Origin of the sequence: Chitinophaga cymbidii (genome assembly GCF_007992715.1) — a bacterium.
Taxonomy (GTDB): Bacteria; Bacteroidota; Bacteroidia; order Chitinophagales; family Chitinophagaceae; genus Chitinophaga; species Chitinophaga cymbidii.
Map to the genome: position 1 here is coordinate 1,726,456 of NZ_BKAU01000001.1, position 57,671 is coordinate 1,784,126.

The 57,671-nt window shown below is 51.6% G+C and carries 53 protein-coding genes and 1 tRNA gene (2 of these 54 only partly in view); 21 read left to right on the forward strand and 33 right to left on the reverse strand.

The genetic code is table 11. The annotated features are described in order from the left end of the window. Positions 1–463: the 3' portion of a CAP domain-containing protein gene (locus tag CCY01nite_RS07000; protein ID WP_146859100.1), read on the forward strand. 77 nt of this gene lie to the left of the window's left edge; the window shows 463 of its 540 coding nt (coding positions 78–540); its start codon lies off the left edge, out of view; its stop codon occupies positions 461–463. Here the strand turns inward: CCY01nite_RS07000 and CCY01nite_RS07005 are convergent, their stop codons facing one another. Further along, positions 464–718: a hypothetical protein gene (locus CCY01nite_RS07005; protein ID WP_146859101.1), complete on the reverse strand. Its 255-nt coding sequence runs from the start codon at positions 716–718 to the stop codon at positions 464–466. A 39-nt stretch (positions 719–757) separates the two neighbouring features. Continuing rightward, the gene (locus CCY01nite_RS07010; RefSeq protein ID WP_146859104.1) at positions 758–1,525 is read right to left on the reverse strand and encodes a glycoside hydrolase family 25 protein; all 768 of its coding nucleotides are present in this window, start codon (positions 1,523–1,525) and stop codon (positions 758–760) included. Positions 1,526–1,638: 113 nt separating this feature from the next. On the opposite strand from CCY01nite_RS07010, the gene CCY01nite_RS07015 reads away from it, so the two are divergent. Beyond that, positions 1,639–2,664, forward strand: a complete 1,026-nt coding sequence (locus CCY01nite_RS07015) for an SPASM domain-containing protein (protein WP_146859106.1) — start codon at positions 1,639–1,641, stop codon at positions 2,662–2,664. 42 nt (positions 2,665–2,706) lie between these two features. Here the strand turns inward: CCY01nite_RS07015 and CCY01nite_RS07020 are convergent, their stop codons facing one another. Genes CCY01nite_RS07020 through CCY01nite_RS07030 form a run of 3 tightly spaced genes read right to left on the reverse strand, consistent with a single transcriptional unit; the run spans position 2,707 to position 3,725 of the window. Beyond that, positions 2,707–3,078, reverse strand: a complete 372-nt coding sequence (locus CCY01nite_RS07020) for a hypothetical protein (protein WP_146859108.1) — start codon at positions 3,076–3,078, stop codon at positions 2,707–2,709. Between the two features lie 17 nt (positions 3,079–3,095). Beyond that, the gene (locus CCY01nite_RS07025) at positions 3,096–3,500 is read right to left on the reverse strand and encodes a hypothetical protein (RefSeq protein WP_146859109.1); all 405 of its coding nucleotides are present in this window, start codon (positions 3,498–3,500) and stop codon (positions 3,096–3,098) included. Between the two features lie 30 nt (positions 3,501–3,530). Beyond that, on the reverse strand, positions 3,531–3,725 hold the full coding sequence (locus CCY01nite_RS07030) for a YtxH domain-containing protein (protein WP_146859111.1): 195 nt from the start codon (positions 3,723–3,725) through the stop codon (positions 3,531–3,533). Between the two features lie 231 nt (positions 3,726–3,956). On the opposite strand from CCY01nite_RS07030, the gene CCY01nite_RS07035 reads away from it, so the two are divergent. Next, positions 3,957–5,033 (forward strand): AI-2E family transporter, encoded by a 1,077-nt coding sequence (locus tag CCY01nite_RS07035; protein WP_146859113.1) that lies wholly within the window; start codon positions 3,957–3,959, stop codon positions 5,031–5,033. A 15-nt stretch (positions 5,034–5,048) separates the two neighbouring features. Here the strand turns inward: CCY01nite_RS07035 and nadD are convergent, their stop codons facing one another. The 5 genes from nadD to paaA are packed head-to-tail and all read right to left on the reverse strand — an operon-like array spanning position 5,049 to position 8,275. Further along, positions 5,049–5,621, reverse strand: coding sequence for a nicotinate (nicotinamide) nucleotide adenylyltransferase (gene nadD / locus CCY01nite_RS07040; protein ID WP_146859115.1), 573 nt, complete (start codon positions 5,619–5,621; stop codon positions 5,049–5,051). Between the two features lie 17 nt (positions 5,622–5,638). Next, the gene (gene paaD / locus CCY01nite_RS07045; RefSeq protein WP_186830944.1) at positions 5,639–6,124 is read right to left on the reverse strand and encodes a 1,2-phenylacetyl-CoA epoxidase subunit PaaD; all 486 of its coding nucleotides are present in this window, start codon (positions 6,122–6,124) and stop codon (positions 5,639–5,641) included. 2 nt (positions 6,125–6,126) lie between these two features. Further along, complete coding sequence (paaC, locus tag CCY01nite_RS07050; protein WP_146859119.1) at positions 6,127–6,891, reverse strand: 1,2-phenylacetyl-CoA epoxidase subunit PaaC; 765 nt, start codon at positions 6,889–6,891, stop codon at positions 6,127–6,129. Next, positions 6,878–7,261: a 1,2-phenylacetyl-CoA epoxidase subunit B gene (locus CCY01nite_RS07055; RefSeq protein ID WP_146859121.1), complete on the reverse strand. Its 384-nt coding sequence runs from the start codon at positions 7,259–7,261 to the stop codon at positions 6,878–6,880. Before CCY01nite_RS07055 ends, paaC begins: the two co-directional genes overlap by 14 nt. 15 nt (positions 7,262–7,276) lie before the next feature. Next, on the reverse strand, positions 7,277–8,275 hold the full coding sequence (paaA, locus tag CCY01nite_RS07060) for a 1,2-phenylacetyl-CoA epoxidase subunit PaaA (protein WP_146859123.1): 999 nt from the start codon (positions 8,273–8,275) through the stop codon (positions 7,277–7,279). A 174-nt stretch (positions 8,276–8,449) separates the two neighbouring features. Between paaA and CCY01nite_RS07065 the strand changes: the two genes are divergently transcribed. Together CCY01nite_RS07065 and CCY01nite_RS07070 are read left to right on the forward strand one after the other, a co-directional pair. Next, positions 8,450–9,031, forward strand: a complete 582-nt coding sequence (locus tag CCY01nite_RS07065; protein ID WP_146859125.1) for a hypothetical protein — start codon at positions 8,450–8,452, stop codon at positions 9,029–9,031. Between the two features lie 51 nt (positions 9,032–9,082). Continuing rightward, entirely contained in the window at positions 9,083–10,510 is a 1,428-nt protein-coding gene (locus CCY01nite_RS07070; protein WP_146859127.1) for a S41 family peptidase, read from the forward strand. A gap of 48 nt (positions 10,511–10,558) precedes the next feature. Here the strand turns inward: CCY01nite_RS07070 and CCY01nite_RS07075 are convergent, their stop codons facing one another. The 4 genes from CCY01nite_RS07075 to CCY01nite_RS07090 form a co-directional block, all read right to left on the reverse strand. Further along, positions 10,559–11,467, reverse strand: coding sequence for a M20/M25/M40 family metallo-hydrolase (locus CCY01nite_RS07075; RefSeq protein WP_146859129.1), 909 nt, complete (start codon positions 11,465–11,467; stop codon positions 10,559–10,561). A gap of 31 nt (positions 11,468–11,498) precedes the next feature. Beyond that, complete coding sequence (feoB, locus tag CCY01nite_RS07080; RefSeq protein ID WP_246129876.1) at positions 11,499–13,643, reverse strand: ferrous iron transport protein B; 2,145 nt, start codon at positions 13,641–13,643, stop codon at positions 11,499–11,501. 134 nt (positions 13,644–13,777) lie between these two features. Then, the gene (locus CCY01nite_RS07085) at positions 13,778–15,580 is read right to left on the reverse strand and encodes a PspC domain-containing protein (protein ID WP_146859131.1); all 1,803 of its coding nucleotides are present in this window, start codon (positions 15,578–15,580) and stop codon (positions 13,778–13,780) included. Positions 15,581–15,622: 42 nt separating this feature from the next. Then, positions 15,623–15,961: a PadR family transcriptional regulator gene (locus CCY01nite_RS07090; RefSeq protein WP_146859134.1), complete on the reverse strand. Its 339-nt coding sequence runs from the start codon at positions 15,959–15,961 to the stop codon at positions 15,623–15,625. A 383-nt stretch (positions 15,962–16,344) separates the two neighbouring features. Here CCY01nite_RS07090 and CCY01nite_RS07095 point away from each other — a divergent pair, with 383 nt between their 5' ends. From CCY01nite_RS07095 to CCY01nite_RS07105, 3 genes are all read left to right on the forward strand, one after another. Then, positions 16,345–16,650, forward strand: coding sequence for a hypothetical protein (locus CCY01nite_RS07095; RefSeq protein ID WP_146859136.1), 306 nt, complete (start codon positions 16,345–16,347; stop codon positions 16,648–16,650). A 221-nt stretch (positions 16,651–16,871) separates the two neighbouring features. Further along, positions 16,872–18,518 (forward strand): SulP family inorganic anion transporter, encoded by a 1,647-nt coding sequence (locus tag CCY01nite_RS07100; RefSeq protein WP_146859138.1) that lies wholly within the window; start codon positions 16,872–16,874, stop codon positions 18,516–18,518. A gap of 35 nt (positions 18,519–18,553) precedes the next feature. Next, positions 18,554–19,231 carry a carbonic anhydrase family protein gene (locus tag CCY01nite_RS07105; RefSeq protein ID WP_146859140.1) on the forward strand — a complete coding sequence of 226 codons (678 nt, stop codon included), beginning with the start codon at positions 18,554–18,556 and terminating at the stop codon, positions 19,229–19,231. Between the two features lie 68 nt (positions 19,232–19,299). Here CCY01nite_RS07105 and CCY01nite_RS07110 read toward each other — a convergent pair whose 3' ends face one another. Next, positions 19,300–20,391, reverse strand: a complete 1,092-nt coding sequence (locus tag CCY01nite_RS07110) for a mannose-1-phosphate guanylyltransferase (protein ID WP_146859142.1) — start codon at positions 20,389–20,391, stop codon at positions 19,300–19,302. A 3-nt stretch (positions 20,392–20,394) separates the two neighbouring features. Next, positions 20,395–21,369 carry a KpsF/GutQ family sugar-phosphate isomerase gene (locus tag CCY01nite_RS07115; RefSeq protein WP_146859144.1) on the reverse strand — a complete coding sequence of 325 codons (975 nt, stop codon included), beginning with the start codon at positions 21,367–21,369 and terminating at the stop codon, positions 20,395–20,397. Between the two features lie 176 nt (positions 21,370–21,545). Here CCY01nite_RS07115 and recQ point away from each other — a divergent pair, with 176 nt between their 5' ends. Next, complete coding sequence (gene recQ, locus CCY01nite_RS07120) at positions 21,546–23,750, forward strand: DNA helicase RecQ (RefSeq protein ID WP_146859146.1); 2,205 nt, start codon at positions 21,546–21,548, stop codon at positions 23,748–23,750. 96 nt (positions 23,751–23,846) lie between these two features. Further along, positions 23,847–23,919: transfer RNA gene (locus CCY01nite_RS07125), tRNA-Phe, on the forward strand. 109 nt (positions 23,920–24,028) lie between these two features. Here the strand turns inward: CCY01nite_RS07125 and CCY01nite_RS07130 are convergent. The 5 genes from CCY01nite_RS07130 to CCY01nite_RS07150 form a co-directional block, all read right to left on the reverse strand. Continuing rightward, positions 24,029–25,795 (reverse strand): FG-GAP-like repeat-containing protein, encoded by a 1,767-nt coding sequence (locus CCY01nite_RS07130; RefSeq protein ID WP_146859148.1) that lies wholly within the window; start codon positions 25,793–25,795, stop codon positions 24,029–24,031. Between the two features lie 72 nt (positions 25,796–25,867). Beyond that, entirely contained in the window at positions 25,868–27,214 is a 1,347-nt protein-coding gene (locus CCY01nite_RS07135) for a RagB/SusD family nutrient uptake outer membrane protein (protein WP_146859150.1), read from the reverse strand. An 11-nt stretch (positions 27,215–27,225) separates the two neighbouring features. Next, a complete protein-coding gene (locus tag CCY01nite_RS07140; protein ID WP_186830945.1) occupies positions 27,226–30,477 on the reverse strand; it encodes a SusC/RagA family TonB-linked outer membrane protein in 3,252 nt (1,083 codons plus the stop codon). Positions 30,478–30,723: 246 nt separating this feature from the next. Beyond that, entirely contained in the window at positions 30,724–31,938 is a 1,215-nt protein-coding gene (locus tag CCY01nite_RS07145; protein WP_146859153.1) for a FecR family protein, read from the reverse strand. Positions 31,939–31,983: 45 nt separating this feature from the next. After that, complete coding sequence (locus tag CCY01nite_RS07150) at positions 31,984–32,550, reverse strand: RNA polymerase sigma factor (protein ID WP_186830946.1); 567 nt, start codon at positions 32,548–32,550, stop codon at positions 31,984–31,986. A gap of 376 nt (positions 32,551–32,926) precedes the next feature. Between CCY01nite_RS07150 and CCY01nite_RS07155 the strand changes: the two genes are divergently transcribed. Beyond that, entirely contained in the window at positions 32,927–34,678 is a 1,752-nt protein-coding gene (locus tag CCY01nite_RS07155; RefSeq protein ID WP_222614325.1) for an ABC transporter ATP-binding protein, read from the forward strand. Here the strand turns inward: CCY01nite_RS07155 and CCY01nite_RS07160 are convergent. Beyond that, a complete protein-coding gene (locus CCY01nite_RS07160) occupies positions 34,664–35,776 on the reverse strand; it encodes a glycosyltransferase family 2 protein (RefSeq protein WP_146859157.1) in 1,113 nt (370 codons plus the stop codon). The genes CCY01nite_RS07155 and CCY01nite_RS07160 overlap by 15 nt on opposite strands. A gap of 437 nt (positions 35,777–36,213) precedes the next feature. Between CCY01nite_RS07160 and CCY01nite_RS07165 the strand changes: the two genes are divergently transcribed. From CCY01nite_RS07165 to CCY01nite_RS07175, 3 genes are all read left to right on the forward strand, one after another. Then, positions 36,214–37,368 carry a glycosyltransferase gene (locus CCY01nite_RS07165; protein ID WP_186830947.1) on the forward strand — a complete coding sequence of 385 codons (1,155 nt, stop codon included), beginning with the start codon at positions 36,214–36,216 and terminating at the stop codon, positions 37,366–37,368. Positions 37,369–37,461: 93 nt separating this feature from the next. Next, positions 37,462–38,310 (forward strand): glycosyltransferase family 2 protein, encoded by an 849-nt coding sequence (locus CCY01nite_RS07170; protein WP_146859160.1) that lies wholly within the window; start codon positions 37,462–37,464, stop codon positions 38,308–38,310. Further along, positions 38,267–39,079: a glycosyltransferase family 2 protein gene (locus CCY01nite_RS07175; RefSeq protein ID WP_146859162.1), complete on the forward strand. Its 813-nt coding sequence runs from the start codon at positions 38,267–38,269 to the stop codon at positions 39,077–39,079. Before CCY01nite_RS07170 ends, CCY01nite_RS07175 begins: the two co-directional genes overlap by 44 nt. Here CCY01nite_RS07175 and CCY01nite_RS07180 read toward each other — a convergent pair whose 3' ends face one another. Then, positions 39,080–39,436 (reverse strand): hypothetical protein, encoded by a 357-nt coding sequence (locus CCY01nite_RS07180; protein ID WP_186830948.1) that lies wholly within the window; start codon positions 39,434–39,436, stop codon positions 39,080–39,082. A 23-nt stretch (positions 39,437–39,459) separates the two neighbouring features. After that, the gene (locus CCY01nite_RS07185) at positions 39,460–39,711 is read right to left on the reverse strand and encodes a hypothetical protein (RefSeq protein WP_146859166.1); all 252 of its coding nucleotides are present in this window, start codon (positions 39,709–39,711) and stop codon (positions 39,460–39,462) included. A gap of 89 nt (positions 39,712–39,800) precedes the next feature. Between CCY01nite_RS07185 and CCY01nite_RS07190 the strand changes: the two genes are divergently transcribed. Genes CCY01nite_RS07190 through CCY01nite_RS07200 form a run of 3 tightly spaced genes read left to right on the forward strand, consistent with a single transcriptional unit; the run spans position 39,801 to position 42,616 of the window. Beyond that, a complete protein-coding gene (locus tag CCY01nite_RS07190) occupies positions 39,801–41,102 on the forward strand; it encodes an MFS transporter (RefSeq protein ID WP_146859168.1) in 1,302 nt (433 codons plus the stop codon). Between the two features lie 4 nt (positions 41,103–41,106). Further along, positions 41,107–42,060: a carotenoid biosynthesis protein gene (locus CCY01nite_RS07195; protein ID WP_146859170.1), complete on the forward strand. Its 954-nt coding sequence runs from the start codon at positions 41,107–41,109 to the stop codon at positions 42,058–42,060. Between the two features lie 19 nt (positions 42,061–42,079). Next, entirely contained in the window at positions 42,080–42,616 is a 537-nt protein-coding gene (locus tag CCY01nite_RS07200; RefSeq protein WP_146859172.1) for a CopD family protein, read from the forward strand. Here CCY01nite_RS07200 and CCY01nite_RS26595 read toward each other — a convergent pair whose 3' ends face one another. From CCY01nite_RS26595 to ybeY, 4 genes are all read right to left on the reverse strand, one after another. Continuing rightward, positions 42,617–43,375, reverse strand: a complete 759-nt coding sequence (locus CCY01nite_RS26595; RefSeq protein ID WP_186830949.1) for a porin family protein — start codon at positions 43,373–43,375, stop codon at positions 42,617–42,619. Positions 43,376–43,836: 461 nt separating this feature from the next. Next, the gene (locus CCY01nite_RS07210) at positions 43,837–44,418 is read right to left on the reverse strand and encodes an RNA polymerase sigma factor (RefSeq protein WP_146859176.1); all 582 of its coding nucleotides are present in this window, start codon (positions 44,416–44,418) and stop codon (positions 43,837–43,839) included. 320 nt (positions 44,419–44,738) lie between these two features. Continuing rightward, positions 44,739–46,607 carry a tRNA uridine-5-carboxymethylaminomethyl(34) synthesis enzyme MnmG gene (gene mnmG, locus CCY01nite_RS07215; RefSeq protein WP_146859178.1) on the reverse strand — a complete coding sequence of 623 codons (1,869 nt, stop codon included), beginning with the start codon at positions 46,605–46,607 and terminating at the stop codon, positions 44,739–44,741. Positions 46,608–47,348: 741 nt separating this feature from the next. Then, a complete protein-coding gene (gene ybeY, locus CCY01nite_RS07220; RefSeq protein ID WP_146859180.1) occupies positions 47,349–47,771 on the reverse strand; it encodes an rRNA maturation RNase YbeY in 423 nt (140 codons plus the stop codon). A 132-nt stretch (positions 47,772–47,903) separates the two neighbouring features. Between ybeY and CCY01nite_RS07225 the strand changes: the two genes are divergently transcribed. Then, a complete protein-coding gene (locus tag CCY01nite_RS07225; RefSeq protein WP_146859182.1) occupies positions 47,904–48,137 on the forward strand; it encodes a FeoA family protein in 234 nt (77 codons plus the stop codon). A gap of 366 nt (positions 48,138–48,503) precedes the next feature. Here the strand turns inward: CCY01nite_RS07225 and nadA are convergent, their stop codons facing one another. Then, positions 48,504–49,511 carry a quinolinate synthase NadA gene (gene nadA, locus CCY01nite_RS07230; protein WP_146859184.1) on the reverse strand — a complete coding sequence of 336 codons (1,008 nt, stop codon included), beginning with the start codon at positions 49,509–49,511 and terminating at the stop codon, positions 48,504–48,506. A gap of 754 nt (positions 49,512–50,265) precedes the next feature. Here nadA and CCY01nite_RS07235 point away from each other — a divergent pair. Beyond that, complete coding sequence (locus CCY01nite_RS07235; protein WP_146859185.1) at positions 50,266–52,380, forward strand: peptidylprolyl isomerase; 2,115 nt, start codon at positions 50,266–50,268, stop codon at positions 52,378–52,380. A 245-nt stretch (positions 52,381–52,625) separates the two neighbouring features. Beyond that, entirely contained in the window at positions 52,626–53,144 is a 519-nt protein-coding gene (locus CCY01nite_RS07240; RefSeq protein ID WP_146859187.1) for a DUF2480 family protein, read from the forward strand. Here CCY01nite_RS07240 and corA read toward each other — a convergent pair. Then, positions 53,116–54,213 carry a magnesium/cobalt transporter CorA gene (corA, locus tag CCY01nite_RS07245; RefSeq protein WP_146859189.1) on the reverse strand — a complete coding sequence of 366 codons (1,098 nt, stop codon included), beginning with the start codon at positions 54,211–54,213 and terminating at the stop codon, positions 53,116–53,118. The two genes, CCY01nite_RS07240 and corA, sit on opposite strands and share 29 nt — an antisense overlap. Before the next feature lie 181 nt (positions 54,214–54,394). On the opposite strand from corA, the gene CCY01nite_RS07250 reads away from it, so the two are divergent. Next, positions 54,395–55,528 carry a hypothetical protein gene (locus CCY01nite_RS07250; protein ID WP_146859191.1) on the forward strand — a complete coding sequence of 378 codons (1,134 nt, stop codon included), beginning with the start codon at positions 54,395–54,397 and terminating at the stop codon, positions 55,526–55,528. A 113-nt stretch (positions 55,529–55,641) separates the two neighbouring features. Here CCY01nite_RS07250 and CCY01nite_RS07255 read toward each other — a convergent pair whose 3' ends face one another. From CCY01nite_RS07255 to CCY01nite_RS26850, 3 genes are all read right to left on the reverse strand, one after another. After that, positions 55,642–56,889, reverse strand: coding sequence for a DUF3472 domain-containing protein (locus CCY01nite_RS07255; RefSeq protein ID WP_186830950.1), 1,248 nt, complete (start codon positions 56,887–56,889; stop codon positions 55,642–55,644). Between the two features lie 67 nt (positions 56,890–56,956). Beyond that, entirely contained in the window at positions 56,957–57,487 is a 531-nt protein-coding gene (locus CCY01nite_RS26600) for a hypothetical protein (protein ID WP_186830951.1), read from the reverse strand. Between the two features lie 54 nt (positions 57,488–57,541). Then, positions 57,542–57,671: the end of a septal ring lytic transglycosylase RlpA family protein gene (locus tag CCY01nite_RS26850; RefSeq protein WP_146859195.1), read on the reverse strand. 227 nt of this gene lie beyond the right edge of the window; 130 of the gene's 357 nt are visible here — the last part of the coding sequence; its start codon lies off the right edge, out of view; its stop codon occupies positions 57,542–57,544.

A 57,671-nucleotide genomic window follows, 5' to 3' on the forward strand; every position in this document is an offset into this window, starting at 1 on the left:
TGTTCAGCCTGAAGGGCCGGATACGGAAGGACCGGGCACCGTGGTGGTGATCAGCAACAACGTTAATAAAGACACGCTGCTGGCGCTCGTGAATGAAATACGGGCAAAGGGCTGTAACTGCGGCGGCACAATGATGCCGGCCGTGCAGCCGCTGACCTGGAACCTGCGGCTGGAGCTGGCCGCAGCCAATCACAGCAAAGACATGCAGGACCGGAAATACTTTTCGCATACCAGCCCGGGCGGCTCAACGCCGAAAACGCGCGTACAGGCCGCGGGATATAGTTATGCATGGATGGGAGAGAACATTGCATCCGGCCCGAAAACGGAAGCGGCCGTGATCAACGGCTGGCTTGGCAGTCCGGATCATTGCAAAAACATCATGGGAGCGCAGTTCAGGGAAATGGGCGTTGCCCGGGCGGGCACGTACTGGACGCAGGTGCTGGGCGCCGAATCAGGTAAATGATCACTGGTCAGGCGGAGGCATTTTCTTCCGCCACATCCGCCAGAGAAAATAAACATACCCCGCCAGGCTTAACCCCAGCCAGGTATAAAAACCGGTGAGGCGCGCGGGTGTGGACTCATCCGGCACGCCAAAACCAAGGTATAATCCAAAGAAAATATTGAAGAGCATCCAGAATAAAAAAATGAACACGGTGCGGATGATCTTCACGAAAAACTGCAGCAGCTTCCAGTCGAAATTTTCATTTGGCTCGTCCATATAACGGTGATTGATGCTTTAAAGGTACGGCAAACTGTTTTATGGAATGCACAGCTCCGCCAGGTCCGCACTGTCACCCCGGAACACATTGAAATCAACCGTAGTACGGATGCCGTTCACCCGGCCGATGTCGCTGTGCTGCCAGAACACCCAGTTGCGGGTGCTGCGCGGTTTGTCTTTCTGATAATAGTGCGCCACCCATAGCGGGTAGTCATCGAATTCTTTCCCCAGGTAGGTTTCATAAAAGTGAATATTGGTATAGATGATGGGCTTCACGCCGTAGGCTTTCTCCATTTCTTCCAGCCAGATGCGGGCCGTGCTGCGGATGACCGCCGGCGGCTGGTTGTTATGCACCTCTATGTCCAGCACCGGCGGCAGGTCCCCGGATTTGAGGTCTACCACGTTTTTAAAGTTGATCGCCTGCTTGAGCGGATCGCGTGTGGAATAGAAAAAATGATATGCTCCGCGGATGATGCCGGCCTCTCCGGCCTTTTCCCAGTTCCGCGCAAATGTGCCGTCCTGCCGCGTAATGCCTTCGGTTGCCTTAATAAAGGCGAAGGATATACGAATATTATCCACCTGCATCTGCCGGACGGCCATCCAGTTGACTCTTCCCTGAAATTTTGAAATATCGATGCCATGCATGGAATAATTCACGGGCATGTCTATCCCGAACTCCTCATACCGCACGAACTCCAGCTGCTGCCGCTCACGCAGCAGCCACCAGGTGAGGATGCCCCCCGGAAGCAGGATAAAGAAGAATAAATAAACGAATAGGCGCCGGCGGATGCGTCTGGTTTTTGCCACGATAAATGCTGTTGTCCTGTGAAAATACGCAGCAAGTATAGGGCAATTTTTTGTGCTCTGCGAGAAAGCGCGTAAGTTGTAGTAAATTTATACCGCCAAAAGAGGCCCTTATCATGCCGAAACCGAACCTGAACGACGCACTCAATTTTTTGTCCAAATTCACATTCCGCCGCGGCTGGAATGCCGGAAAAGTACTTGGAAGCTATTACTGGAGCAAAATGCGCAACAAACCCATACAATGGGGCGTGCCCATTTCCATCTCCTTTGAGCCTACCACTTCCTGCAATCTCCGCTGCCCGGAATGCCCGAGCGGACTGCGCGCGTTCACCCGGCCCACGGGCATGCTGGATAACGCTTTCTTCCGGAAAACCATCGATGAGCTGCATCGCGAGCTGCTGTACCTGATCTTCTATTTCCAGGGCGAGCCTTACCTCAACACCGCTTTCCTGGACATGGTGAAATACGCTTCCGGCAAGGGCATCTACACCGCCACCTCCACCAACGCGCACTATCTAACAGATATGAATGCACGAAAAACGGTGGAAAGCGGGCTGGACCGCCTTATTATATCGATAGACGGCACTACGCAGGATGTATACACGCAATACCGCGTAGGCGGCAATCTTTCCAAAGTGATAGAAGGGGCCAAAAACATCGTGAAGTGGAAGAAGGAGCTGAACTCTAAAAAGCCTTTCGTGTTCTTCCAGTTCCTCGTGGTGAAGCCCAACGAGCACCAGATAGAGGACATCAAAAAACTGGCGAAGGAGATCGGGGTGGACGAAGTGCGGTTCAAGACCGCGCAGGTATATGATTATGAAGAGGGCAACAAGCTGATCCCCACGATCGACAAATATTCCCGCTATCACCGTAATGAAGACGGCACCTACGCCATCAAGAACAAACTCGGCAATCATTGCTGGCGCCTCTGGCATTCCCCGGTGATCACGTGGGACGGGCTGGTGGTGCCCTGCTGCTTTGATAAAGACGCGCAGCACCGTCTTGGCGACCTGAAGAACAGCACCTTCCGGGCGCTATGGCATAACGAAAACTACGTGCGGTTCCGCACACAGCTTATAAAGGGCAGGAAACATATTGATATTTGCGCGAATTGCAGCGAAGGTACAAGGGTTTGGGGGTAGCCCTCATGCTGATCCGGTGGCCACTAGCGAAACCGGGCCAGATCACGCTTCTTCCCCGTTACTCTCCCCTGCAGCTTTGGCGGCCGCTTTACGCCGGCGTCTTTTCCGCTGAAAATTATTCACCAGCTTCAGCCCAAGCCGTACCCCGATAAATTCCAGCGCTGTGATCAGCGCGGTAGATAACACGGATTTGGCCTTACTGCTGCTCCAGGCGATCTTCGCCACGTTGCCCACAATACCCATCACACCGCTATTGGCGATGCCCGGCACCACGGAGTTCATGGCCATCGATTTATAATTGCCTTTGAAATGATCTACCCGGGCCCCAAGCTCGTCTTCCAGCTTGCGGCTTTTACGCTTGAGACGGGCAATCTCTTCGTCCAGCATCGCGAGGTTTCTGATCTTTTTAGGCATGAAAAGCGTGTATTAAATTATTCATTCGTTCTTTTTTCTTTTACCTTTTCTTCGATCTTCTCTTCCATTTCCTGTATCTCCTCTACCAGCTCCGCCGCCAGCATATTGGCCAGCGGGCGCTGTATCAGGCTTTTCCTGAACGCGAGCATGAGCAGGAGCAACAACACAAAGAATCCTGCCGCGCAGGAAAATCCGATCGTAAAGCTGTTCGTCATTTCACCGATCCAGAAGCCGACCACCATACCCAGGAACACGATCACGAAAAAGAACAGCAGGAAAGCCATCAATAGCGAAAAGAACAAACCTAACGCCTTGCTTAACTTTCCCGCTGCCTGTAATTTGATGAGGTCAAGCCGGGTTTCGAGGTAATTTTTGGCCACCTTGCCTGTCTCGGTAAAATAATTGGAAAAATTATCTTCCATGCATTTGTTTTTAGATGCTAAAAAAGTCCTTTAGGTCAGTTCATTTTCGATCGCATCTTCATACTGTTGCTTTTTCGCACGGAACTTTTCTTTCAGTTTGTCAGCCTGGTATTTCAGCTTGTCCACCAGTTCATCCTTTTTGTCGGAATTCAGAAAATAACCAACGGCTACGCCTACAGCAGCTCCTACGATAAAGGACACGACTGCTTTTGAACTTCTGCTCATAGTTAAGTGTTTTTTAAATGTGAAAGATTTGGGTGCTGATTTAATCACGGCGGCGGTACATTGCCTCCGTTTTTTAAGGTTACAAACTTTGTTCCACAATTTACCCAAAGTTATTAATTTAATCTTAAAACAACTATATAATATTGACGGGAAGCACGTTTCGGCGCATTGGCATACTTTGTGATCCAACGAAAAACATGTAGGTTTGAATATACGACCTCAAGCAACACTATGAGTTATCTTGATAATGAACGCCTCAAACAGATCATTTTTTTACTGATCATCGCTTTCCTGGGCATTATCCTGTTCAAGGAGCTGTATGCCTTCTTTCCGGGGTTCCTCGGGGCGGTTACCTTTTATGTGCTGTCCCGCAACTACATGTTCCGGCTGGTGGAAAACCGCGGCTGGAAGCGCAACTGGGCGGCCACGGTCATTATGGTGTTGTCTTTCCTCATCATTCTGTTGCCGATCGGCATGCTGGTGAACATGCTCACTGCCAAGGTGTCTTACGCCGTCAAACATTCTTCCGAGCTGATCGCGGGGCTGCAGGGCATCAACAAGCAACTGCAGGATTCCCTGGGCGTGAACCTCATGACGCCCGACCGGCTGGCAAAGCTGCAGGAATATATCACCAATGTGCTGCCGGTGTTTGTGGGCGCCACTTTCAACACGCTTACCGCCGTAGCCATCATGTATTTTATCCTTTATTTCATGCTGGTGCATGCGCGGGAAATGGAGGAGGCGCTGTACGAATACATTCCGCTGAAAGACGAGAATGTGGAACTGCTTGGGAAGGAAATGAAGAACATGGTGGTGAGCAACGCCATCGGCATTCCGCTCATTGCGTTGATACAGGGCGTGGTGTCGCTGGTGGGATACCTGATCTTCGGCGTGCCGGAGGCGGTGTTCTGGTTCGTGGTGACCTGCTTTACCGCCATGCTGCCGATCATCGGCGCGGCGGCGGTGTATGTGCCGATGGGCATCTTCATGCTGTCTTCCGGCCAGACCTGGCAGGGCATTGCCGTGCTGGCATACGGCTTTGGCGTGGTAGGTTCGTCCGATAATATTTTCAGGATGATGCTGGCGAAGCGGATCGGGGACGTGCATCCGCTAATCACCATCTTCGGCGTTATCGTGGGAGTGAACCTCTTCGGGTTCATCGGCCTGATATTCGGCCCCTTACTGATCTCCCTGCTGATCGTGCTGATAAAGATCTATTCGAACGAATACCTCGTGAAGAAAAGAGAAGTGAAGGTGGTGCGCACGGCGCATTCCAAAGAAAAGAAAATGAAACAAACGGGGGAATAATTCCACAATCCGTGACTAGCTTTTGTAATAATTGTTCTCCGACATATATTTCCACACATTATCCGGCACCATGTAGCGGATGGACTTGCCTTCCTGTATCCAGCGGCGGATGTTGCTGGACGAAATGTCCAGTAACGGCGCATCCACAATGGTGACGTTGCCTCCGAACGTATCGGTTACTTCGTGACCGGGACGGCTGTACACGTAGATCGCATAATTGTCCAGCAGCTGCCGGTAATTCTTCCAGCGCGGAATATTCTGAAAGCTGTCGCTTCCCATGATCACCACAAATTCCTGTGTGGGAAATTTCTCCGTGAGATAGGTAAGGGTGTCTATCGTGAAGGAGGGGCGTGGCAGGGAAAATTCAATATTGCTGACGCGCAACCGCGGCTCGTCCTGCACGGCCATTTCGGCGAGATGCAGGCGGTGATGTTCGTTCAGCAGGGTGGAAGAGGACTTCAGCGGGTTGTGGGGAGACACTACCAGCCAGACCTTGTCCAGGTCCGTATGATAAGCCATGAAATTCGCGATGATCATATGCCCGGTGTGTACGGGATTGAAAGAGCCGAAGTATAAACCGATTTTCATGGCGGCAAGATACAAACTTACTCCAACGGTTTAAAATGTTCGAACACCTGGCCGCAATCCCTGCAATAGTGAATGGCCCTGCAAAGCGTGGAGCCGAACGGGGAGCGGAGGTAGGTGTTTTTACTGCCGCAATGCGCGCAGGGCGTTTGCAGCAATATCTCCGAGTAGGCTTCTCCGTTAGATATCTGCGGCGGCGCTATGCCGAAGTTTTTCAGCTTTTCCTTCGCGCTGTCCGTCATGCGGTTGCTGGTCCAGTGCGCTTCCCTGTCGATCTCCACGGTGACCACAGTTTGCAGCGTTTCTTCCAGCACGGTGCGGATGTTCCGGCGGATCAGCTCCACGGCGGGGCAGGCGGCGAAGGTGGGGATCATCTTCACATGCACCGCTTCCCCGGCAACTTCCACGGCGGTGATCATCCCCAGGTCCAGTACGTTCAGCACCGGTATCTCCGGGTCCATCACCTGTTCCAGCGCTTTATATATGTTCGTTTCGTTCAGTTCCATATTTACCATGTTGCGGCAGGGTCTGTGCGGAATACATTCCCCATTTCTTCCAGCAGCGGCTGCAGGTGTACCGTGTGACACCCTTTCCTTCCGCCGTAGGCGGGCTGTACGGCATGTTCGCCGGGCAGGTTGAGCGCGGCGGCGGACAGGATGGCATAAATGCGGTCCATCCACAACTGCTGCAATGCCTTTTCTCCGGGATATACTTTCTCCGCCACCAGCAGGTCTTCCGCTTCGCCGCCGGGCTCAAACAGGCCGAGCGCCAGCGGAAAGCAGGCGTTCAGCGCGGATTGCATGCGGGCGTAACTTTCTTCGCCGGCGCGGCAGAGCTGCGTGATCCAGGCGTTGGCGTGCAGCGTGTGATATTTGATCTCTCCTTTCAGCTTTCTCGCGAGCGGCTGCAGGGGTGCAAAGCTGCTTTGCTGCAGCTGTTCATAACGGATGGCCTCCGCATGATCAAATAAAAAATGCCGCATCAGGCTGAAGTCATATTCGCCATTGGGCTGTTCTACCAGGTGGCAGCAACGGTAGTCTTTTTCATTGCGCAAAAAGGCAAACTGGTCGGGATCGCCGCCGCCGAGGTCTTCCTGCTGAATGCGGTACAATGCCCATGCATGGCCGATCTTGTCTTGCGCCATGGAAGAAAATGCAATGTCCTCTTCCATCACAGGTCCCAGGCCGGTCCACTCCGAATTGCGGTGGCCAAGTATCAGCGCATCGTCCGCCATGGCGGTGAGCATATATATCAGTGCGTTATTCTTCGTCATGTCGGGTTGATTTCCGGTATTTGTTGATCTTTTCCATCACCTTGAATCCGCTGGCATCGCGGTAGGTCTTTTCGAGATTGTTGGCGAACATGTCTTCATCTTCCGCGCTGAACGCCAGGATGTCCGCGCTCCGCACCACCCAGATGTTCACGCATTTCTTGCGCCGCCCGAATTGTTCCTTGGCGAAAATGAGCGCCATTTGCGCGTTGGGGGCATGCACACATCCAACGTGCTCATGATGCGCGCCGCGTTTTTCCTGGTGAAATACTTCAAATACGTTCCAGTTTTCCCCGTCCTGCACTGTCACTGCTTCGCCGGAGGGGTTGAGTTGCAGACGGTTGACACGTGGATCTAATGATTGGTTTTCCATACTGTTTTTATATGTTTATGCCACGGGGGCCGCTATCCTGTCTTTCGGGTTCATCAAAGCCTTGCGCACCCATCGCCCGTGTGTTTCCGCCCATTTGCGCACGTTCAGCCTTTCCTGGTTGCAGGGGCCGCCGCCATTGATCACCTTTTTGAAGAGGTCCCAGTCGGGGTCCGAATATTCCCATTTTCCGGTGTCCGGATCTTTCCGCAGTTTTTCATCCGGCAGCGTCAGCCCGAGGTCCCATATCTTGGGTACGTAGGTGTCCAGGAACTGATTGCGCATATCGTCGTTGCTGGCCATTTTTACTTTCCATTGCATCAGCTTTTCACTGTGCACGGAGCTTTTATCCGGCGGGCCGAAGAAATGCATGATCGGTTGCCACCAGCGGTTCAGCGCATCCTGCAGCATCGCGCGCTGCGCGGGCGTTCCCGTGGCCAGTTCAATAAAGGCGTCGTGGCCCTGCTTGAGGTGAAAGCTCTCCTCATAACAGATCCTTTCCAGCGCCCGGCAATAAGGCCCATAAGAACCTTTTGCGTTGGCTACCTGGTTAACGATCGCCGCCGCGTCTATGAGAAAACCGATGACGGTCACGTCCGCCCAGGTTTCCGCGGGATAATTGAACACATTGGAATATTTGGATTTTCCGCTCAGCAGGTCGTTGATCATCGCTTCGCGGCTTTTGCCGAGGGTTTCGGCGGCATTGTACAGCAGCTGGCCGTGGCCGATCTCGTCCTGCACTTTGGCAATCAGCGCCAGTTTGCGCTTGAAGCCCGGTGCGCGGGTGATCCAGGTGCCTTCGGGCAGTGCGCCCATAATTTCGGAATGTGCATGCTGTTCTATCAGCCGTATCAGCTGGCGCCGGTATTCAGAAGGCATCCAGTCTCCCGGCTCGATCTTTTCTCCGCGGGCAATGCGGGCTTCGAAATCCGCTAACTTTTCCGGATCATCGTGCAATTGCTCTTCGTTCAACTGCCGTTTGTTCGGCTCGTCGAAAATGTATCCGCCTCCGTACATGGGACGATTGTTTTGGTTCCTTGTAAATTACAGAATTTTGAGCGATCACCCAATTTAAGGGCCGCAAGGCGGAGCGGTGGCCGTTTGGAAGGGAAATTTTTGCCCGTCCAAAATCTCCCTCCGATTTCCGAACTTCATAACACGATGTTTGTCCGTTTTCTTTTAGCTGGATGTTTGTGTTGCCTGCCTGGGCAGCAAGCTACGGCGCAGACCGTGGTGAAAGTGGTTTTCCGGGAGGACGACCGGCCGGAGGACAGGCAATCCGACACCCTGTTCTACCACCAGCGGGCCTCCTCGGCGGACGATTACCGCGGCAGGGTACCCGCATCCGCGAAAAGCGAAGCCGTGAGCTTCACCAGCTTTGCGTTCGAAGGCGGCAGCCGCCGGTTCCGGGATACGCTGGAAGTAACGCTCGTACTGCAGGTTTTCTGGGTAAAAAGCTCCTCCTGGGCCCGCTCTCATCCGCCCAGCCGGCACACGCTCGAGCACGAACAGATCCATTTCGATATCACCCGCCTCGTAGCGGAAGGCTTCCGCCGCAAAGTGCTGAACATGGAACTGACCATAGAAGATCATGAAAGCCGCATCCAGTATGAATACCTGGAATCATTCCGGGAAATGAACCGGCGCCAGGAAGCGTTTGACGATGCCGTGCGAAGCGGTCTGGATGCAGCGGAACAGCGCATCTGGCGGGAAAAAATCCGCAATGCCCTGCTCGACGCGGGTGTCAAGCCGGCCACACCACAAAATTTTTGAGGCCCTTCCTCCGTTTATTCAGTTATATTACATTAAGATTTAAGCCAATTTATGAAAAAGCGAACCATGCTGTTCTTGTGCGTCTCGGCGGGACTGGTATTCTCCTCCTGCAAAAAGAAAGACGCGGATGGGCCGGACCGGACCAACACCAATAAATATGTGAATGACTGGATCTACGCCAACATGAAGGACTATTACTACTGGACTTCCAGCATTCCCGCAAATCCGGACAGAACGACGGACCCGGAGAGCTTTTTCTACGGCCTGCTAAAGTCGCCGGACGATCAGTTTTCCTGGATACAGAACAACTTCCAGGAACTGCTGGCATCCCTGAGCGGCGTGCAAAAAGAAGCGGGATATGGCTATACGCTTTTCCTGCACGAACAGGGTACCCTGCTCGGCGCGCAGGTGACTTATGTAAAGCGGGGCTCTCCCGCGGAAACGGCGGGGCTGAAGCGGGGAGATATGTTCTTCCAGATCAACGGGCGTGATTTCCCGTATTCCGCGGCCAGCGGTTCACAAAACGTAAATGCTTTTGTATCGGCGCTCGGCGAAAATCATACGATCGCCGCACAGCAATATTTCCTGACCGCGGGTGGGGAAGACAGCCTGGGCGCGGAGCGCAACCTCACGCTCAACACCATCGTGTTTGCGGAAAACCCCGTGTACCTCGATTCTGTGTATTCCATCGAAGGAAAGAAGATCGGCTATTTTATGTATAACTTCTTTGCTCCGGACAAAGGGGATTCTACCTCCGCTTACGACAACGAAGTGGATGCCGTTTTCTCCCGGTTCAAAGCGCAGGGCGTAACGGACCTCATCCTTGACCTACGCTACAACCCGGGCGGGGACCAGGTTTCCACGATCAACTTGGGCAGCCAGATCGTCAAGAATTATACGGCGAACAAATTGTTCTTCCGCAGGGAATACAATTCCTTGCTCACCCAGGAGTTCACGGAGGATTACGGGGAAGAATTCTTCAAAATGAATTTCACGCCGGAGGCGGGCAACATCGGCAACACGTTGCAGAACTTCATCATCCTCACCAGCACGGAAACCGCTTCCGCCAGCGAGCTGATCATCAACGGCCTCAAACCTTACATGCCGGTATACATCATCGGCGATACCACGGCCGGCAAGAACGTCGGCTCCACCACCATCTACGAAGAAAACGACCTCCGCAACAAATGGGGCATGCAGCCGATCATCACCAAGGCATTCAACTCGCAGAATCAATCAGATTATGGGCTGACGGGCTTTTCGCCGGACCAGCGCTTCTTTGAAAGCTTCAACCTCGGTGTGCTCGGCGATACCAAAGAACCTTTATTGAATCTTGCATTGAAGAAGATCGTAGGAGCGCAATGGGGAAGAATGGCGCCCGCGGTGCAAAGCTCCCGCACCAAGGTGGAGAAGGTGGGTTCTTCCAATATGTCGAGGGCTTTTTACCAGAAGATGTTCGAGCGGTTGCCGAAGCGGTAATTGCTTATTTATAATTCTGAGGGCCGCATTCAATGGATGCGGCCTTTTTTATGGCCGTTCATTCACCGCTTTCACCACATCGAGAATACTCAACACCGCCTGGTAGAAGAAAGATGGATTGATGCGGCTGAACTCGTCCGTGACCTTATGATAATCGGGATGATCTTCCACACCGAAATAGAGGAAAGGAATTTTCCGCAGATGAAAAACATGATGATCGCTCTGGCCGGTCCAGTCCTGCCCGGCATCTTCGGGTTTGTCGTGCCCCATTGGCAAAAGGATCGCGCTCTTCGCCGCGGCGGCGGTAATGTAGGGTTTAAGCTGCGGGTAATGATACGTGCCGCAGACATAGAGTTCACGTTTGTCATTATGGCTGATCATGTCCATATTGATGTTCATGAGCATGCTGGCCGCGGGCACGGGCAGCCGCGCTGAAAAATCCTTTGCGCCCTGCAATCCCATTTCTTCCGCGTCGAAGGCGGCGAAGATGAGGCTGTACCGCGGTGGATGCGCTTTGAAATATTTCGCTATCGCCAGGAGGCCCGCCACGCCGGAGGCATTATCGTCCGCGCCATTGTAGATGCTGTCCCCGCCCGAGGGTTGCGCTTTTGTTCCCACATGATCGTAATGCGCGCTGATCACGATAAAGCTGTCCACTTCCCCTTTAATATAGCCGTAGAGGTTAGTGCCCATGATGCGGCTGCCGCGTGAGTTGAAGAAAAATGATTGCTGATAGGTGTTGTAGAATTGTTCCAGTCCTGTTTCCTTTAACCGGTCCAGCAGGTAAAACTGCGCCATGCGGTTTCCTTTGGTGCCGGTTTTGCGGCCTTCCATCTTGTCTGCGGAGAGGGTTTGCACATCTTTCATGAGTTGCGCGGAATCGATCTGCGCGGAGGCGGGTTGCGCGGAGGCGGACAAAGCCATCATGCAGCCGATAACGGACAGTAGCTTTTTCATGCGGGCGTGTTTCTTCAAATGTAGGATAAAATTATTTGAAGAGCTCATAGACGATCCAGCTGCAAACATAGGCCAGTACGGTCATGTACACGAACTGAACGATGGGATATTTCCAGGAACGGGTTTCCCTTTTCACGATGGCGAGCGTGCTCATGCACTGCATGGCAAAGGCGTAGAAGATCATGAGCGAGAGGCCGGTGGCGAGCGTGTAAACCGGAGTGCCGTCTATGCGGGTGGCGGACTCCATTTTTTCGCGCAGCGTGGCATCGTTGTCTTCCGCGTCGCCCACGCTATACAGCGTGGCCATCGTTCCCACGAACACTTCGCGGGCGGCAAAGGAGGTGATCAGCGCAATGCCTATTTTCCAGTCGAAGCCCAGCGGTTCCACCGCGGGTTCAATAGCGTGGCCGATGATGCCGGCGTAGGAGTGGGAAAGCTTTTCAGACTGCAGCTGTTTGTCCAGCTCATCCAGCTGCGCGGGGTCGGTGGTGCCGGCCTGGAGCTGTTCGTATTTCGCGTGTACGGCGTCCATTCTGCCGGAGGGGCCGTATGAGGCCAGGAACCACAGCGCAATGGAGATGACCATGATCACCTTACCGGCGTCCATGACGAATATCTTTGCTTTTTCCACCATGGTCACTGCGGCGTTTTTCCAGCGCGGGGCGCGGTATACGGGCAATTCCATGATGAAGTAGCTCTTCTCGCGTATTTTGATGAACAGCTTCATGACCGCGGCCACGAGAATGGCCATGAAGAAGCCGAGCAGGTACAGTCCCATCATCACCAAGCCCTGCAGGCTGAGAAAGCCGAGCACCATGCGGTCCGGAATCACCAGCGCGATCATGATGGTGTAGATGGGCAGCCGCGCCGAGCAGCTCATGAGCGGTGTGATCATGATCGTGATCAGGCGTTCTTTCCTGTTCTCGATGTTGCGGGCGGCCATGATAGCGGGTACGGCGCAGGCCACACCGCTGATGAGGGGCATCACGGATTTGCCGTTCAGCCCCACCTGGCGCATCAGGCGGTCCGTCAGAAAGCTGATGCGGGCCATGTAGCCGGTATCTTCCAGGATGGTGATCAGGCCGAACAGGATCATGATCTGCGGCACAAAGACCGCAATGCCACCGAGGCCGGCGATGATGCCGTTGATGAAGGCATCGCTGACCTTATTGTCCGGCAGCACCTCTGAAAGCCATCCGCTGAGCGAACCGAAGCCCGCGTCTATGAGGTCCATCGGGTAGGAGGCGATCCAGAATATACTTTGGAAAAGCAGGAACAGCACCACCAGCAGGATAAGATATCCCCAGAAGCGGTGCAGCAGCACGTTATCGATCCTTTCGGTCTGCAATTGCTGCTGCAGCGGGTCGGTTTCCACTACGGTGCCGTTCATGATATGTTTGATGCGGGCGTAGCGCTGCATGATCTCTTCCGCCTGTACTTTTGTTTTGTTGAAGCCGTGCTGCTGCAGGGAATTTCTGATGGCGCCCTGCTGCTGTTTGTCGAGGAAATGCAGCTCGTCGTAATTCACGGCCACGTGCAGCGCGGCGTAGTCGCTGGACACAGGGTATATCCGCCGGATGTCTTCCACTACGGCCGGCGCCAGCTGGTGATTCTCGATGAAATCCCGCGCGGGGGCGCCGAATTTTTCCTGTGCGATCAGCTCGATATTTTTCTTCAGCTGCTGCAAGCCCTTGTTGCGGCGCGGGTTGATAGCCACAACGGGCACGCCCAGTTCGCGTTCCAGGCCCGCGAGGTCTACCTCCACACCTTTTTTCTTGGCGAGGTCCATCATGGTAAGACCGATGATCACGGGCACTTTGAGGTCTATGATCTGGGAGCAGAAGAGCAGGTTGCGCTTGAGGTTGGAGGCGTCGGCGATGATCAGGACCATGTCCGGCTTGTCGGCGCCTTTGGGATTGAGAAGCACGTCGTACGTTACAAATTCGTCCGCGCTTTTGGGATACAGGCTGTAGGTACCCGGCAGGTCAATAATGTTGGCTTCCAGCTGCGGGGCAATGCGGGCAATACCGGTTTTTTTATCTACCGTTACCCCCGGAAAGTTGCTCACCTTCTGGTTTAAACCTGTAAGCGCATTAAAGAGAGAGCTTTTACCACTGTTAGGATTGCCTACCAGTGCAATATTGATGGGTACCTTCATCCTTATCTGATCCTCCAAAATTTTGAATATGCAAAACTAGCAATTATCGGGGGATGGGAATGATCGAATCGGGAAAAATACTGTTAAAAGCGGGAAGGCATGAAAAAACCGCGGTGGATACCGCGGTTGGCTATCGTTTTTCGAAACTAAACTTATTGTGACGAAGATGGATCGAGTGTTTTGAAGGGATTCAGGAACAAGAAGCTCACAACGGCCATGGCAATACTTTTTTTGTCGGCTGCCGCTTCTTTGTTGCTGCTGTCGTCAATGGGCGTGGTGTTCTGTTCCTGCTGGCGGGCCGGGCCCCGGTAGCGGTACTCGTTGCGGGGATTGGCGGTATCCGCGGGTGCGGGGGCTTCCTCCTTTTTCTTTTCCAGCTGGTCCGTTCTTTCCCATCCGCCGGGCGTCATCCGTATATCGATCTGCCTGTTTTCATCCCAGTCGTAATGATCATCCCACCATTCCTCGCGCCAGTTGCGGATGAAATTGTAGTGATATCTTACTTCGCGGTCTATGAGGATGTGCTTGCCTACGGGCACCCTGATCACCACGGTGATCTGCTGGTTACGGTATTTTGAATTGCGGGGGATGGAGATGCCGGAGGGAATGTACAGCACGGAGTCCGTCTGCTGCATGTTCACGTTGATGAGGCGGGTGTATGCTTTCGCCTGCGCCACCGTTCTGCCCCGCGCGCTTCTCACCACTTCCACCGCAAAGCTGTCTGTTTCGCTTTTCAGTACGCGGATGTTGATATCGTCTATGATCACGGTATCGTCCACCACGCGGAGGTTGCCGTCGAACAGGTTCACATCGTCCAGCTCCAGCACGCTTTCCGCTTTCTTGACGATCAGGCGGCCCTGGCTGGGCTGTGTGATGGAAAGTGTTTCGGTTTCCTTGTAGCGGGTATTGAAATCCCTCGCCAGTGAAACCACCAGCCATACCGAGAAGAACACCCCGAGCAGCCAGAAAAATCCTAAAGTATATCCTGCATACCTGTTCTGTTGTTTGATGCCGGCCATCTTGCGCACGAGGAAAGCCACGAGCGAAAGGATCGGAATGCCCACCAGCAAGGCCAGCGCCGGCCAGAAGAGCATTGTTTGCACACCATTGTCCAGTAAAAGGTCTTTGACTGGGATCAGGACCGCGGAAAAGACAGCTGACATGATGAGGCCAACTACCAATACAAAGAGCATCACTACTGCGAGGAAGAGGAAAAAGCCTTTTGCAATGTATGCAATGACATTTGCCAGTCCTCTGAAAAACCCTTCTATTGCAGATCCGGCATCTCTACCGAACTGTTTCCCGCGGCCCTCCGAAAAATTTCTGACATCATCTCCCATTCTTTCCATGCGTGAGCGGAAGGAGTTCATTTCTTCCTGCACGGCGGCCTTGATGTTGTTCACATCCACACGTTCCCCGCGCATTTCCAGCTTTTCCGCGGCGGTCACCGCTTCGGGAGTAGCGAACCAGAGGATGAAGTAGAGCAGGATGCCGCCTCCCCACATCACCGCGCCGATGGCGAAGATGATGCGGAACACCAGGGGGTCCACGTTAAAATATGCGCCGAGGCCGCTGCAGACGCCGCCCAGCACCTTGCCGTCCGGGTCCCGGTAAAACCGTTTGCGCGGACGGATGAAAGGAGCGAAAGGTTCTGATGCCGTTCTCTGCCTGCTGTCCGCCGTATTGCCGTCTTCCTCCACAAACTGTTCGGGTGTGCCCATGGAAGCTTTGATAGCCTGCACATCCTCGTCTGTAATACAATGCGCGCCCTTGCGGATCTTTTCCTGGAAGATCTCCGCAATGCGGCTTTCAATATCTCCGACGATCTCTTCCGCGCCTTCTTCCTTCGCGAAATACCGCCTCAGGCTATCAAGGTACTGTCGGAGTATCTCGTAAGCACTGTCCTCGATGGGGATCAGGCGGCTCGACAGGTTTATATTGATAATCTTTTTCATCTGCTTAATCTGTTTAGGTTTTAGGTAAACTCGGATTGTATATTATTGGATGGTGTTAGGTTGTGTGAGCTGGTGAACGGCGTTGGCCAGTTCGTTCCAGGTATTTTCCAGGTCCCGGTAAAAGGTTTCCCCTTTTTCGGTCATGGAAAAATACTTGCGCGGGGGGCCGGAGCTGCTTTCTACCCACCGGTACGTGAGCAGCTCGGCATTTTTGAGGCGTGTCAAAAGCGGATACAGCGTCCCTTCCAGGATATCCAGCTTTGCTTCTTTCATTTTTTCAATAATGTCTGAAGGATAAGCCTCGCCTTGCTTGATGATGGAAAGAATGCAGAATTCCAGCACCCCTTTCCGCATCTGCGACTGTGTATTATCAATGTTCATGGCAAGTGAGCTTTAAAAACCGTTATTTGTTCCGAAGCCAGGGTATTTCCTCAACTTCACGATACAAAGATAGAAAGAATTTACTACTATGCAATACACAATACCAATCAATGCAAAATAACTTGCTTTAAATATTACTGTAGAAAATAGAAATTTCCTTGCCTATATTGCATTTGGGCGGATTTTGGACTTTCCGGCGGCCAGGACCGAATTGTGATGAGCGGTCATATAGGCGGATGGGGGTGAATGTCGATGATTTCCGTTAAATAATGGATAGATAAGGGTTTATGATCGATTTAACATTTCTTTGACCCGCCAAAATATGATTTCTGGATCGGAGAGGTTATTTTTGCTTCACATACAAATAAGTGATATAAGTATTGATGAAAAGACTACTCAGTATATTTCTTCTTAGCCTGATGTGCGTTCAACTGCTCCCGATAGAGCAGATGGGGAAATTACTGTTCAACAACCAGATCGTGGAAGAGCACGTTGATGGTGGTGGTAGTTGCACATCAAAAGTTAAACTTAGTAATGGCGACATCAATTGTCACCGTTATGCGGATGCGAACGCAGCGCTCAATCCCGAGCTTTTCCTCAATACACTTTCTTACCGTTATCACGAGGATATTCCTGCCAGTCCGGTTCAGGAAATCCAGACTCCTCCACCAAACGGTCATCTTGCTTAAATGACCCTTGTGTACGCCAATTACTGCGTACACGCTTTTGCATTTTCATTTTCTTATTTGTACAAATTCAGATGAAACGCTGATGTACGCTTAACCTTGCTTCGTTATGACCTTTTTACGGGTAATACGGGCCAGCGGGTAATCCGGCAATGCATTGTTGACTGCATGCATGCGCGGAGATGGCTGCATCATCGTTATGATCTGCTTAAATCCATGCTATCATGAGCAAAAAAATTGGTTTTTTCTCGAATATTAAAGGTGATCTTCCGGCTGGCCTTGTTGTATTTCTGATTGCGGTACCGCTTTGTCTTGGTATCGCACTGGCGTCTGGCGCGCCTTTGTTCTCCGGTATGATTTCCGGTATTATCGGCGGTCTTGTGATCGGGTTCCTGAGTGGCTCCAATCTGAGCGTGAGCGGTCCCGCCGCAGGGCTTACCGCCATTGTGCTGAACGCTATCACCACACTGGGCGTATATGAGATCTTTTTGCTGGCAGTAATGCTGGGCGGTATCATGCAGCTGGTGCTGGGGCTTTTGAAAGCCGGTACGGTGGCCAACTACTTTCCGTCGAATGTAATTACCGGGATGCTGACGGCCATCGGCCTTATCATCATCCTGAAACAAATCCCTCATGCATTTGGCTATGACGCCGATGCGGAAGGTGATTTTGCGTTTGTGCAGGCAGACGGGGAGAATACGATCTCTTCCCTGTTCAGCATGCTGAACCATGTGCATTTCGGCGCGGTGATCATTACCCTCGTATCTATATTGATCCTGTTGTACTGGAGCAAGGTGCCGAAAGTGAACGTGATCCCGGCGCCGCTGGTAGCGGTGCTGACAGGGGTGGGGCTTAACCAGCTTTTCCTTGCGGGCGGTTCTCCGCTGGGGCTGGAACAAAGCCACCTGGTAACGCTGCCGATCGCGGATTCTTTCAGCGATTTCATCGGGCAGTTCACGATGCCGGACTTCTCCCAGATCGGCAACAGCGAAGTTTGGGTGATCGCCGCCACCATTGCGGTGGTGGCTTCCCTGGAAACCTTGCTGAACCTGGAAGCGACGGACAAGCTGGACCCGCTGAAGCGTTACAGTTCTCCCAACCGGGAACTGAGGGCGCAGGGTATCGGCAACATCGTCAGCGGCCTGATCGGCGGTATGCCTATCACTTCCGTGATCGTGCGTTCTTCCGCCAATATCAACGCGGGCGGCCGTACCAAACTGGCGGCCATGACGCACGGCGCATTGCTGCTGTTCTGCGCGGCGCTGATCCCCGGCATCCTGAACATGATCCCGCTGGCTACGCTGGCAGCCGTGCTGCTGGTAACAGGTTACAAACTTTGTAAACCGGAGATATTCAAGAAGATGTTCCAGAAGGGCAAATACCAGTGGGCGCCTTTCCTTGTGACGGTTGTTACCATCGTATTCACGGACCTGCTGATCGGTGTAGCCGTGGGCCTTGCCGTGAGCGTGCTCTTCATCATGTGGGGCAATATGAAAAGCCCCTATTTCTTCCAGAAAGAAAAATACCGTACCGGTGACCTGATCCGCCTGGAACTGTCCCAGGAAGTATCCTTCCTCAACAAAGCCAACATCCTGCTTACGCTGGACCGCCTGCCGGAAAACAGCACCGTGGTGATCGACGCCAGCAAAACGCTGTACATCGACCAGGACGTGCTGGACATCATCCGCGAATTCACGCAGATCAAAGCGCAGCAGAAAAAGATCAAGGTTGTGCTGAAAGGCTTCAAGGAAGCTTACAACATCACCAATACGGACCATCTTTTCCTTGACGCGCCGGAAAAAGAAAAGCCGGTGTCTGTTGTGACCAACGGTACGCACAAGGAACTGCTGAAAGAACTGACCGTCAATTAAACACTAAAACAATCATCGATTAAATATACTGACCAATGAAAGCACACAATAAAACATCTCAAAGCAGCCTGACGCCGCATACGGCCTTAGAGTACCTTCGCGAAGGCAACGAGCGTTTCGTGAGCAACCTTCGCATCAACCGTAACCTGCTGCAACAGGTCAACGAAACGAAGGAAGGGCAGTGGCCCTTTGCAGCCGTGGTAAGCTGCATGGATTCCCGCACTTCGGCAGAGCTTATTTTTGACCAGGGGCTGGGTGACATTTTCAGTATTCGTTTAGCCGGTGCCGTTATCTCCGATAACGTGCTGGGCAGCCTTGAATATGCCTGCAAGGTAGCAGGATCAAAGATCATTGTGGTATTGGGGCACACCCACTGCGGCGCTATTAAAGGCGCCTGCGACGGCGTGGAAATGGGCAACCTCACCGGGCTGCTCAACAAGATCCGCCCTGCCGTAATACAGGAAAAAACGATCAAGGGCGATCGTACATCAAATAATCACGCTTTCGTGGATGCCGTGACGCACCTGCATACAGAACGCTCCGTACAGCAGGTGCTGGAGCAAAGCGCGATCCTCCAGGATATGGTGGAAAAAGGAGAAGTAGGCATCATCGGCGCAGTATACGATGTAGAAACCGGCGTTGTAACTTTCTGCGAGCACACCAAACGGATCGGACAACCGGCGGATGAAGCGGTGGAAAGTTTAAGCGCGTAAGCCATGTACAAATAAGCAAAAAGCCGGAAGAGCAGTCACTTCCGGCTTTCTTTATGCGTTGATGTCTGTTAAAGGTATTTCTCTCCTTTATGGCGTTTTACTTCCGCCACATATTCCTTGATCTGCTGCTCGTTTTCTTTTTTGCAGACCAGCAGCACGTCGGGCGTATCCACCAGGATGAAGTCATCCAGCCCCTGTAATACCACCAGCTTGTCGTTCGGCGCTTTCACCATGCATTTGGTGGCGTCTATCACCATCACGTTCTTGCCCTGCACGGCGTTGCCGAGGTAATCTTTTTCGAGGTTCTCGTACGCGGAAGCCCAGGTACCGAGGTCGCTCCAGCCGAAATTGGCGGGGATGACGTACACGTTGTCCGCCTTTTCCATAATACCGTAGTCGATCGAAATATTGGTGCACTGGGAATAGATCATTTCGATCATTTCCCGTTCTTTTGGCGAGTTCAGGGCGGCGTTCTCCTGCACGAACAGCTCGTCCATTTCCGGGAGATGGTTGGCGAACGCCTGGAGGATGCTTTTGGTGTTCCACACGAAGATGCCGGCGTTCCAGAGGAAATCGCCGCTTTTCAGGAAGGTCTTTGCCAGCTCCAGGTTGGGCTTTTCGGTAAAGGTCTTCACCTTGTACACATTGTCCGCCGCCTGCTCCGTTTCGAACTGGATGTAGCCGTAGCCGGTATCCGGCCGGGTGGGCTTGATGCCGAGGGTAAGCAGCGCATTGTTCTTTTGTGCGAAGAGCAGGGCGTTGAGGCAGGTTTGCGTGAACTGCGTAGGGTCCATGATCAGATGGTCCGCGGGCGCGCAGATCATGCTGGCCTTGGGATCTTTCTTATGGATCTTGTGGGAAATATAGGCCACGCAGGGGGCGGTGTTTTTACGGGAGGGTTCGCTGACAACGTTTTCCTGCGGAAGATTGGGCAATTGCTTGCTCACTGTGGAAGCATATTGATGATGCGTTACCACGTAAATGTTCTCCGCGGGGATGAACTGTGTAAACCGCTCGTAGGTCCACTGCAGGAGGGTTTTCCCGGTGTTCAGGATGTCCAGGAACTGCTTGGGGTAATCCGTGCGGCTGTAAGGCCAGAAACGGCTTCCGATCCCGCCGGCCATGATGGCCACGTAAAAGTGATTGTTCAATGGTGTCATCGCTCAAATAATTCCTTCTCTGATTAAATCATGTAAATGTATAATTCCATGATACTGATCGCCTTTCATGACCAGTAGCTGTGTAATGTCATATTCCCGCATCAGTTCCAGGGCGTTTACGGCCAGCTCGCCGGCGCCGATGGTCTTGGGATTACGGCTCATAATATCGGCCGCTTTCACGCCCGTGGCGTCCATATTCTTCTCGAGCATCCGCCGCAGGTCGCCGTCCGTAATAATGCCTTCCAGTCCGCCTTTTTCATTCACCACGCCGGTGACGCCGAGCATTTTGGAGGATATCTCCACGATAACTTCCCGCAGGGTGCTGTTCAGCAACACTTTGGGCACCTGGTGCATACGGCTGAGGTCGCCTACTTTAAGGTATAGTTTCTTGCCGAGCGTGCCGCCGGGGTGAAACTTCGCAAAATCCTCCGCAGTAAAGCCTTTCAGCTCAATGAGGCACACCGCCAGGGCATCGCCCATGACCAGTTGCGCCGTTGTGCTGGACGTAGGGGCCAGGTTGTTGGGGCAGGCTTCCTGGGATACAGTGGTGTTCAGCACAAAATGTGCCGACTGCGCCAGGTAGGAGTCCATCTTCCCGACCATGGCCACCAGCGTATTTCCCATGTTCTTCAGCAGCGGCACCAGCACCTTGATCTCCGGCGATTCCCCGCTTTTGGATATGCAAAGCACCACATCGTCCGGGGTGATCATCCCCAGATCGCCGTGGATGGCGTCTGCAGCGTGCATAAATAAAGCGGGTGTACCGGTGGAATTGAGGGTGGCAACGATCTTTTGCGCAATAACAGCGCTCTTACCTATTCCGGTGATCACCACCCGGCCCCGGCAATGCGCGACCAGGTTCACCGTTTGCTCGAAGTCATCATTGATGAACTGCTCCAAACCCTCAATAGCTAAGGCTTCCAGCTTAACGGTCCTCTTTCCTGTTTCCCGGATATTAACGGTAGTCTTCTGTTTCATGCGGCACCGCAAATTTATCAATTTTTAATCAAGGCCGGCGATCATATAAATTATATTGTCTTAAAGTAGTTTTTTGAGTAATTTCGTGTCCCCCAAAAATACATGTTGAATAAATTTCATCTATCGGTTCTGTTGATTTCGTCTCTGGATTACACTAGTACTAAACATTTTACGTGATGGCAGTTGCAAAGGTAAGTTTGTTGGATGCATTACACGAACATTTTGGGTTTGACTCCTTTAAGGGAAACCAGGAGAAGATCATTAAAAATATACTTTCCGGTAAAGATACTTTCGTGATAATGCCTACCGGCGGTGGTAAATCGCTGTGTTATCAGCTCCCGGCGCTGATGAGCCCGGGTGTGGCGCTCATCGTGAGCCCGCTGATCGCATTAATGAAAAATCAGGTGGACCTTGTGCGTTCCTACAGCAGTAAAGACAATGTGGCGCACTTCCTCAATTCCACCCTCACCAAGGCCCAGATCAAAAAAGTACGCACGGACCTGCAGTCCGGCAAAACAAAAATGCTATATGTAGCGCCCGAAACGCTCACCAAGCAGGAGAATATCGACTTTTTCAAAGAGCTGGAAATATCCTTCATCGCGGTGGACGAGGCGCACTGTATCTCCGAGTGGGGGCACGACTTCCGGCCTGAATACCGCAGGCTGAAAGAGATGATCGACATGATCAACGACAAGCTGCCCATCATCGCCCTGACGGCTACCGCTACGCCGAAAGTGCAAAGCGATATTGTAAAGAACCTCGAACTGCGGTCCCCGCAGATATTCATATCCTCCTTCAACCGCCCTAACCTGTACTACGAGATCAGGCCAAAGCGCAAGAAGGACCACACCATCAAGGAGATCGTCAAGTTCATTCATCTGCATAAAGGCAAAAGCGGCATCATCTACACCCTCAACCGCAAAACCACGGAAGAGCTGGCCGATATGCTCGTGGCCAACGGCATCAAGGCCGTAGCCTACCACGCCGGGCTGGACGCCACTACCCGCGCGCAGCGGCAGGACATGTTCCTGCTGGAAGAAGTGGAAGTGATCGTGGCCACCATCGCCTTCGGCATGGGGATCGACAAACCGGACGTGCGCTTCGTGATCCACTACAACATTCCCAAAAGCCTCGAAAACTACTACCAGGAAACCGGCCGCGCCGGGCGGGACGGGCTGGAAGGCATCTGCGTCTGCTTCTATTCATATGAGGACGTGCAGAAGCTGGAACACCTGATGCGCGACAAATCGCTCAGCGAACGGGAAATGGGCGCGCAGCTCATTAACGAAACCGTAGCGTACGCGGAAAGCGCCGTCTGCCGCCGGAAGGTGATCCTCCATTACTTTGGTGAAAAATACGAGGGGGAGAACTGCGGTAAATGTGATAACTGCCTGAACCCGAAAGAAAAGATAGAAGTGAAGAACCGCGTGGTGATCGCGCTGAAGGCCATCCAGAAGCTGGAAGAGCGCTTTGGTACCGACTATGTGGTGAACATCATCACCGGCAAAACCAACCCGCAGATCACTACTTTCCGCCACGACAAACTGGATGTGTTCGGGGAAGGGAAGGAGTTCGACGCGCATTTCTGGAACTCCCTCATCCGGCAAATGATGCTGGAAGGGCTGATAGAAAAGGACATTGAAGAATACGGACTGCTGAAGATCACCGAAAAAGGCCGCAAGTTCATCAAGAAACCTTTCTCCATCTGGGTGGCGCTGAACCACCAGTTCGAAGAAGAAAGCGGCGTGGACGAAGAAGACGGACAGGCGGGCGAAGCCCAGGCTTCCGCCGATCCCGTGCTCTTTGAAATGCTGAAAGAGCTGCGCAAGAAAGTAGCGAAAGAAAAGAACCTGCCGCCGTTCGTGATCTTCCTCGAAACCTCGCTGGAAGACATGGCAACCCAATATCCCACTACCGTTCAGGAACTGGAAAAGATCCAGGGCGTGAGCAAGGGAAAAGCGATCCGCTATGGCAAAGTGTTCGTAGACGTGATCTCCCGCTTCGTGGAGGAAAACGACATTGTGAAGCCGGACGATTTTGTGATGAAAAGCGTGGTGAACAAGAGCGGCCTGAAAGTGTTCATCATTCAGAACATCGACAAAAAAATGCCGCTGGATACCATCGCCCGGAACAAGGAACTGAGCATTCCCCAGCTGCTGGACGAAATGGAAACGATTGTAGCCAGCGGTACAAAACTGAATCTTGACTATTGCATCGATGAGGAGCTGGACGATTATGCGCAGGACGAGATCATCGAATATTTCAAAGGCTGCGAAACCTCCAGCCTGGCCGTGGCCAAGGAAGAGCTGGCGGAAGGTAACTACACGATCGAACAGCTGAAGCTGGTGCGGATCAAGTTCCTGGTGGAATACGGCAACTGATACCTCCGGGCGTGGCCGGCAAGAAATTATGCAATAAACTTTTGTTTTTTAAAAGATTGTCTTACTTTTGCAGTCCCCTTTACAAAAGGGGCGTTTGGTGCGGTAGCTCAGTTGGTAGAGCAAAGGACTGAAAATCCTTGTGTCGCCGGTTCGATCCCGGCCCACACCACGAAAAAAGAGATCATTTTCATGATCTCTTTTTTTATGCCCTTTTTCCGCAGTTCATGCGGAGAATAAGCGCTCTATTCTCCGCATGAACTTTTTTGGAAGGAACCCCATCAGTTTATTCTCGCCTCAATATTCAGCTCCACCGTATCCTCCTGCGGCGGCAAACACTGGTCATCATTACAGGTCTGAAAAGTCACTTTGCATTTAATGTTGTACACGCCCTTTTTCACGTAAATCGGCGCGAGGAGCCGTTGTTTAAACGTTACATCCTTTCCTTTGTAGACTTCTGTCAATCCCATCGCCACAGATGCCGGCCATTCGGCAGGGCCTATTTTATTCCAGAGGCGGGGCAGTTCAAAAGTAACGCTGGTAACGATCATGCCCTGTCCGTTATCTACGCCGGTGGGGGCATAAATGTGCCATCCATCTTCAATATCAAAACGAACGGTTACTTCGAACAGCTCTGCACGCCTTACTTCCGCGGGGGCGCTGACGGTGTATTGCACAACCGGGTTGTCGTCTTTTACAATGTGCAGCATTTTGCGCTGTATGTCCACCACCGCAGCCGTGTCTGCGGGGGCTGCTTTTGCCGGGTTCTTTTGCCCCAGGAATACATATACGTAACCGCGGTGGCGCAGGGTCAGGTATTCCGGTTTTCCTTCCTTGCCGAGGTAATGCATTCTTGTTGTGGAATCTTTCGCGATCTTCTCCAGTATCTTTTTCCGGTCTTCCGCGGAAGTTCTGCCGGGGTCTTTGCCTGCGGCGGCGATGCCTGTTATTTCTTCATACGTCCAGGCGAGGTGTCCGGAAAAAATGCCGTTGTTCAGCGTGGGTACGCTGGCGCCCATGATAAGGTCATCTATGCCATCGTTGTTCCAGTCCCCGGCAAATACACGGGGGCCGCTGCCGGGGAAAGCTTTGGAGCCGTCTTTCGCGCGGAAGAGCGGCACACCGCGCTCAAAGCGGATCTTGCCCTGCTTTTTTACGCCGCGGAAAAAAGTAACCGCCGGAAGGTTCGTATAGTGGTAGCTGTTAGTTACCAGCAGGTCCGGTGTGCCATCGTGATCCCAGTCGGTTATAAAAGGGCTTAGTTTGGTGTCGCCGGAAGGTTCGCGTTTGCCGTATTTTTCCAGCACGGCGCTGTCTTCCTTTGTGTATTGCACCACGTCCAGCGGATCGCCGTATATGTCCAGCAGCCACTCCCGGTATCCGAATTCGGGATTTGCGCGGGTGCCAATGTTTTTGCTGACGCGCAGGCTGCTGCCGCCGGTCACCAGGTCGGGAAGACCGTCTCCGTCGATATCGCCGAAGCTGGCGGAGGAATAGTTCCAGTAATTGAAATCATTATTGGGGGCTTTAGGGTCGCCCGCCTGCTTCAGCTGCACACCGGGCAAAAAACCCTGCTTGCTGCCGCGGAACCAGGTGACCTCCCCGGGATGATATTGCCCGGTGATGAGGTCTTTGAAGCCATCCCCATCCAGGTCTGTGAATTGTGGCGTAAACCCGATGCAGCACCATTGCTTTACAGCGATGTTGGTTCCCTTGATGTCTTTCGCGTAGGTGAAATCATCCGTGAAGCGGGGCTTCCTGTTGCTGCCGGTATTGCGGTATACGCGGATGGTGGAGGCGGTGTCGCTGGTTTCAAACTCGCCTATCAGCAGGTCGTTCTTTCCATCACCATCCCAATCCCATAAAGCGGGTGCCGCCAGCCCGTGGCGTTCCGCCATTACCGGCGCGGTGCTGCCTTTCACGAGGAAAGGCATTTGCAGCCGGGGTGCGCCGGGTATGTCCGTGAAGATCAGCTCCGGAAATTTTTCCTGCGCCTGCGTGTGCGCAACGCTCAATAATATGCTTGCTAAAACGATCTGTTTTTTCATTGCCGATAAATTTTATCTGACCGGAGCATAAGAATGTTATGCCCGGCAAATATTTTTTCATACCCGTGATGATTACTTGTATCCTTCGTGCTGCTTGAGATTTGGATTGGCCAGCAACAGCGTGGTGGCGTATGGCAATACCGTGTCTCTCGGCTGCCAGGTGGGCTTTTGCGGTTGCAGCCAGTAAGTGGTGCGGCCGGTGCGGTTCAGGTCGAACCAACGGCTGCCGTTTTCCACCATCAGCTCCACTCTTCTTTCCTGTTCAATTTTCAGCAGCGCATCGGCCATATTGCCGGCGCTGGCATCTCCCAGCCCGGTGCGGCCGCGCAATTCATTTATATCTTCCATTGCGCCGTCCACATCGTTCAGGTGCGCACGGGCTTCCGCGCGGATCAGGTATTGTTCCGCCAGGCGGAATTGCACGAGATATTCGGTAGCGCCGCCGGAAGAAGTGGTCTGTGTATATTTATAGGGATAAAAAAGACCGATGCTGTTGCCGCTTCCTTCGCGGGTCCACGCGGCTTTGCGTTTATCGCCCGGTTCAAAGGCGTTCATTAATCCTTCGCGCAGCGTATATATCACCCTGTTGGGATCGGAGGCTACATAGGACTGCCCCTGCGCCGTATAGTTGTACTGCGACCACAGCTGCCAGATCGTTTCCGGGCTGTCTTTCTGGAATACGGTATTGAGATCGTCCGGTATGGCGTAAGCGGGATTGGTGATCTGCCGCGTGGCTTCCGTTTCCGCGAGCTTCCATTCCTTCCTGTACAGGTACACTTTCGCCAGCAATGCGCTTACCGTGGCCTTGTTGGCGCGGGCGCGGTCTGCGGAAGGGTAGTCGGCGTCTATCAACTCGTAGGCATCTTTCAGATCGCTTACGATCGCTGCATATAACGTTTCCCTCGAAGCATTGCCTGCGTAAGCAGATATGCTGACGGTGGTAGTGGTGATCAGCGGCGGATTGCCGTACAGGTTGGCCAGTATAAAATGACAGAAAGCGCGGAGGAATTTGCTTTCGCCCTTGATCTGCCGGGCAGTGGCCGCGCTGATGGTGTTATGTGTTTCCACGCCTTCCAGCAGGCTGTTGGCGAGAAAGATGGCTTTGTAATAGTTATTGAAGAACTGGAAGTTGGAGCTTTCCGTATAGGTGTTCTCCTGCGCTTCCTGTATAAGTCCGCCGGCACCGGGCCTGAAAATATCGTCCCCGAACAGGTCGGTGTGCATGGACATATCCCCGGAAATATTCTGTATGGCCTGGTAGGCGCCCAGCAATGCGGATACCGCCGTGGCGTCGTTGGTAAATACCTGGTCCGGCACAATGCTGTTGCCGGGTATCGGCGTGTCCACAAATTTCTCGCAGCCGCTGGCCGTTACCAGTAATGCGCTTATCGTTATGCTTGCTATATATGTCAGTTTCATGTTGTTCTTTTTTACAGTGTACAATTGATCCCGAAAGTGATCGTGCGCAGGGGCGGCATATTCTGGTTGCCGGATTCAGGATCATACCTGTACTTGTTCCTGTCCGCCACCCAAAGGTTCTGCGCATGCATGTACACCTGCAGGTTGGACAAATGCGCCTTTTGCAGCCAGGAACGCGGCAGATCGTAGGAGAGGCTTACATTGCGCAGGCGGATGATATTATAGTCCATCCAGAAAATATCGGATTGCGAATAAAACCGGGCATTGTAGGTAGATGCGGCGGTGGTGAACCGGGGCGTTTTGGTAAACGCTTCATCACCCGGTTGCTGCCAGCGGTCCAGCACCTGCGTTAAAGGATTTGCGCCGATGGCGCCCACCCGCGATGCGGAGATGGAATTATCAAATGCGCTGATGTGCGAGTATTCAAAAAAGAAGCTCAGGTTCACACCCTTGTAGGAAAATTCATTGGAGATGCCGCCAAACATCGGGTTGTTGCTGCCAACAATGGAACGGTCATCGGAAGAAATGCCGCCGTTCCCGCTCTTGTCTTCCAGCACGGGAACACCTTTATCGTTCAGTCCAAGAAAATGATACGCCTGCATCACCGATAACGGATACCCGATAAAGTACTGGCTGGAATAGGAGGTCTGCTCAATATTCGGGAAACTCAGCAGTTTATTCCGGCTGATGGAAAAATTCACCAGCGTGCGCCAGCTGAAATCCTTCCGTGCAATATTGCTGCTGTTCACCTGGAATTCCCACCCGGTATTTTGCAGCAGCGCCGGGAAGTTCGCGGGATAGCTGCCGTAACCGGATTGTGGTGATATGACATAGTTGATGAGCTGGTTATCGGTCCGATTGCGGAACCAGGACATGCTGAACAAAAGACGGTCCTGCATGAAACCCGTTTCCAGGGCCGTTTCCAGCTTCCTGTTCTCTTCCCAGCGGTAATCGGGATTGGCGAGGTTCGTGGGGAGAAGCGTACTGCCCTGGTAAGGTTGACCGCTTGCATAGGTAGTGATATAGCCGTAATCATCGATCTGATCATTACCGTTAATACCGTAGCTGGCGCGGAGCTTACCGAAGCTCATAAAAGGCAGCGCTTTTTTTACCGCTTTGTTCTGCGAAAAGATCCAGCCTGCGCTGACGGCGCCGAAGTTCCCGAAACGTTTGCCGGGCCCGAAGCGCGATGATCCGTCGCGGCGGAAGCTCAGGTTGGCGAGATATTCCTGGTTCCAGTTATAGCTGATGCGGCTGAAAAAGGAATTGTAGGCGTACTTGGTATTGTAGCCGTAAGTATAGATCGTTGCGGCGGAGGCGATGTTGTCCAGCAGCGCATCGTTGGTAAAGCCGGTGCCGTTGGCGCCGAGGGATTTTGTGGTGGTTTTCTGCCAGGTGCCGCCGGCCAGTACATTTACGGTATGGCGGTTGGCGTAGATGGTATAGTCGAGTTGCGGTTCCGCGATCCAGGTCTTGATGTTGCTGTTCCGGATATTCAGCCTGGCGTCTGCGTTATTCGCCTGGGAAGCGGATGGTACTTTCATCGTCTGATCGAGTATGGCATTGTCGATGCCCGCCGTCAGTTTCAGGTTGAGATTTTTCAGCGGAGAAAACCGTATCGCGAGATTACCATTATAAGTATTTGTGTTGTTATCGCAAGGCTGCATCAGGTACGCCAGCGGATGGCCGGAAGGCCCGGTGAAATTGGGACTGCCGTCTTCCTTGTACATGGGATAGCTGGCCGGCAGTCTTACATAAGAGATGAGATCTGATGTCATCAATCCTATAAAAGTGCTGGTAGCCGCGGCAGATGCGCTGATGCCCAGCTTGCCGCCAACAGCACGGTGATCGATACTCATCCGCACAGATTTGCGGTTGGCGTCAAAATCGCCGGGGTACACGGTGCCGTCCTTATGATAGCTGCCGTTTACCAGGAAGGTGGTGTTTGCATTTCCGCCGGATATGGACGCATTTACATCATGCGTAATGGCGGAGCCGCCGATCATTTCTTCCTGCCAGTCTTTCGTGTGCACGGTATCCCAGGTGAACAGGTCCGGCGCGCCGTTGGCGGTAGGAGTGAGGCCGTCGCCGGCAAAGGCTTCGCGGCGCATGGCGTTATACTGGTGTACGTCCATCAACGGCAGGCGGCGTGCTACGGTGCCCACGCCGGTGTAGGCATTTACGGCCACTCTTGTTTTACCTGCCTGTCCTTTTTTGGTGGTGATCAGCACTACGCCGTTGGCGCCGCGGGACCCGTAAATGGCCGTGGCTTCGGCATCTTTCAACACTTCAATGCTTTCAATGTCCGCGGGGTTGATGTTCAGCAGGGTGCTGATCATCTGCAAAGGCCCGCCGAGGTTCGCTTCCGATTCACGCAGGGGTATTCCGTTGAGAATGTATAAAGGCGACCGTCCGGCGTCAATGGAATTGATGCCGCGTATTCTCACCTCGGGCACTGCGCCCGGCAGGGAACCGGTGTTGGTGTTGATCTGCATACCGGGCACCCTGCCTTGCAGGGCCAGCAGCACGTTGTTCACCGGTTGTTTTGCTATTTCTTCCGCACGGATGGTAGTGACGTTCCCAAGGCCCATGCGCCGCGTGGATTGCCCATAAGCGATCACCTGCACCTCATCCAGCGGCGATACCGATTTACCGAGATATACGGTCAGCTGTCCGTTTTCACTGTTGGTAAAATAACCCTTCATGGGCTGGCCGGTAGGATATACTTTCCCGTTATTCACCCTTAACGTCATCGTGGCAAAGCCCACGGCGGAAATTTCAAAAACAAACGGTTCTTCTACGCCGTTGATGGAAAAATTTCCTTCATCATCGGCCAATATTACTTTGCCTGTGCCCTTCACCGAAATGGTGGCGCGGGGAATGGCTTCATTGTTTTCATTCACTACCCTTCCTGCAATATTGATGCGGACGGCGGTCCGGTTAGCGTCCGTTTGCGGGGCCGGTGTTGCCGGTTTGAGGGATAGCACGATGGTTTTCCCTTCTATGATGTAGTTCAGCGGCTGGCCTTTCATGACTACATCCAGGAAAGCGACCAGCGGCATATCCTGTACATCCAGACTTACGGGCCGGGCACCGTCCAGGTCCCCGCGGTTGGAAAATACTACATACCCTGTTTGCTGCTCGATGGCGGCAAATACTTTCTTCAGGCTCAGTTGCCTGCCGGAAAGCGTTACCGACTGCGACAAGCCGGTGGCTGACACGCTCATCAAAGCAACGGTTAATAAAAGGAAAGTCAATTTCATGACTAACAGGATTTTGGCCATCACCCGGCTCCCCTTCCGCCTGCTGCCCTGCATAGGTATAGCAAGCCCGGGCCAATTAGCAGTTTTTTGCATAATTTGCATTGGTTTGGTTGATAATAAATGAATGTATAAGCAACTGACATTTGGATAGACCAAACCTCCGCCGGGAGTGGTTCGAAGCACTCCCGGCTTCTTTTTTAATGGCCGGCGAATCCGCTGTTTAATTTTTTGTTTTTGTTACGCGCCTCAAGGCATCACCACCAGCTTGCGCCCCTGTTCAATTCTGAAATGCACGCGGGTGGCTTCCAGCGCTTTTAATACTCCCGAAAGCGGCATATCCCGGCTTACTTTACCATAGAAGTATTTATCCGGTATTCCTTTTTCATATACTACTTCAATGTTGTACCAGCGCTCCAGCTGGCGCATTACTTCCTGCAGGCTGGCATCATTAAAATTAAAGATGCCGTTCTTCCAGGCCATGGCCTTGTCCACATCCGCAGACTGAACAAGCACCGGCGCTCCGGGCTGCAACACCCCCTGCTGGCCGGGCTGCAATATCACCGGCGCGGCATCTTCACCACGCAGGCGGATGCTTCCCTGCAGCAGCGTTGCTTTGATAACGGTTTCATTCCCGTATGCATTCACATTAAAATGAGTACCCAGCACTTCTATGGCGGCGCGGCCCTGTACGCTTACCCTGAACGGTTGCGCGGCGTTTTTGGCCACTTCAAAATATGCTTCGCCCGTCAGCTCCACGACCCTTTCCTTACCCGTAAATGCGGTAGGGTATTTCAACGAGCTGGCCGCATTCAGCCATACCCTGGAACCGTCCGGCAGCACGAGGCCGAACTGCCTGCCCTTGGGCGTGGTCATGGTATTATAGGCCAGGTTTCCGCTGCTTTCATCCACCGGATCATATAATAGCTGCCCGTTCTTCATCACCACCTGCGCACCTTGCTGTGAAGCGATGAGGCCATTGTCCGCGCTGTCCAGCACCAACTGGCTGCCGTTTGCCAGCGTTAACACCGCGCCATTGCTGCCCGGTGCAATTTCCTGCGGCACAGCCACCACCGGGGGATTGATAGGTTGAGCGAGGTAATAGACCCCGGCTGTCACCACACCCAGGAACACCGCCGCGGCCGCCACCCAGCGCCACTTGCGCAGAACGCGGACAGGCGCCGCCGGTTGCTTTCCGGTAGTTTCGTGCATCTCCGTTTCCTTCTGCAAGGGAGAACGCTGCTTGCCGGTAATTTCCCGCATCATCGCGTCTTTCTCCGCGGAAGAAAAAAAGCGGCCAACATCCCCCATCTCTTCATAAACCTGCTGCAAAAGGTCTTCCACAACATGCTTATGCTGCTCATCAGCTACCAGCTCATCGAGCCGCAGCCTTTCCTCCTCCGTAGCCTGTCCCGAGATGACGCGCTGCCATAAATGACGGATATGTTCTTGTTCGATGGACATAATACAGCTTAAAGACCCCGGAAAAAGCGCCGGGGGGTATGATGATCAAAAAAATAAAAATAAAACAGCCAGCACGGCGGAGGGCACCTTGTCCCGTACGTATTCCCGTATGGCCTGCAGGGCGAGCTTCATGTATTTTTTTACCGTTTCGGTGGAAAGGCCCATCTCTTCGGCGATCTGCCGGTGAGATAATCCCTGCTTGCGGGCCAGCTCAAATACTTTTTTTTGCTGCGGTGGTAATTGTTCGATGGCTTTGCCGATGATGGGGAGGTAGCGGGCCAGGCCGTCTTCTTCGTGGATGATATTTTCCGTGCCGCCCTGGTGCTCCATGTCATGGAGCCATTGCTGGTATTTCAGGGAGGCCCGTGACTGGTCCCTGATATAATTATAGGTGAGGTTACGGGTTAAAATAAACAGGTACTGACTAAACCGCTCGATGCCCGGCAGGGAAGCGCGGGCATTCCAGATCTTTATGAACACGTCCTGCACGATCTCCTGCGATATTTCCCGGGAAGCGGTGACCTTGTATACAAAGGCGCCCAGGTGATCGCTGTAGGCATATAGCAGCTCCTTAAATGCTGATTCATCGCCATCCGCTACGCGGAGCAACAATTCCCGTTCATTATGTAAACCATTGTATAACAATCCGCAGGTCTGCTTTCAGTCGGGCTAAAATTAGTAAAAAGTTCGTAATGGCTTTTACGGGGATGCAGCCTCCATTTTCCCCGTGTCAACCCAAAAAAATGTTAAAATATGCCTGCCCCGTCTTTCGCCGGAAGAAGCGGCAATGCCCGTCACGCCGCTATAAAAGCGGAAAAAGGCCGGCGGCCGCTACATTTTCTTCTATTACATGACTAAAAAAGGTTGGATATTTGACGGCGAGAATGATAAAGGCGTCTGCCAGACAATTTATATTGATTTTATGAAGGTGTATTTCCGGTTGTTGTCGTTTGCAAAACCAATTTATAAGTATGCGATACCATACGTTTTGTTCACATTGCTGGCTATCCTGTTTGGCACATTGAACCTTGCGCTGCTGGCGCCGCTGTTGACAACGTTGTTCGACCACGGCACGAGCGTGCCTGTCCGCCCGGAGAATTCGTACGACATCTTCAAGATGTTCAACTATTATACGGCCATCGCCAAATCGAAATATGATCCTTTTGATACCCTGCTCGGCGTTTGCGCGGTGATCGTTACTTCCGTACTGCTCAGCAATATCTTCCGTTACCTGTCCGAACGCACGATGGAAAACCTGCGCATTCACACTTTGCTGAACCTGCGCCGCACGGTTTTCAATAATGTGATCAACCTGCATCTCGGGTTTTTCAGTAATGAAAGGAAAGGCGACATCATGTCTAAAGTCTCCGCGGACGTGCAGGTGGTGCAGTTTTCCGTAACAGGAACGCTGCAGGTGATCTTCAAGGAACCGGTGACGATCATCGTGTACCTGGTATCCCTGTTCATCATCTCCTACAAGCTCACGCTGATAGCATTGCTGGTAGCGCCGGTGGGCGGTTTTGTGATTTCCCGGATCGTGAAGAAGCTGAAGCACCAGGCAATAGCTTCCCATCAATCCTACGGCACTATGATCAGCTACCTGGATGAAGCATTGAACGGCATGCGAGTGATCAAGGCGTTTAACGCCATCCGCTTTATCACCAACCGTTTCAACGGTGAGAACGAACGTTACTCGGGCATCATCCGTTCCATGGTCAAAAGGCAGCAACTGGCATCGCCGGTATCTGAATTCATGGGGGTTTTTATGGTAGCGGGTATTCTGGTATACGGCGGATCGCTGGTGCTCAACAAACAGGGCGAGCTGGATGCGGCCACCTTCATCGCATACATCGTTCTTTTCTCGCAGCTGCTGCGCCCCGCCAAAGCCATCGGCCTGGCATTTACCAATATCCACTCCGGCATCGCGGCGGGCGAGCGCGTACTGGCGCTGATCGACGAGCAGGCGAAGTACCAGGACAGACCGGGCGCGCGGCCGGTGGACGGCTTTCATGAAAAGATCACTTTCGAGAATATATCTTTTGCCTACGATGGCAAACCGGTATTGAAAGATGTATCCTTCGAAATACCGAAGGGAAAGAAAGTTGCATTGGTTGGCCCTTCGGGCGGAGGCAAATCCACGATGATGGACCTGCTTCCCCGTTTTATCCACCCCGATTCCGGGCGTGTGCTGATCGATGGTACGGATATGCAGGACGTGCAGGTGGAATCGCTGCGCTCGCTGATGGGCATCGTCAACCAGGATTCCATTCTTTTTAACGATACGATCTTTAACAATATCGCCTTTGGCAAGCCCGACGCTACGCAGGAAGAGGTGGAAGCGGCGGCGCGCATCGCCAACGCGCATGATTTTATCATGAGCACGGAAAACGGGTACCAGACAAATATCGGTGACAAAGGTTCCAAGCTGTCCGGCGGACAGCGCCAGCGTTTGTGCATTGCCCGCGCCGTGCTCAACAATCCGCCCATCATGTTGCTGGACGAAGCTACTTCCGCGCTGGACACTGCTTCGGAGCGGCTGGTGCAGGATGCGCTGAATAACCTGATGATGAACCGTACCTGCCTGATCATCGCGCACCGCCTCAGCACCATCCAGGATGCGGATATTATCCTGGTGCTGGAAAACGGGCGTATCATCGAAAGGGGAACGCATCAGCAGCTGGTGAGCCACCAGGGACAGTACCGTTCGCTGATAGACATGCAGAAGTTAATGACGCATTAAGAAGGCTGCGGTCAATAGTAAAAGGATCAGGATCATTTTGATGATCTTCCAGCGGTTCAGGCGGAAGGCGCTGGGGTGGGGTTTTACAAAACCCATGTCTACCCGCCGCGCGAATTGACGGAAACGGAAAGATTTCAGTACGCCGGTCAACCCGCCCAGCTCATGACAGTTTTTGGCCCAGAAAAGATAAAAAGCTACCGCGGGCGATGCCGTTTTCCCCACTTTCACCGCTTTCAGCCAGTTGGTGAAAAGCTCTGCAATTACTACGCTCGCGGCGGCCACACTCACCCAGTAAGCCCATCCTCCCCACCAGGCGAACGGCCATAACAGCAGCAGCAAAAAGAGCGTTTCCGCGGTGTTCGTAAAATCGCGATAGGTATAGTTTTTTATCGCGGGTTTCGCTGCCATTTCAAAAGCGCCTTCTCCGTAGCGAAACAGGCGCTCGGTCTGCACCGCGCCGTTATTCCACCAGGGGTGCTGCACGACGGCTTCCGGCACAGAGATGTACAATTCACCGGACCGCAGGCTGTTGCGCACGAGGAACTCGATATCCTCACCAGCTTTCTTCAGGGATGCGTCGAACAACGCAGGGTCCAGCCGCTCCCGGTTCAGCACCAGGTTGGTGGTGGGCGCCCAGCGCATCGCGGGTTTGTAGCGCACCAGGTTGAAATGGCCAAGGGTGCCGTTTATTTTCAGGGCATGCGTAACGGCATTTACGGGTTCGGGGAAATCCGTGACGCCAATAAAGCCGAGGGCAGGGGGGTGTGCTTCTATCGCTGCAACATAAGCGTGCAGAAGATTTTCGCCGGGCACGATGTCATCGTCCAGCAGCAGCAACCATTGGCCGTTGCCGGCGCGGATGCCTGTGTTGCGCGTTTCTGAAGGGCCGAGGTTGCGGGTGTTGATGATGAGTTTTATTTTTCCTTCCTGCTCCCAGCGGCGGATGCCGGCGGACACTTGTACGGCGGGGTTATCTGCTACCAGGAAATAATTGATCGTCCACCCCGGAGGGCGGGAAAGATGAATGATAGGCGACAAAAAGGATTCGGCCAAACGAAAGGAGGGAATGACAATGTCAATGCTGCGTAGATCTGCCATCGCATCAAAATTACTATTATCGCGTCCGCTTTCAAAAATTTAGCCGGTGGTTCCCCTGTTTCTGATAGAAGGCTTTTGCGGTCTGATAGGATATTCGCAAAACCAGCGGCGGATCAAGTCCGCCTCATCTCCACCTCACGTCCACCATGCGCAGTCTTCTTCTTCAGCGATCATGGCCGGCTCCTAGTTAAATCCGGCATCAAAAAAGCTGGAAAGATAAAATACTATCAATATCATTGTCCCAACGTTTATTCCTTTATCCGGACCGCATATTATTCAGGCGGTTTCAGGCCCGTCCTTTCATTTTGGATGATCATGCAGATGGCGGCTATTCTGCTTTTTATTTACTTTTACGCCCCGGCACAAGGCTTGCCGGTACAAATTAACACCGGCCCAGGGCCGCGGAGCATATGAAACAGATCCTCTATTTTTTTCCTTTGAATCCGGTTGAACGTAACACCGGCAGCATTTCAAGAGTGCTGAACCTGCTGAAGTACTTCAAAAGCCGGCGTTACAATGTGGATTTCATCAGCAAGCAGGATTGGGGGAACTACACGCCGCAGTCCATCGCCGCCTTTGAGCAATCGGAGTTGGCGGACAACCTTTGGGTGCTGAAGCGGAAACCCGTCAAGAAAAATCCGATTACCTATTTCTTCCGCTACAAATTATGGCATGTGCTGTTTGAACGAAAGCTGAAGCTGGCGAAAGGATCATTCCCCAATCACACTACATTACACCTGCGCAACCAGTTTGATGCGATACTCACCAAAAAGAAATACGACATCATCATCATCAGTTATGCTTACTGGGCAGATCTGATCAAAGACAACCCGCACATCGGGAAAAGCCTGACCATTATTGATACGCACGACCTGTTATCGTCACAACATCAGAACGACGTGGGCTTTGACCCAGGCGTGGCGCTGGCGGACGAACTGAGGCGGCTCTCCCATTTCCGGCAGATATGGACCATCTCGGCGGAAGAAACCTATTTCTTCCGTCAGTTCTATAAAGAAAAGGTCCGCTACATTCCCATGATGATGGACGATCCCGGCGCGGGCAACACCACTTTTGAGCAGCGTGACTTCGACCTGATATATGTAGCAACGGACAATCCGCATAACCTGGCCTCGGCGGAATGGTTCTTTACAAACGTATACCCGCTGCTACCCAAAACACTGCGCTTCTGCGTGATCGGCACGATCCTCGGCCATATACCGGAAAACCTGAACAACATTACGCGCGTGCCTTTTGCGGAAGACCTCCACGCTTACTACCACCGCTCCAGGGTGGCCTTATGCCCCATGCTCACGGGCACCGGCGTTAAAGTGAAAGTAGTGGAAGCCATGGCTCACGGTTTGCCGGTAGTTTGCTCGGAAGCGGGGGTAGACGGCATGCCGGAGAAAAGCAACAACGGCTGCCTCGTAGCCAATGACGCGGCGGGATTCGCGGAATACATCATGCAGCTGCTGCGCGACAGGGAACTTTATGAAAAACAGCGGCGCCTCGGCCGGGATTGTTTTATAAGGAATTTTGATACACAGGAAGTATATAAAAAGATCGATCGCGCCCTGAGCGATTCACTCCACTAACTGCCTGGAAAGAAAGAGAATAAATATGCAGTATCGGCATTTAGGCTAAATCTATTAGGAATAATCATTTAAATATTTTAATTTTCCATCTGTATGCGCCCCTCAGTATCACTGATAATTTCAACGTATAACTGGCCGGAAGCACTGGCCTTATGCCTGAAAAGTGTATTGCATCAACGGGTGCTGCCTGATGAGATCATTGTTGCGGACGACGGTTCGGGTGAAGCCACCCGCCGGGTAGTGGACGCCTTCCGGGAAACTTCTCCCGTCCCCGTAGTGCATGTATGGCAGGAAGACGAGGGTTTCCGGCTTGCAAGGATCCGGAACAAGGCGATTGCCACGGCAAAGGGGGAATACATCGTTCAGATCGACGGAGATATATTGATGCACCCCTGGTTTATCAGCGACCATGCCCGTTTTGCACGCAAAAACGCTTTTGTCCGCGCCAGCCGTGTTTACCTGAACGGCACCCTTTCAAAACACCTGATGGATACCGGCACCACAGCTGTTTCAATTTTTAGCAAGGGATTAAGTAACTTTTTCAGCGCTCTGCGCGTTCCTTTATTATGGCCTTTATTTGCAACGAATTATAAAAACAAAGGGGACGAACGGTATGAGATCCACGGATGCAACATGGCCTTCTGGCGGCAGGATGCAATAGCCGTTAACGGGTATAACGAGGATTTCAGCGGATGGGGGCCGGAAGACAAGGAATTTGTGGCCAGATTATTGAACAAAGGAAAAGAGAAGAGGTTTCTGAAGCTGGGTGGGATCGCGTTTCATTTATATCATAAAGAAAACCCGAAGCCAAACCTTGGGAAAAACGAAGCAATACTGAAGCATACGATATTAAATAACCTGACTAACTGCTCGACGGGCATTAACAACCATATTGTAAATGCAGAACAAACCTACAGTGGCACTGGTGATAGCCACCTATAACTGGCCGGAAGCCCTACAACTTGTACTGGACAGCGTTCTTGAACAAAAAGTCTTCCCGGACGAACTGATCATCGCCGATGACGGTTCAACGGACAGCACCCGGAAACTTATCGACAGGTACCGGGAAAAACTCCCGATCCCCGTGAAACATTTCTGGCATGCCGATAACGGATTCCAGAAAACGATCATCCTCAACCAGGCCATCGCCGGCACAGACTGCGAATACATCGTACAGGTAGACGGCGACATTGTGCTGCATCCCTGCTTTATCAAAGACCATCTGCGCGTGGCCGAAAAAGGATATTACATCCGCGGCAGCCGTGTGATGATCAGTGAAGACAAAAGCAACTTCTTCCTTATCCGCGACAGGATGGACCGCCTTAGCCCGCTTTCCGCCGGCATCAGGAACAGGATCAATGCGCTGCGCGCGCCCGCGCTCTCTCCGCTGCTGATCAAAAAGAGCAAACGCTCCGATAACGTAGCGGGATGCAACTGTGCTTTCTGGAAAGCTGATTTCGTAACGGTCAACGGTTATAACAACGAGATCAACGGCTGGGGGCATGAAGACATAGAGCTGGCCGCACGTTTTATCAACATCGGGCTTTCACAGAAAAAAGTGAAGATGCTCGCGGTTTGCTATCACCTGCATCACACCACGGTAAACCGGAACCGCGAGCCGATCAATTACCAGATATACGAGCACACCTTGCGGCAGGGGATCCGTTACTGCACGAAAGGGTACAGCAACTATCAGAAACAGTATAGCTGATCAACGCTCATAGATCAACACCACTTCATTATTCCGCTGCATATCCGTATTCAGCCCAACCGTTTTTGTTTTCACCGGCGTTTCTTTCACCGGGTATTTTCCCCTGCCGATCCCGAGCTGCCGGTCATTTTTCTTAGCCAGCAGCACTTCGTAGATACCGGTGAATTCCCCGAATTGCATCTGTATTTTCGCGGGATACAAAACACCGTTTTCCGGCGTGCCGATATGCAGTTCCATGATAACAGGGGAGCGCTGTCCGGGTTGTTTTACCTCCACTTTCCAGGCGCCGGTCCATTTATCCGGCTGAGCGCCGGCGGTTATGGCAAAACAGGTTAACAATAAACAAACAAAGGCCATTTTCCACATCGATGTAAAATACATCAATCCCCCACATCTTCCAACGCATCGTTGCGGCGGTGAACAAGTTTCATCAGCTCGTCAAAGAAAACAGGCTGCAACCACAGCCGCTCCAGCTTTTCACCAAGACGGCCCGCTTTTTCCAGGTTTTCGTACATTGGTTTCCGGTATGCGCCCAGGTTGTTTTCCATTTGTTTTAACACCCGCTTTACCTGTGTAAGCCGCATTTCCGCATGCTTTTTTGTATGCCGTTTTCTTGATCTGTCCTTTTGCATAATGAATATTTTAGTCGCACATATTCCTTATCCTGCTGCTAATATTTTGCTAAATAGTTGTTAAAAGAATGATTATTTATTTTTGACGAATGACCACGAACCAAATTCCACTGAACGCATCCACATCCTGGCGGTTGAAAGCAATTTTCACCGGCTCCATCGGTAACCTGGTAGAGTGGTACGACTGGTATGCCTATGCCGCGTTCGCCTTATACTTTGCGCCGGTATTTTTCCCGGAAGGTAATTCCACGGTACAATTGCTGAACACGGCGGCTGTGTTTGCCGTTGGTTTTCTCATGCGGCCTATCGGCGGCTGGCTGTTCGGCAGTATTGCGGACAGGCAGGGGAGAAAAGCGGCGATGACCTTGTCGGTTTTGCTGATGTCTTTTGGTTCCCTGATGATCGCCTGCACGCCATCCTATGAATCGATCGGGCTGTTTGCGCCGGTGATGTTATTGCTGGCGCGGCTGCTGCAGGGATTGAGCGTGGGAGGGGAGTATGGTACATCGGCCACTTACCTGAGTGAAGTGGCGGCGGCCGGCCGGCGCGGATTCTTTTCCAGCTTTCAATATGTTACCCTGATCGGCGGGCAGTTGCTGGCGTTGGGTATTCAGCTGCTGCTGCAGAAAGTTTTTCTTACGCCCACTGAACTGGCGGAATGGGGCTGGCGCATTCCTTTCGTGATCGGCGCCATCCTTGCACTGGTGGCGTTGTACCTGCGGCGCAACATGCACGAATCAGTTTCTTTGGAGCATAAAAAAAAGGAGAGAGGATCGGTGATCGTGCTTTTTTCAAAACATCCGAAAGCGGTGCTTACTGTAGTGGGACTGACGCTTGGCGGCACCATCGCGTTTTACACCTATACCACCTACATGCAGAAATTCCTGGTGAACACCGTCAAACTTTCCAAAGAACATTCCACGCTGATCTCTTTTTCGTTGATGCTGATCTACGCGATATTGCAGCCGTTCTTCGGATGGCTGTCAGACAAGATCGGACGAAAACCTTTGCTGATCGGCTTTGGCGTGCTCGGTACGCTCTTCACGGTGCCCATATTGACTGCCGTGAGCCAGACTTCCTCGGCATGGACCGCCTTTTTTCTGATACTGGCGGCGCTGCTGATCGTCAGCGGGTATACTTCTATCAACGCGGTGGTAAAGGCTGAGTTATTCCCCGCGGAAGTGCGGGCGCTGGGTGTGGGTCTTCCATACGCCCTGACGGTAGCGATCTTCGGAGGAACAGCGGAATATCTCGCACTGTACTTCAAGAACGCGGGCCATGAACCTTTCTATTACTGGTACGTAACTGCATGTATCTTTGTTTCGCTGCTGGTGTACATCACGTCCAAAGACAGCCGCAAAACTTCATTCATCGATAAAGAACAATTGTAAAATTATGCGCCCCTTCGCCGGAATGCCCTATGGTCCCGCTCCCGGATTCTGTTTTCCACTGACGGAGCTTTGCATGTATGTGTTATTCACTCTTTGCTGTGTGCATGCCTGGAAGCGCGGGGCGGGCAGTGTGGCTTACCTGCTCGGCGGGCTGGGCTTCGGCCTGCTGCTGGAATACGTGAACGTGGCTACCAGCGCGGGATATGTCTACGGAAAATTCTGGGCGATGCTCGGCGTGCCGCCAAATGATATTCCGTTGTGCATCGGTATGGGTTGGGCGGTGATCATGTATACGGCAAGACTGATCACCGATGTGCTGGGTGTGCCGCTTTGGGCCGCGGCGGCGATCGACAGTCTCCTGGCCATTAATATCGATCTGAGCATGGACGTGGTGGCTTATCGTTTGCATATGTGGCACTGGGACTGGGAAAACCGCGCGGGTGTTGAGTTTTCGTTGACCGGTGGATGGTTCGGCATTCCCTATGGCAACTTTTATGGATGGCTGCTGGTGGTATTTTTCTATTCAACTTTTGCGCGGCTGCTGGAAAGAACCCCACTGGCGAAACATACGGCCTGGCGCATTCTTACGCCTTTATTATCCATTTTGCTTTCGCAGGTGGCCTTGTATATTTCGCTGTTCCCGTTGTCTGACTGGCTGAGGATCTTTGGCGTTACCAGCACACACCGGTTCATTGCCGTACTGGTGTTGTTTGCAGGGATCGCTATCATTGGCTTGCGAAAAAGGAAACCATCGCTATCGCCGCCTGCACTGCCACTGGTCACCTGGCTGGTGCCGGGATGGTTCCACGTGTATTTCATTAGCTGGTTCTTCGGCGCGGGGTTCTACCTGGAAAACGGGTGGATGACTTTCTGGAGTGTGGCGAATTTCCTTGCCGGCATAGTTATCCACTGGCAACTGCACAGGATACTGACAAAACGCAGGCCCGCATCCGCCTGAATTCCGTAATTTGCACGACATGTATTACTTCTACATCAAGGCGCTGCATATCATCTTTATCGTTACCTGGTTCGCCGGGTTGTTTTACATCGTGCGCCTTTTTGTATATCACACGGAAGCACAGGCCGAAGAGGAGCCCCGCCGCAGTATTCTCCAGGAGCAGTTCCGGATCATGATGAAACGGTTATGGTTCGGCATCACCTGGCCCTCCGCCGTCCTCACCCTGATCTTCGGACCGTGGATGTTGATATTGTATGGATCTGTTCCCGGATGGATGTGGGCAAAGCTGGCATTCGTATTTGGACTGTACATCTATCATTTCTTCCTGCACAGTATCCACAAAGGGTTGCAGAAAGGGGTGTTCCGTTATACGTCCACGCAGTTAAGAGTATGGAATGAAGTAGCCACGCTTTTTCTCGTTGCCATCGTTTTCCTCGTTGTGCTGAAAAGCATGCTCAGCATGATCTGGGCGCTGGTAGGACTGATTATTTTCGCGGTGGTGCTGATGATCGCTATCCGGGTTTATAAATCGCTAAGAGAAAAAAAATCCCGCTGATTATCTTTTACCCATCGTTACCTGCAGGGCAAGACCTGCCGAGTAAAGTTTCACCTTCCCTTGTCCAACGCCGCCGAGCGGCACTTTCACATATGGCTGCAGCGACCACTTCAGTCTGCTTCCTGTCTGCCTTTCCCAATTCACACCGAGGTTCAGCACGGAGAAATAGTGCTGGTTCTGATTTTTGTATGCATGTGAGCGCTTGGTGCCGTTCGCATAGAAATAATCATATTTTTCATTGAGCATGAAATAGGAAGATGCGCCGGCCACTGCACTCCACCTGTTACGCTTTTTTTCCAGGAAAGTGTAGCTGACATTCAGCGGAACATCCAGCACATTGCAATCCGCATCGATCTTTGTATACGTGACGGGGTAATCGAAGTGATAGTCATCCGGTGTTGCGCCATAGCGTTTTTTGGAAAGAATAGCGCCGGTCTGCACGCTCCACCTGTCATTAAAATGATATCGCAGGATGATGCCTGCTCCCAAACCGATCCTGCCCATTTTCATGGAAGATGCAATATTCACATCCGGACCAATAGTGATGCCGCCTTCAAAACCTTTTCTTTTTTTCTTCGCCGGAAGATCTTCCTGTTGCGGAGCGGGAGATGTGGATATACTGTCCGAGGGAACGACGGCGGGAGAAGGTAACAGCGGCGTTGGCGACGGTGTTGCTGCTGCGGTAGTTGTACCGGGATCAGTATTGCCGGAACTTAATGATGAAGCTGCATTGTTTGACGTTGGCTTATCCTGTGACACATAGGCATTATCCGAAGATATAACTGATCGGTTCGGCTGGCCGTCAGGCGCAGATGTGTGTGCAGGCGATGTCTGTTGATGAGTGACTGGCGCCTGCCGGCCAATCTGTTGTATCTGTTGCGCGGCAGGGGAGTTTTTATTCCCTGTCCGTTGGGGGCTGTCGATTTTCACAGTGCTATTTACAGAACCGGCTGGCGATGAATTATTTTCTGAAGCTGCGGGCAGACTATCGGCAACGGCCATACGTTGTTCAGTTACCGCCTGATCAGATGGCCGGCTCCACCACCAAAGCCCTCCGGCCGCAACAATTACCAGTAAACCGGAAAGCATCCACCAGAAAAATGCGGGACGGCGTCGGCCGGAATCGTCCAGCCGTTTTTTCATTTGTTCCCAGGCATCGGGATCAAATGGTAGTTCTGCGTCCTGCAGCTTTTTACGGATACTATTTTCAAACTGTTCGCTCATTTTTGCATAGTTGCACCGATCTTGTCGGTGTCGGGATAATTATTAAATGATGATCGTTCTTCTATCTTCTCTTTCAATATTCTCTTTGCCTTGAACAAGTTGGACTTGGAAGTACCTTCAGAAATGCCGAGCATGCCGGCGATTTCCTGGTGTTGAAATCCTTCCATGACATATAAATTGAAAACTGTCTTATAAGCAGGAGGCAGGCTTTGCACTAACAGGAGAATTTCATCGTAAGAAAGTTTGTCCATTGCTGCTTCATCCGTTACGCCGAGATCATAGGCCTGGGTGATATCGTCTGAAAAAGAAATCTTTTTCTTGCTCCTTAGATGATCGATGGCGGTGTTGGCCATGATCTTGCTTAACCAGCTCTTGAAAGGCCGGGCGGTATCGTAAGAATCGATGTGGTTAAAAATTTTCAGGAAGCCGTCATTCAGTATTTCTATGGCTTCCTGTTTGTTGCTGGAGTAACGCAAACAGATAGCCATGGCATATCCAAAGAATTGCCGGTAAAGTGCTTCCTGGCTGCTACGGTTCCATTGCCTGCAGCCATCAATGATGTCGGATATGTCCTGCACTGTCTGAACTACCTTAACGTATACGTTTATGTTTCTTCTTACGATCGGGAGAATAAAGGGGTTGCCTTACATGACCGGAAAACATCAGTTTTTTGCTCAAATTTTTGACTGATTGCCCATCTTTCACAAAAATCGCATTTTCAGGCGATATTCCGCAATTTACCCGTTTTTGATATTACTACTTTACCCAGGCGCCGATCGTCGAAATTTAGGGGTGCATATTAAGCCGACTTTTTTAACTGAAAATCAATATTTTATGCGTTTTCATAAAAAAAGCATCCGTATGGATGCCTTTATATCGATTTGATTCGCTGAAACTTTTACCTTCCCATATAAACCATGAGAATTTGTACATCACTTGGATTTACGCCGCTGATCCTGCTGGCTTGTCCCAATGTTCGTGGTTTGATTCTCGTGAATTTCTGCCGGGCTTCGTTGGAAAGTGAAACCAGCTTCGTGTAATCAAAAGCATCCGGTATCACCAGATCTTCCAGCTGGCTCATTCTTTTTACCAGTTCATTTTCCTTTTCGATATACACATCATATTTCACCTGGATCTCTACCTGTTCCAATACTTCGCGCCCGAAATCCTTTAATGCATCAGCCACTTTAGGCAGACTGTTTTTCATGGACATGATATCCAATCCCGGGCGAAGCAATACCTGGTGCGCGCGTTGTTTTTGTGTCAGCGGGGCGGAATTATTTTCATTCAGCCAGGCATTTGTTTCTTCCGGCTCGAGGGGAAGCTCTTTCAAAATAGATTTCACCTGGTCCACACCCGCCAGCTTGTCCCTTGTTTTTTGCATTCTCTCTTCTGTAGCAAGCCCCAGTTTATAGCTTCTTTCTGTTAAACGGAGGTCTGCATTATCCTGCCGGAGCAAGGTTCTGAACTCAGCACGGGAAGTGAACATGCGATACGGCTCATCCGTACCTTTATTGATAAGGTCGTCTATCAGCACACCAATATACGCTTCGCTGCGTTTCAGCACGAGCGGTTCCTGCTCTTTTACCTTGAGGTGAGCGTTGATACCCGCCATCAAACCCTGGCAAGCCGCCTCTTCATAACCTGTAGTTCCATTGATCTGCCCTGCAAAAAAGAGGTTTGATACGTGTTTTGTTTCGAGTGAAAACTGCAATTGGGTAGGGGGGAAGTAATCATATTCGATGGCATATCCCGGCCGGAACATTCTTGCGTTCTCGAATCCGGGTACCAGGCGAAGGGCTTTTTGCTGCACATCTTCCGGCAGGGAAGTAGAAAACCCGTTCACATAGATTTCCACCGTATTCCAACCTTCCGGTTCTACGAATAACTGATGGCGTTCCCTTTCCGCAAAACGATTGATCTTGTCTTCAATACTCGGACAATACCTTGGGCCTACGCCCTGAATTCTTCCCTGGAACATGGGGGACCTGTCGAATCCCGTACGCAGGATGTCATGTACCTGCTCGCTGGTATATGTAATATGACAGCTTCTTTGTTGTTCAGGTTTTATCTTCTCTACGTCCATATAGGAGAACCCAACGATCTCGTCATCCCCTTTTTGCTCTTCCATTTTGGAATAATCAAGACTTCTTCCATCGATGCGGGGAGGTGTTCCCGTCTTGAGGCGGTCACTTTCAAAGCCGAGGGACACCAGTTGTTCCGTAATGCCGGTGGCAGCTTTCTCTGCTACGCGGCCTCCTCCAAACTGTTTATCCCCGATATGGATCACCCCATTCAGGAAAGTTCCATTAGTAAGCACCACCGCTTTTGCCTGGATTTCATGGCCGAGGCCGGTGATCACACCCTGACAAACCCCGTTTTTAATGAGGAGTCCCTTTACCATGTCCTGATAAAAGTCTACCCCCGAAGTATTCTCCAATGCCTCTCTCCACTTGGCAGCGAATAGCATACGGTCATTCTGGGTGCGCGGGCTCCACATAGCGGGACCTTTACTCCGGTTCAACATCCTGAACTGGATCATGGACTGGTCTGTTACGATACCAGAATATCCCCCGAGCGCATCGATCTCCCGTACAATCTGCCCTTTTGCAATACCTCCCATGGCGGGATTACAGCTCATCTGGGCGATGGTCTGCATATTCATTGTGACCAGCAATACGCGGGAACCCATATTTGCGGCAGCGGCGGCAGCTTCACATCCGGCATGGCCGGCCCCGACAACAATAACATCGTAAGATGGGAACATATTCGAAATTTGAGATGCAAAGTTACATATAAACATTGATGCGAAGGTGCAAAAACTGCAGGGGGAAGGGGATGTTCCACGTGGAACATTGGTTAGGTGTTATATAACATTTCGTTTAGAAGCCAATAACTATTCGGGCTATAACATAAAGAGAGCTGAAAGATATCAGGAATATTCTCTACTCCACCACCTATGCAAAATTCATCCAAGATTTCATCCCAACCAAAACAACACATTCTCTTGTTCTTAGAGAAACGGCCATAAACAAACAATGAAACGGGGATACGTCCTTTCCGGAAGAATGCAACATCCAACAGTAAATCCATTTAACTACAATATCTCAGTTGATCTAATGATAGCAATATGATAGAATACATTCATCTTCTAATCCAATAGTTCAAAAAGATGGGGTTCAAGACATCCCCCATAAAATATCCATATCCTTTGATACGGAAGTTTTAAAATATTGCATTAAGGTAGGTAGACCTTCCAGTGCCGACTATACGTATCCGGCAACCGAAACCGGAACGATTCCATCCAGCCTGCGCGAAGCTATATTTGAAATTGATATTACAGACGATGACATTCATCGAAATCGATGAAATGATCGTACTTGACTTAGGCGATGGCAACGATGACCTGTGGAGTACCAGATATAATTGTAACTTCTCAAAAGAAAAAAAGCCGGGCACTAACGACCGGCATCTAAAAAGAAATGTTCCACGTGGAACATCTATAAAGCTACTTATCGAAATACAATCTCAAATACTCATCCTCCTTTTGCCGCATCAATTCAATTTCCTTCTTTGTCTTATCCCTATAACCACAAAGATGCAAGGCCCCATGAAACATCACCCGGTGCAATTCATAATTCTCCGTTACCTCGTATTGTTCGGCGTTCTCCTTTACTCTGTCTATGCTGATGTAAATCTCACCCTCTGTTACTTCCGGGTCTGGTGACAACTCAAAAGTCACAATGTCCGTATACGTATCATGATTCAAAAACTGCTGATTGATCTGGAGCAGATACTCATCTGTACAGAACACATACTGCAAACGGACCAATCCCTGTTCTTCTCTCTTGAACAACTCCCGGATAAATTCTTTGAGCCTGGTTCTCTCTTTCAGACCCACCTTTACTTCATGCGCAGAAAAATAAATCATATTGTAAAATTATAGTGAAAAGTTGGATACTGCCGCTTCATTTTTTGCATATTGACGTTTGTGCGATACCTTTGCGCTGTAATTACTGAGGCCCTCGTCACAGATTGGTTTTAACTCGCTCAACAAAATAATATGATCAAATTATCATCCCTCATGATCGGAAAAAGTGCAGTGATCCGGGAATTTGAAAAAAGCGACCTTCATATCAAATTGATGGAAATGGGATGTGTTCCCGGAGAAACGGTAAAGGTTGAAAAAATAGCTCCGCTCGGTGACCCCATCTGCATCATTGTAGCAGGATATAATTTATCACTCAGGAAGACAGAAGCAGATCATATCTGGGTAGAAGAAATTCTCGCAGTGTAAATTGAAAACTGTAAGATATTTTAAGAAGGATGTCCGGGAAAGGCATCCTTCTTTTTTTACCTTCAAGATTCAGTGGCACATGGGAGCATCCTCTAACATCAGGAGAAAACATCCTTCAAAAAATACCCGAAATAAAATACCTAGCTCCCCTATATCCATCCTATGACTAATGCCAGATAAAAAGCCATCTATGATTAATTCCCCCATATTACCCGCAATTTCTCATCCAATTTCCCGCTCAAAAAACCACAAAATTGAATTAATAATATGAATATCAAAATAATATATAGTATCAAAAAAATAAACCTACACATCACAAAAAAAGCCGCCAAAAACTGACAGCTCTATAATCATTCAAAAAACTTCCTACAACCCCGCCTTCGCACTGATATCCAGCATGCGATCGATCGGCTTCTTCGCAGCGATCCGAAGCTCCTCGTCCATCGTGATCTCCGGCTCCTCGTACTCCATGCACAGGTATAATTTCTCCAGCGTGTTCAATTTCATATGCGGACAATCATTACATGCACAGGCATTGTTCGGCGGCGCCGGGATGAAAGTCTTCTGCGGATTTTCCTTTTGCATCTGGTGAAGAATGCCGGTTTCCGTCACCACGATATATTCCTGCGCATCGTCCCGCTGTGTATATTTCAGCAGTCCCGTTGTAGAACCAATGAAATCAGCAATCGCCAGAACAGCAGCTTCACATTCCGGATGCGCAATGATCTTTGCCTTCGGGTGCCGCACTTTCAACCGCGTGATCTTTTCCAGGCTGAAAATCTCGTGCACCATGCAGGCGCCGTTCCACAATACCATATCACGACCCGTTTTCTTGATCAGATAAGATCCCAGGTTCCGGTCCGGCGCAAAAATGATCGGCTGGTCCTTCGGAACACTTTCAATGATCTTTTCCGCATTGGAGCTGGTACAAATAATATCGCTGAGCGCCTTGATGCCCGCGGAACAATTAATATAGGAGATCACGATGTGATCCGGATATTTTTCACGGAACTTCCTGAACAGCTCCGGCGGAGCGCTGTCTGCCAGTGAGCATCCTGCCTTCAGGTCAGGGAGGAGCACCTTTTTCTGCGGGCTGAGGATCTTTGCCGTTTCCGCCATGAAGTGAACGCCGGCAAATACGATAATGTCAGCGTCCGTTTTAGCGGCCTGCTGGCTAAGCCCGAGGCTGTCCCCAATATAGTCCGCCACGTCCTGTATATCCGGTTCCTGGTAATAATGCGCCAGGATGATTGCATTTTTTTCTTTCTTCAACCGGTCGATCTCCGCGAAAAGATCCAGCTGAACATCCACCTCTATGTCCAGGAATCCTTTTTTCTGTAAATTTTTTTTCGCTTCCGTTAATGCCGTAATCATAATTATAGAATTAATTTTCTTTTTAAAAAGAAGAAAAAGCCCACTACTATTAGGGGTGTGAATATGGGGGTAACTCCCATTCACTACCATATACAAATGTACTTGTTATATTTTTTTCCGGCACTATCCACATGAAATTAACAGGCTGATTTCCCGCCACTATTGAATTTGCGCTGCTTTATCCACAGTGTTGACAAGATTTTTCGTGTACAACTTTTCAGCGCGTCCGGTATTAAGAAAATGTTAAAACAGGGGAGTTATGCACGTCGGTAAATCCGGAATTAATCCGCCGCAGAAAAACAAATTTAGTTTTACCTACTTCCCAACGGCTGTTTACCCACATAAAATGCGCTTAACCCCATGGTTGTTAACATAAACTGTGGAAAAACAGACCCACTTTTCTGAAATTTTTCCCCGGCCGGATTTTTAAGATTTTTGGCGGGATAATTCACAAATTTCTGTGGATTATATACAGTATATGCTTATTTTGTGGATAACCGGCGCAGCATTCCACGTTGCCCGCCACCCGCAGACCCAGTGATCGCGGGCAAATCAACGGATCTTTAACAACCGGTACCTGTGTATTAAATAAAAACAAAATGTGGATAATGTGTGAATCAAGCCAAAAAACGACCCTCCCGAAATACCGCTCAAATCCTTTGCTGTATTGACTTTCCGGGCTTAAAAACCTATTTTGCAGTTACAACTATTTTATTCTATTTTTGCTACCTCTAAAATTTAGACTATATATTATATGTCAGTTATTCAGAAAATCAGGGACAAATATGCCGTTGTCATTATCGTATTGATATGCCTGGCTATTGTGAGCTTTTTGCTGCAGGATGTTTTTTTCGGTAGAAACTCAATGTTCAATCAATCTACCAAAGTAGGTAAGGTAAATGGAGAAGAGCTGGACTACCGCGAGTATCAGCAACGTATCGAGAACATGCAGGAAAGAATGCGCCAGCAAATGCCGGGCGCCAGCCTGGATGACCAGACACAACAATATATCCGTGAACAGGCATGGGACCAGTTCCTCCGTGAAAAGATAATGCAGGCGCAGTATGAAGAGCTGGGCATAGAAGTAACCCAGGCTGAAGTGACCGACCAGATCTATGGTAAGAACCCCCACCCCTTGGTTCTCCAGTATTTCGCCGATCCCCAGACCGGACAATTCGACCGCTCCGTATTACAGCGTGTAGCCGAACAGGTTAAGCAGGACCCTACCGGCCAGATGAGCCAGCAGCTCCTCGCATTTGACCAGATGATCACTGAATACCAGAAGAATCAAAAATATATCACGCTCGTGCACCAGGGTATCTATTACCCCAAGTGGCTCGCGCAAATGGAACAGCAGAGCACAGCAGAAAATGCCAACATCAGCTACGTGCAGGTGCCTTACGCTTCTATCGCGGACAGCACCATCAAAGTAACCGATGCTGAACTGAATAAATATATACAAGACCACAAAGCGCTCTTCGAAGTAAAAGAAAACCGCAGAGTAGAATATGTAGCTTTCAACGCACTGGCTTCCGCCGCGGATTCCGCGCTGGCGCTCACAGAATTTGAAAAGCTGAAAGCTGAACTGGATACCACGCCCGACGTTGCCGGATTTATCAAACTCAATTCCGAGCTTCCTTATTATGATGGTTACGCTCCGCGCAATTCCATTCAGGTGCCTGCAAAAGATTCCATCATCGACCTGCCGGCGGGAAAAATATATGGCCCTTACCAGGACAACAACCTGCTGGTATACGCAAAAGTGATCGACCGAAAAACATTGCCCGACACGGTGAAGATCCGCCAGATACTGGTGGCCATCCAGCCCGGCCTGTCTGACTCCCTCGCGAAAAAACGCGCGGACAGCCTCGAATCTGTGATCCGCGGCGGTGGCGATTTTGCAGCACTCGCAGCAACGTTCTCCGATGATCCGAACAGCAAACAGAACGGCGGCGAATACACCCTCACCCCGAACGGATATTTTGCCAATGAACTGCAAGCCGTAAAAGACTTTGCTTTTGAAGGTAACAGCGGTGCGCTGAAAGTGGTGAAAATGCCGATCGGTTACGCAGTGGTGAAGATCACCGAGCAGAAGAACTTCGGACCCGCGCTGAAGATCGCTTACCTCGCCAAGCGTGTGGACGCCAGCTCCACCACCAGCAGCGAAGCGCTGGCGCTTGCCAATGACTTCGCTTCAAAGAACCGCGACTGGAAAACATTTGAAAAAACAGTACAGGAACAAGGTCTGGATAAACGCCAGCAGAACCTCGGCGCGATGGACTTCGTAATCCCGGGCCTCGGCAGCTCCCGCGAAATCGTAAGCTGGGCTTACAAAGCAGACAAAGGAGAAATAAGCCCTGTGTTCACACTGGAAGATAAATTTGTAGTAGCCGTGCTGACCAGCGCACGTGAAGCCGGCACCGCACCGCTGGAAGAAGTTCGCCCGCAGGTAGAAGCGGAAGTGAAGAAAAACAAAAAAGCAGATCAGATCATTGCAAAAATGAAATCGCCTGCCACAATAGAAGCTGCCGCCAGCGCAACCAATCAGCCGGTGCTGACGGTTGACGCTATCAGCTTTGCCACGCCCTTCATTCCGTCCCTCGGCTTCGAGCCCCGCGTAAGCGGCGCCGCTTTTAACAAAGCATGGGGTACCGCTAAAGCTACCGCTCCGATCCAGGGTAATGGTGGTGTGTACGTGCTGAAAGTGAACACCTACGTTCCTTCCGGCCAGTCCCCGCTCGATTATGAGCAGCAACGCACAGCCTACGAACAGAACCTCCGCCAGCTGACGGACAACCAGCTGTTTGAAGCGCTGAAAAAGAAGAGCGACGTTAAGGATGACCGTGCGTCTTTCTTCACAGCAAACTGATTTTAACAGGAAAAATATAGTCTGAAAGGCCGGGGCATTAATCCCGGCCTTTTTTTGTCACAGTGAGAACGGCGATAATACCGCCCCACCCATCACCATCCTGAATTATCACTCCTGCCACACAACCCGCTTCGCCTCCTGCTCGTCAACCCGCCAAATCTCCGCGACATCACTATCCTGAATTATGACATTCCCGCCACACAACCGCCGGCGCACGACCCCGCCAAATTCCGTAATTTTGCAGTATGGAAGAAATTGTCAATAAAGTAGCGCAAAGCGCGCTGACAACGATAGACCTGGAAAAATTCTACCCGCAGGGCGAAACCGCCGTGTTCGACCTGAAGGATCACCTGTTCATGGAACTGATCCTGAAAGAAAAGGAGTTCCGGGCGGGATTGCAGGAGCTGGACTGGGAAAAATACCGTGGAAAGAATGTTGCGATAGTTTGTACCGCCGATGCGATCGTGCCGATCTGGGCTTACATGCTCGTAGCAAGTTACTTGGAGCCCGTGGCGGCATTTTATGCTTTCGGGGATGAGGAATTTGTGCACAAAACGCTTTTCCTGAAAAACCTCGCGGCCATTGATCCGGAGCAGTACCGGGACGGGCGGGTGGTGATAAAAGGATGTGGAGATAAAACCGTCACCGAAGCAGCTTACGTGGAAGTGACCCGGTTGCTTCGCCCCGTAGTGAAGAGCATTATGTATGGGGAGCCCTGCTCCACCGTGCCGGTGTTTAAAACCAGCCGCGCTTCCGGAAAATGATGATCATGCTCACAAAGATGAACAGCATCACCCCGAGCACAATAAAATAACCGTTAGGATTCCTTAGTTCCGGCATCCGTTCGAAGTTCATCCCATAGATGCCGGTGATCACCGTGAGCGGCGCGAGCAGCGTTGTCACCACGGCCAGTACCTTCATCACCTCGTTCAGTTTCTGCGACATCTGCGCATGATATAATTCCTGCAGGTTCATCACCATGTCCCGGTAATTTTCCGCGAGGTCGTTCGCCTGCACAATATGATCGTACACGTCTTTGAAATATTTCCGCGTACTTTCTTCGATGAGGTTGTTCTCCGATTTCAACAAACCGTTCGTTAGCTCCCGCACCGGCGCAATGCCGCGTTTGAACAACAGTATCTCTTTCCGCAGATAGTTGATGCGGGCGAGTGTTCGGTTGTTAGGTTGACGGGGGATGATATCTTCCAGCACTTCTATCCGTTCGCCAAGGCCATCCATCACCATGAAATAATTATCAACGATTTCATCGAGCAATGCATAAAGCAGATAGTCCGCGCCGGAGTTCCGGAGTTTGGTGCCGTTGCTGCGCAGCCTTTCCCGGATAGGGTTGAAAACGTCGCGGCCCGGATCGTCCTGGAAAGAGATCACCACATTACCTTTCAGCAGCAGGCTCACCTGCTCCTGGTCCACCGACGCGCTTTCCGGCCGGAAGGTCATCATCGGCAACAAACAAAAAAGGCTCTCGCCGATCTCGTCCATTTTCGCTCGCTGGCCTTCGCTCATGATGTCTTCCATCAGCAGGTAGTGAATATTGAACTCCCGGCAGATCGCCTCCACTTCCTGCCGGCGGACGCCATCTACATTGATCCATTTCACGCAATCGCCTTTTGAAAAACGGAAGCAGTCTTCCACCCGGTCCATCACCTCTTCCCGCACCGTTTGCGCATCGTATTCAAAAACCGTGATCCTCACGTGCTCCACCGGCTTGCGTGAGCTGGCCGCCGTTACGGGGTTAAAATTCATCAGCCGTTTCTTCTTTACTTTAAACGGATTGATGAGATCAGGAATGGGCAACAGTCCACGTTTAGCCATAACGGGTGCATTTTAGATACTGCTAAAATACTTCTTATTAAGTTAAAATTCCCGTAACAAGGGCGTAACATGCCCCGCGTAGCTTTAACACAGGATAAAGCGATCATAGTATATTTTAACCCCTGGAAGTGTCATCAGGTCCTCTCCGGTAAGCGGGGAGGACCAACTAAAAATCCGATGTATGCGCGCAGGTATCTTCTTCCTGGCTGCGATAGCCACCACACTCATTTCCGTGATCACCGGCCAGCGGGCGCGGCAGTTGCCGCCTGAAGTGAAGCATGTGTTGCAATGGTATTATCTGCAGGCGAAGCAGCTCGACAAAGAAGCGGGACTTCTATTGGAGGCGGTGGAGCAGCAGGACAGCCAGCCCGAGATTCAGCAGCAGTTTCTCGAAGCAAGGTTCGCTTACAAGCGGCTGGAACTGCTCGCCACACATTTTCATCCTTCCGGATCCATGATGCTGAACGATCCCGGGATCGAAAAAATGTTGTTCCCCCGCATCGCGGAGCAGGACACGGCGAATCTCCGCAAAGCCGTGCTGCAGCTGATCTCCGGCACCCGGCTGCTGCAAAGAAATATAGATTCGCTGGAAACCGGCGATGCGGAACTCTTTGATGCGATGCGGCTGGAAATCGCGCGGATACTGGCTTTCGGCATCAGCGGCGTTGATTCGCCCGTTGCCGGGGAAAGCATCACGGAAACAAAATATTCCCTGGCGGGGATAAAAGCCGTCTGGCTTTTTTATAAGGAAAAACTGGAAAAACGTAACCCGGACCTGGCGGACCGTACGCTGGCATTGTTCGTGGAAGCGGACCGGATATTGGATACGTCATCGGGACAAACGTTTTCACGGATGGATTTTATCCGGGATTATCTGAACCCGCTTGCCATCCAGATCAAGCTGGCCCGCGAAGCGCTGAAGATACCGTATGCAACGGCGGATCACTTTTTAGATCCGGCAGCATCCAACGTGTTTGCAAAAGGAGCATTCAATTTGTCCGGCGAAGAATGGGGGATGAACAGCCGGTTTGATCAGTTTATGCGGGGGGATGACAGCCGGATGGACGCGCGGGAAGTGAACGGCTTCAATCTTTTTATGGGAAAAGCAAAATGCGGGACTTGTCATTTCGTGCCCTTGTTCAATGGTGAAACACCATTCGCGAAAGGGGAGGATCACAAAATTATTCCGGCGTCCGCCATCAGAAATTCCACCGGCAACATGCATCATTTCCAGCATTTGAACGATGCCGAGCAACGGGACGTATTGGCTTTTGTACAAACGCTGCAAAACGCTGAAATAGCAACCAGCCGCTGAAGTGAGTGACACAACGGCGGCCGGGCAGCAATAAAATGTTCGCTCCATAAAAATGCAACAAACGTCAGGTCAAGACCGGCATGCATCTTTGGCGGCAGCAGCAACACAAACCGTCAAAACTTCGGCAACTCAATTTCAGGATGCCTGCCCCCCGCCGGACGCTCAAAAACATCCCCCAGCTTCGCATCCGCCGGCATGAAACCCGCCGTCCACAAATAGAACCATCCGTCCTCCGCGCCACCGCCGAAATCCAGCCGGTCTTTCGCGCGCGCCGTGGCGTCATTCGTAAAACGCGCTTTCGTTAGCTCGATCCATTCGCCGGAAGGGGTTTTGATCCAGTGATTGCCGAAAAATCCTTTGCGGTGCAAATACCCGTTTTCAAAGCTGAAATTTTCAAGGAAAGAATATAGCCCGCGCATGTACCGGCCATCCTTCGGCGCGCGGAAACTCGCGATGAGCTTCCACTCGCGGTGTTCCGGCACATAGAAATACGCGGTGTACTGCGTGGTAGCCCCCGAAGGCACCGCATGCATCAGGAAGCGGTACGTTTCGCCGGCCTTCCAGTTGTACACCCAGTGGCTGTGCCCACCGGTACCCTCACCGCCGAATCCATGCGCGATCACGCTGTCCCCCTTCGCGAGCAGCGTCACCTGGTCCTCATACCGCACCTTCGCGCGATCATCCGGCTCCTTGCCCGCATCCCACACGGAAAAAATGATCCGCCTTTCATCTGGGCCATTCACCTGCATGCCGAAGTACCCGCGGTGCCAGCCGCATGACATGAAGTATGTGCCGGTCTTGTCCTCACCCTGCGGCACTTTGATCTCGCCATAGAACCACTCCACGGGCGTGTCTTTGGCTACCGGGTAATTCAGGTGCACAGACGCGGAGCGGCGCCAGCTTTTGGGGTTGAACTGGATATCCTTTGTGGCAGGGCCTTCCAGTGTAACGCCCTGCACATCCGCATACACATTCCCCTGCTTTTCCACACCCTTGAGGGTAATGGTGTAAAAGCCCGGCTTTTTGATCTTTGTTTGTAAAACAGGAATTTTCGTGTAGTCGGAACCGTTAATACGCACAATTTTTTCCACGCCATTGAGCTGCACTTTGATCCGCGAAGGCGCGTCGCTTTTGGCTTGCAGCGTGACTTTGAGCGTACCTGTGCTGGCGGCATGAAAATAAAAATGAACGGCGTTGGTACTGTCTGTCCACCGCACAACGCCCTGACGCGCGGAGATATCCACACCTTTTTCTTCGGGAACGGCGTAGGCCGTAAAACCGGGGAGCGTTACCTGGGCCTTCACATAATGTCCCGCCGCCAGGAACCCCAGCAGCAGAAAAGAGTAGCAGCGATTTTTCATACCTGTAAGTAAAAGCACTTCCGGCACACTGTCAATGGCCGCGTCGGAAAATTGACAATCGGATGGCTCAGGGCGTGTGGATGTTGCAATGGCACCATTGCACGAAGAGCAGGTGGTAGCTCCACATGATCCGGCGTATATCCCTTTCCGCCGTTTCGTGACCGTTGTGCAGCGCGAGGGATTTGACCACGCCATTTTCCTCCAGTCCATAGTAAAACCCGAAAGGTGTGGATAATGCAAAACCGTTTTTAACAAAACCGGGATGGGACTCAAAAGCGATGCTGCCTACGGTGTGACTGCGGAGCAGGGCTTTCAGCTCGAAAAGCGGAATGAAAAGCTCCGCCGCGCCGATCCGGCGCCGGACGTGCAAACGGAGAAAGGAGCGCAATCCATCAGCAGTGCTTTTGCTGTGGTTGATGCGGATGTCTTTGATCTCGTCCATTTCTTCACCGACGGTGCACAGCTTGTCGATGTTGATAAACTCGGCCTGCCGCCAGTCATCTCCGCTAAGGGTTACCGTAAAATCCGGGTACGCAGGCAAGTTGGTCATAATAGGGCGTTCGTCGGAGACGGTAGGCAGGGAAAACCAGGTATCCATACATAGAACACATCAATTACCCCGAATATATGACGAAAATTTGTTAAACGGATATCATTTTTTGTAGCGGACTTTCACGTTCACCACGCCGTCATTCAGCATGCCGAGCTTGCGGGCCGCTTTTTTGGAAAGGTCGATGATCCGGCCAGCCACAAAAGGCCCGCGGTCGTTGATCCGCACTTTG

Bases quoted from the DNA above. Each gene is read 5' to 3' on its own strand.
- CCY01nite_RS07005 (WP_146859101.1), bottom strand. From the start codon at position 718: ATGGACGAGCCAAATGAAAATTTCGACTGGAAGCTGCTGCAGTTTTTC.
- CCY01nite_RS07015 (WP_146859106.1), top strand. From the start codon at position 1,639: ATGCCGAAACCGAACCTGAACGACGCACTCAATTTTTTGTCCAAATTC.
- CCY01nite_RS07020 (WP_146859108.1), bottom strand. From the start codon at position 3,078: ATGCCTAAAAAGATCAGAAACCTCGCGATGCTGGACGAAGAGATTGCC.
- CCY01nite_RS07025 (WP_146859109.1), bottom strand. From the start codon at position 3,500: ATGGAAGATAATTTTTCCAATTATTTTACCGAGACAGGCAAGGTGGCC.
- CCY01nite_RS07030 (WP_146859111.1), bottom strand. From the start codon at position 3,725: ATGAGCAGAAGTTCAAAAGCAGTCGTGTCCTTTATCGTAGGAGCTGCT.
- CCY01nite_RS07035 (WP_146859113.1), top strand. From the start codon at position 3,957: ATGAGTTATCTTGATAATGAACGCCTCAAACAGATCATTTTTTTACTG.
- nadD (WP_146859115.1), bottom strand. From the start codon at position 5,621: ATGAAAATCGGTTTATACTTCGGCTCTTTCAATCCCGTACACACCGGG.
- paaD (WP_186830944.1), bottom strand. From the start codon at position 6,124: ATGGAACTGAACGAAACGAACATATATAAAGCGCTGGAACAGGTGATG.
- paaC (WP_146859119.1), bottom strand. From the start codon at position 6,891: ATGACGAAGAATAACGCACTGATATATATGCTCACCGCCATGGCGGAC.
- CCY01nite_RS07055 (WP_146859121.1), bottom strand. From the start codon at position 7,261: ATGGAAAACCAATCATTAGATCCACGTGTCAACCGTCTGCAACTCAAC.
- paaA (WP_146859123.1), bottom strand. From the start codon at position 8,275: ATGTACGGAGGCGGATACATTTTCGACGAGCCGAACAAACGGCAGTTG.
- CCY01nite_RS07070 (WP_146859127.1), top strand. From the start codon at position 9,083: ATGAAAAAGCGAACCATGCTGTTCTTGTGCGTCTCGGCGGGACTGGTA.
- CCY01nite_RS07075 (WP_146859129.1), bottom strand. From the start codon at position 11,467: ATGAAAAAGCTACTGTCCGTTATCGGCTGCATGATGGCTTTGTCCGCC.
- CCY01nite_RS07085 (WP_146859131.1), bottom strand. From the start codon at position 15,580: ATGAAAAAGATTATCAATATAAACCTGTCGAGCCGCCTGATCCCCATC.
- CCY01nite_RS07090 (WP_146859134.1), bottom strand. From the start codon at position 15,961: ATGAACATTGATAATACACAGTCGCAGATGCGGAAAGGGGTGCTGGAA.
- CCY01nite_RS07095 (WP_146859136.1), top strand. From the start codon at position 16,345: ATGAAAAGACTACTCAGTATATTTCTTCTTAGCCTGATGTGCGTTCAA.
- CCY01nite_RS07100 (WP_146859138.1), top strand. From the start codon at position 16,872: ATGAGCAAAAAAATTGGTTTTTTCTCGAATATTAAAGGTGATCTTCCG.
- CCY01nite_RS07105 (WP_146859140.1), top strand. From the start codon at position 18,554: ATGAAAGCACACAATAAAACATCTCAAAGCAGCCTGACGCCGCATACG.
- CCY01nite_RS07110 (WP_146859142.1), bottom strand. From the start codon at position 20,391: ATGACACCATTGAACAATCACTTTTACGTGGCCATCATGGCCGGCGGG.
- CCY01nite_RS07115 (WP_146859144.1), bottom strand. From the start codon at position 21,369: ATGAAACAGAAGACTACCGTTAATATCCGGGAAACAGGAAAGAGGACC.
- recQ (WP_146859146.1), top strand. From the start codon at position 21,546: ATGGCAGTTGCAAAGGTAAGTTTGTTGGATGCATTACACGAACATTTT.
- CCY01nite_RS07130 (WP_146859148.1), bottom strand. From the start codon at position 25,795: ATGAAAAAACAGATCGTTTTAGCAAGCATATTATTGAGCGTTGCGCAC.
- CCY01nite_RS07135 (WP_146859150.1), bottom strand. From the start codon at position 27,214: ATGAAACTGACATATATAGCAAGCATAACGATAAGCGCATTACTGGTA.
- CCY01nite_RS07140 (WP_186830945.1), bottom strand. From the start codon at position 30,477: ATGAAATTGACTTTCCTTTTATTAACCGTTGCTTTGATGAGCGTGTCA.
- CCY01nite_RS07145 (WP_146859153.1), bottom strand. From the start codon at position 31,938: ATGTCCATCGAACAAGAACATATCCGTCATTTATGGCAGCGCGTCATC.
- CCY01nite_RS07160 (WP_146859157.1), bottom strand. From the start codon at position 35,776: ATGGCAGATCTACGCAGCATTGACATTGTCATTCCCTCCTTTCGTTTG.
- CCY01nite_RS07170 (WP_146859160.1), top strand. From the start codon at position 37,462: ATGCGCCCCTCAGTATCACTGATAATTTCAACGTATAACTGGCCGGAA.
- CCY01nite_RS07175 (WP_146859162.1), top strand. From the start codon at position 38,267: ATGCAGAACAAACCTACAGTGGCACTGGTGATAGCCACCTATAACTGG.
- CCY01nite_RS07180 (WP_186830948.1), bottom strand. From the start codon at position 39,436: ATGGCCTTTGTTTGTTTATTGTTAACCTGTTTTGCCATAACCGCCGGC.
- CCY01nite_RS07185 (WP_146859166.1), bottom strand. From the start codon at position 39,711: ATGCAAAAGGACAGATCAAGAAAACGGCATACAAAAAAGCATGCGGAA.
- CCY01nite_RS07190 (WP_146859168.1), top strand. From the start codon at position 39,801: ATGACCACGAACCAAATTCCACTGAACGCATCCACATCCTGGCGGTTG.
- CCY01nite_RS07195 (WP_146859170.1), top strand. From the start codon at position 41,107: ATGCGCCCCTTCGCCGGAATGCCCTATGGTCCCGCTCCCGGATTCTGT.
- CCY01nite_RS07200 (WP_146859172.1), top strand. From the start codon at position 42,080: ATGTATTACTTCTACATCAAGGCGCTGCATATCATCTTTATCGTTACC.
- mnmG (WP_146859178.1), bottom strand. From the start codon at position 46,607: ATGTTCCCATCTTACGATGTTATTGTTGTCGGGGCCGGCCATGCCGGA.
- ybeY (WP_146859180.1), bottom strand. From the start codon at position 47,771: ATGATTTATTTTTCTGCGCATGAAGTAAAGGTGGGTCTGAAAGAGAGA.
- CCY01nite_RS07225 (WP_146859182.1), top strand. From the start codon at position 47,904: ATGATCAAATTATCATCCCTCATGATCGGAAAAAGTGCAGTGATCCGG.
- nadA (WP_146859184.1), bottom strand. From the start codon at position 49,511: ATGATTACGGCATTAACGGAAGCGAAAAAAAATTTACAGAAAAAAGGA.
- CCY01nite_RS07235 (WP_146859185.1), top strand. From the start codon at position 50,266: ATGTCAGTTATTCAGAAAATCAGGGACAAATATGCCGTTGTCATTATC.
- CCY01nite_RS07240 (WP_146859187.1), top strand. From the start codon at position 52,626: ATGGAAGAAATTGTCAATAAAGTAGCGCAAAGCGCGCTGACAACGATA.
- corA (WP_146859189.1), bottom strand. From the start codon at position 54,213: ATGGCTAAACGTGGACTGTTGCCCATTCCTGATCTCATCAATCCGTTT.
- CCY01nite_RS07250 (WP_146859191.1), top strand. From the start codon at position 54,395: ATGCGCGCAGGTATCTTCTTCCTGGCTGCGATAGCCACCACACTCATT.
- CCY01nite_RS07255 (WP_186830950.1), bottom strand. From the start codon at position 56,889: ATGAAAAATCGCTGCTACTCTTTTCTGCTGCTGGGGTTCCTGGCGGCG.
- CCY01nite_RS26600 (WP_186830951.1), bottom strand. From the start codon at position 57,487: ATGGATACCTGGTTTTCCCTGCCTACCGTCTCCGACGAACGCCCTATT.